Annotated in this window: 50 protein-coding genes and 1 tRNA gene (2 of these 51 only partly in view); 36 read left to right on the forward strand and 15 right to left on the reverse strand. The window is 47.3% G+C overall.

What is annotated here, in order from left to right; genetic code table 11:
• The 4 genes from C1714_RS06055 to C1714_RS06070 form a co-directional block, all read left to right on the forward strand.
• Positions 1–1,765 carry the 3' portion of an Hsp70 family protein gene (locus C1714_RS06055; RefSeq protein ID WP_102342343.1) on the forward strand. The gene continues 152 nt to the left of window position 1, outside the view, so 1,765 of the gene's 1,917 nt are visible here — the last part of the coding sequence; its start codon lies beyond the left edge, outside the window; the stop codon is at positions 1,763–1,765.
• A 257-nt stretch (positions 1,766–2,022) separates the two neighbouring features.
• Positions 2,023–2,496, forward strand: a complete 474-nt coding sequence (locus C1714_RS06060) for a flavodoxin (protein ID WP_102343160.1) — start codon at positions 2,023–2,025, stop codon at positions 2,494–2,496.
• Positions 2,497–2,818: 322 nt separating this feature from the next.
• On the forward strand, positions 2,819–3,508 hold the full coding sequence (locus C1714_RS06065; RefSeq protein ID WP_102342344.1) for an SIR2 family NAD-dependent protein deacylase: 690 nt from the start codon (positions 2,819–2,821) through the stop codon (positions 3,506–3,508).
• On the forward strand, positions 3,505–4,431 hold the full coding sequence (locus C1714_RS06070; RefSeq protein ID WP_102342345.1) for an SIR2 family NAD-dependent protein deacylase: 927 nt from the start codon (positions 3,505–3,507) through the stop codon (positions 4,429–4,431). Before C1714_RS06065 ends, C1714_RS06070 begins: the two co-directional genes overlap by 4 nt.
• 332 nt (positions 4,432–4,763) lie before the next feature.
• Here the strand turns inward: C1714_RS06070 and C1714_RS06075 are convergent, their stop codons facing one another.
• On the reverse strand, positions 4,764–5,069 hold the full coding sequence (locus C1714_RS06075; RefSeq protein WP_102342346.1) for a hypothetical protein: 306 nt from the start codon (positions 5,067–5,069) through the stop codon (positions 4,764–4,766).
• A 142-nt stretch (positions 5,070–5,211) separates the two neighbouring features.
• Between C1714_RS06075 and C1714_RS06080 the strand changes: the two genes are divergently transcribed.
• Genes C1714_RS06080 through C1714_RS06095 form a run of 5 tightly spaced genes read left to right on the forward strand, consistent with a single transcriptional unit; the run spans position 5,212 to position 13,748 of the window.
• A complete protein-coding gene (locus tag C1714_RS06080; protein ID WP_102342347.1) occupies positions 5,212–7,254 on the forward strand; it encodes a type I restriction-modification system subunit M in 2,043 nt (680 codons plus the stop codon).
• On the forward strand, positions 7,251–8,606 hold the full coding sequence (locus C1714_RS06085) for a restriction endonuclease subunit S (RefSeq protein WP_102342348.1): 1,356 nt from the start codon (positions 7,251–7,253) through the stop codon (positions 8,604–8,606). The genes C1714_RS06080 and C1714_RS06085 overlap by 4 nt, the downstream gene beginning before the upstream one ends.
• Positions 8,603–8,767 (forward strand): hypothetical protein, encoded by a 165-nt coding sequence (locus tag C1714_RS13995; RefSeq protein ID WP_167849948.1) that lies wholly within the window; start codon positions 8,603–8,605, stop codon positions 8,765–8,767. The genes C1714_RS06085 and C1714_RS13995 overlap by 4 nt, the downstream gene beginning before the upstream one ends.
• An 11-nt stretch (positions 8,768–8,778) precedes the next feature.
• The gene (locus tag C1714_RS06090; RefSeq protein WP_102342349.1) at positions 8,779–12,165 is read left to right on the forward strand and encodes a type I restriction endonuclease; all 3,387 of its coding nucleotides are present in this window, start codon (positions 8,779–8,781) and stop codon (positions 12,163–12,165) included.
• Between the two features lie 26 nt (positions 12,166–12,191).
• Positions 12,192–13,748 (forward strand): ISL3 family transposase, encoded by a 1,557-nt coding sequence (locus C1714_RS06095; RefSeq protein ID WP_102342350.1) that lies wholly within the window; start codon positions 12,192–12,194, stop codon positions 13,746–13,748.
• A gap of 18 nt (positions 13,749–13,766) precedes the next feature.
• Here C1714_RS06095 and C1714_RS06100 read toward each other — a convergent pair whose 3' ends face one another.
• The 3 genes from C1714_RS06100 to C1714_RS06110 are packed head-to-tail and all read right to left on the reverse strand — an operon-like array spanning position 13,767 to position 16,829.
• On the reverse strand, positions 13,767–14,675 hold the full coding sequence (locus C1714_RS06100; protein ID WP_102342351.1) for a tyrosine-type recombinase/integrase: 909 nt from the start codon (positions 14,673–14,675) through the stop codon (positions 13,767–13,769).
• Positions 14,668–15,618, reverse strand: coding sequence for a tyrosine-type recombinase/integrase (locus tag C1714_RS06105; RefSeq protein ID WP_102342352.1), 951 nt, complete (start codon positions 15,616–15,618; stop codon positions 14,668–14,670). The genes C1714_RS06100 and C1714_RS06105 overlap by 8 nt, the downstream gene beginning before the upstream one ends.
• On the reverse strand, positions 15,615–16,829 hold the full coding sequence (locus C1714_RS06110) for a tyrosine-type recombinase/integrase (RefSeq protein WP_102342353.1): 1,215 nt from the start codon (positions 16,827–16,829) through the stop codon (positions 15,615–15,617). The genes C1714_RS06105 and C1714_RS06110 overlap by 4 nt, the downstream gene beginning before the upstream one ends.
• 183 nt (positions 16,830–17,012) lie before the next feature.
• On the opposite strand from C1714_RS06110, the gene C1714_RS06115 reads away from it, so the two are divergent.
• Positions 17,013–17,645: a group II intron maturase-specific domain-containing protein gene (locus C1714_RS06115; RefSeq protein ID WP_280952012.1), complete on the forward strand. Its 633-nt coding sequence runs from the start codon at positions 17,013–17,015 to the stop codon at positions 17,643–17,645.
• 195 nt (positions 17,646–17,840) lie between these two features.
• Positions 17,841–18,134, forward strand: a complete 294-nt coding sequence (locus C1714_RS06120; RefSeq protein WP_102342355.1) for an HU family DNA-binding protein — start codon at positions 17,841–17,843, stop codon at positions 18,132–18,134.
• 105 nt (positions 18,135–18,239) lie between these two features.
• Here C1714_RS06120 and C1714_RS06125 read toward each other — a convergent pair whose 3' ends face one another.
• Genes C1714_RS06125 through C1714_RS06145 form a run of 5 tightly spaced genes read right to left on the reverse strand, consistent with a single transcriptional unit; the run spans position 18,240 to position 21,741 of the window.
• A complete protein-coding gene (locus C1714_RS06125; RefSeq protein ID WP_167849949.1) occupies positions 18,240–18,755 on the reverse strand; it encodes a YcxB family protein in 516 nt (171 codons plus the stop codon).
• Positions 18,715–19,578 carry a hypothetical protein gene (locus tag C1714_RS06130; protein WP_102342357.1) on the reverse strand — a complete coding sequence of 288 codons (864 nt, stop codon included), beginning with the start codon at positions 19,576–19,578 and terminating at the stop codon, positions 18,715–18,717. The genes C1714_RS06125 and C1714_RS06130 overlap by 41 nt, the downstream gene beginning before the upstream one ends.
• 5 nt (positions 19,579–19,583) lie before the next feature.
• Positions 19,584–20,165, reverse strand: coding sequence for a hypothetical protein (locus tag C1714_RS06135; protein ID WP_102342358.1), 582 nt, complete (start codon positions 20,163–20,165; stop codon positions 19,584–19,586).
• A complete protein-coding gene (locus tag C1714_RS06140; protein WP_102342359.1) occupies positions 20,132–20,749 on the reverse strand; it encodes a hypothetical protein in 618 nt (205 codons plus the stop codon). Before C1714_RS06140 ends, C1714_RS06135 begins: the two co-directional genes overlap by 34 nt.
• Positions 20,746–21,741: a LacI family DNA-binding transcriptional regulator gene (locus C1714_RS06145; RefSeq protein WP_102342360.1), complete on the reverse strand. Its 996-nt coding sequence runs from the start codon at positions 21,739–21,741 to the stop codon at positions 20,746–20,748. The genes C1714_RS06140 and C1714_RS06145 overlap by 4 nt, the downstream gene beginning before the upstream one ends.
• A 381-nt stretch (positions 21,742–22,122) precedes the next feature.
• Between C1714_RS06145 and C1714_RS06150 the strand changes: the two genes are divergently transcribed.
• From C1714_RS06150 to C1714_RS06170, 5 genes are all read left to right on the forward strand, one after another.
• Positions 22,123–23,052 (forward strand): ABC transporter permease, encoded by a 930-nt coding sequence (locus tag C1714_RS06150; RefSeq protein WP_102342361.1) that lies wholly within the window; start codon positions 22,123–22,125, stop codon positions 23,050–23,052.
• A gap of 21 nt (positions 23,053–23,073) precedes the next feature.
• Positions 23,074–23,991, forward strand: a complete 918-nt coding sequence (locus C1714_RS06155; protein WP_102342362.1) for a carbohydrate ABC transporter permease — start codon at positions 23,074–23,076, stop codon at positions 23,989–23,991.
• 54 nt (positions 23,992–24,045) lie between these two features.
• Complete coding sequence (locus tag C1714_RS06160; RefSeq protein WP_210115263.1) at positions 24,046–25,689, forward strand: type 2 periplasmic-binding domain-containing protein; 1,644 nt, start codon at positions 24,046–24,048, stop codon at positions 25,687–25,689.
• Positions 25,690–25,761: 72 nt separating this feature from the next.
• Complete coding sequence (locus C1714_RS06165; RefSeq protein WP_102342363.1) at positions 25,762–27,240, forward strand: glycoside hydrolase family 32 protein; 1,479 nt, start codon at positions 25,762–25,764, stop codon at positions 27,238–27,240.
• A gap of 187 nt (positions 27,241–27,427) precedes the next feature.
• Positions 27,428–28,591 carry an ABC transporter ATP-binding protein gene (locus tag C1714_RS06170; protein WP_102342364.1) on the forward strand — a complete coding sequence of 388 codons (1,164 nt, stop codon included), beginning with the start codon at positions 27,428–27,430 and terminating at the stop codon, positions 28,589–28,591.
• A gap of 26 nt (positions 28,592–28,617) precedes the next feature.
• Here the strand turns inward: C1714_RS06170 and C1714_RS13855 are convergent, their stop codons facing one another.
• Entirely contained in the window at positions 28,618–28,827 is a 210-nt protein-coding gene (locus C1714_RS13855) for a hypothetical protein (protein WP_210115264.1), read from the reverse strand.
• A gap of 53 nt (positions 28,828–28,880) precedes the next feature.
• Complete coding sequence (locus tag C1714_RS06175; RefSeq protein WP_102342365.1) at positions 28,881–30,101, reverse strand: IS110 family RNA-guided transposase; 1,221 nt, start codon at positions 30,099–30,101, stop codon at positions 28,881–28,883.
• Positions 30,102–30,838: 737 nt separating this feature from the next.
• Between C1714_RS06175 and C1714_RS06185 the strand changes: the two genes are divergently transcribed.
• Positions 30,839–31,969: an IS110 family RNA-guided transposase gene (locus C1714_RS06185; protein WP_102342366.1), complete on the forward strand. Its 1,131-nt coding sequence runs from the start codon at positions 30,839–30,841 to the stop codon at positions 31,967–31,969.
• A gap of 874 nt (positions 31,970–32,843) precedes the next feature.
• Here C1714_RS06185 and istB (C1714_RS06195) read toward each other — a convergent pair.
• Both istB (C1714_RS06195) and istA (C1714_RS06200) read right to left on the reverse strand, forming a co-directional pair.
• The gene (gene istB, locus C1714_RS06195; RefSeq protein WP_102342368.1) at positions 32,844–33,599 is read right to left on the reverse strand and encodes an IS21-like element helper ATPase IstB; all 756 of its coding nucleotides are present in this window, start codon (positions 33,597–33,599) and stop codon (positions 32,844–32,846) included.
• Positions 33,580–35,121: an IS21 family transposase gene (gene istA / locus C1714_RS06200; RefSeq protein ID WP_167849950.1), complete on the reverse strand. Its 1,542-nt coding sequence runs from the start codon at positions 35,119–35,121 to the stop codon at positions 33,580–33,582. Before istA (C1714_RS06200) ends, istB (C1714_RS06195) begins: the two co-directional genes overlap by 20 nt.
• Before the next feature lie 223 nt (positions 35,122–35,344).
• Between istA (C1714_RS06200) and C1714_RS06205 the strand changes: the two genes are divergently transcribed.
• The 5 genes from C1714_RS06205 (at position 35,345) to C1714_RS06225 (ending at position 40,113) form a co-directional block, all read left to right on the forward strand.
• Entirely contained in the window at positions 35,345–35,551 is a 207-nt protein-coding gene (locus C1714_RS06205; RefSeq protein ID WP_280952013.1) for a helix-turn-helix domain-containing protein, read from the forward strand.
• A gap of 244 nt (positions 35,552–35,795) precedes the next feature.
• Positions 35,796–37,151 carry an AfsR/SARP family transcriptional regulator gene (locus C1714_RS06210; protein WP_102342371.1) on the forward strand — a complete coding sequence of 452 codons (1,356 nt, stop codon included), beginning with the start codon at positions 35,796–35,798 and terminating at the stop codon, positions 37,149–37,151.
• A gap of 200 nt (positions 37,152–37,351) precedes the next feature.
• Positions 37,352–38,905, forward strand: coding sequence for an IS21 family transposase (istA, locus tag C1714_RS06215; protein ID WP_102342372.1), 1,554 nt, complete (start codon positions 37,352–37,354; stop codon positions 38,903–38,905).
• 38 nt (positions 38,906–38,943) lie between these two features.
• A complete protein-coding gene (gene istB, locus C1714_RS06220) occupies positions 38,944–39,654 on the forward strand; it encodes an IS21-like element helper ATPase IstB (protein WP_280951994.1) in 711 nt (236 codons plus the stop codon).
• 171 nt (positions 39,655–39,825) lie between these two features.
• Positions 39,826–40,113, forward strand: a complete 288-nt coding sequence (locus C1714_RS06225; protein WP_102342374.1) for a helix-turn-helix domain-containing protein — start codon at positions 39,826–39,828, stop codon at positions 40,111–40,113.
• A gap of 638 nt (positions 40,114–40,751) precedes the next feature.
• Here the strand turns inward: C1714_RS06225 and C1714_RS06235 are convergent.
• Complete coding sequence (locus C1714_RS06235) at positions 40,752–42,365, reverse strand: transposase (RefSeq protein ID WP_102341520.1); 1,614 nt, start codon at positions 42,363–42,365, stop codon at positions 40,752–40,754.
• Positions 42,366–42,512: 147 nt separating this feature from the next.
• On the opposite strand from C1714_RS06235, the gene C1714_RS06240 reads away from it, so the two are divergent.
• The 14 genes from C1714_RS06240 (at position 42,513) to C1714_RS06310 (ending at position 57,306) form a co-directional block, all read left to right on the forward strand.
• Complete coding sequence (locus C1714_RS06240; RefSeq protein ID WP_102342376.1) at positions 42,513–42,890, forward strand: type II toxin-antitoxin system PemK/MazF family toxin; 378 nt, start codon at positions 42,513–42,515, stop codon at positions 42,888–42,890.
• Between the two features lie 25 nt (positions 42,891–42,915).
• Positions 42,916–43,125: a hypothetical protein gene (locus C1714_RS06245; protein WP_102342377.1), complete on the forward strand. Its 210-nt coding sequence runs from the start codon at positions 42,916–42,918 to the stop codon at positions 43,123–43,125.
• An 86-nt stretch (positions 43,126–43,211) separates the two neighbouring features.
• Positions 43,212–44,912 (forward strand): recombinase family protein, encoded by a 1,701-nt coding sequence (locus tag C1714_RS06250; RefSeq protein WP_102342378.1) that lies wholly within the window; start codon positions 43,212–43,214, stop codon positions 44,910–44,912.
• Between the two features lie 283 nt (positions 44,913–45,195).
• Positions 45,196–45,768, forward strand: a complete 573-nt coding sequence (locus tag C1714_RS06260; protein ID WP_102342380.1) for a type IV toxin-antitoxin system AbiEi family antitoxin domain-containing protein — start codon at positions 45,196–45,198, stop codon at positions 45,766–45,768.
• The gene (locus C1714_RS06265; protein ID WP_102342381.1) at positions 45,765–46,244 is read left to right on the forward strand and encodes a nucleotidyl transferase AbiEii/AbiGii toxin family protein; all 480 of its coding nucleotides are present in this window, start codon (positions 45,765–45,767) and stop codon (positions 46,242–46,244) included. Before C1714_RS06260 ends, C1714_RS06265 begins: the two co-directional genes overlap by 4 nt.
• Before the next feature lie 44 nt (positions 46,245–46,288).
• Positions 46,289–46,362 (forward strand) — tRNA-Arg (locus C1714_RS06270).
• A 54-nt stretch (positions 46,363–46,416) separates the two neighbouring features.
• Positions 46,417–48,075, forward strand: a complete 1,659-nt coding sequence (argS, locus tag C1714_RS06275; RefSeq protein WP_102342382.1) for an arginine--tRNA ligase — start codon at positions 46,417–46,419, stop codon at positions 48,073–48,075.
• Between the two features lie 439 nt (positions 48,076–48,514).
• Positions 48,515–49,741 (forward strand): arginine deiminase, encoded by a 1,227-nt coding sequence (arcA, locus tag C1714_RS06280; protein WP_102342383.1) that lies wholly within the window; start codon positions 48,515–48,517, stop codon positions 49,739–49,741.
• Between the two features lie 37 nt (positions 49,742–49,778).
• Positions 49,779–50,771 carry an ornithine carbamoyltransferase gene (argF, locus tag C1714_RS06285; protein WP_102342384.1) on the forward strand — a complete coding sequence of 331 codons (993 nt, stop codon included), beginning with the start codon at positions 49,779–49,781 and terminating at the stop codon, positions 50,769–50,771.
• Positions 50,772–50,776: 5 nt separating this feature from the next.
• A complete protein-coding gene (arcC, locus tag C1714_RS06290) occupies positions 50,777–51,718 on the forward strand; it encodes a carbamate kinase (protein ID WP_102342385.1) in 942 nt (313 codons plus the stop codon).
• Positions 51,719–51,744: 26 nt separating this feature from the next.
• Positions 51,745–53,199 carry a YfcC family protein gene (locus tag C1714_RS06295; RefSeq protein WP_102342386.1) on the forward strand — a complete coding sequence of 485 codons (1,455 nt, stop codon included), beginning with the start codon at positions 51,745–51,747 and terminating at the stop codon, positions 53,197–53,199.
• 96 nt (positions 53,200–53,295) lie between these two features.
• Positions 53,296–54,606 carry a helix-turn-helix domain-containing protein gene (locus C1714_RS06300; RefSeq protein ID WP_102342387.1) on the forward strand — a complete coding sequence of 437 codons (1,311 nt, stop codon included), beginning with the start codon at positions 53,296–53,298 and terminating at the stop codon, positions 54,604–54,606.
• Between the two features lie 77 nt (positions 54,607–54,683).
• A complete protein-coding gene (locus C1714_RS06305; RefSeq protein WP_102342388.1) occupies positions 54,684–56,597 on the forward strand; it encodes a phenylalanine--tRNA ligase beta subunit-related protein in 1,914 nt (637 codons plus the stop codon).
• A 13-nt stretch (positions 56,598–56,610) separates the two neighbouring features.
• Positions 56,611–57,306, forward strand: coding sequence for a B3/B4 domain-containing protein (locus C1714_RS06310; RefSeq protein WP_102343162.1), 696 nt, complete (start codon positions 56,611–56,613; stop codon positions 57,304–57,306).
• Positions 57,307–57,333: 27 nt separating this feature from the next.
• Here the strand turns inward: C1714_RS06310 and C1714_RS06315 are convergent, their stop codons facing one another.
• Positions 57,334–57,671: the 3' portion of a nitroreductase family protein gene (locus tag C1714_RS06315; protein WP_245305064.1), read on the reverse strand. The gene runs 310 nt beyond the window's last position; 338 of the gene's 648 nt are visible here — the last part of the coding sequence; its start codon lies off the right edge, out of view; its stop codon occupies positions 57,334–57,336.

A 57,671-nucleotide genomic window follows, 5' to 3' on the forward strand; every position in this document is an offset into this window, starting at 1 on the left:
GATTGGTGAAAAAGCATGTTATGCGCCCGACTGTGTGACGCGCCGGGACCGGTTTAAGAGCCGGTTTTTGACGGATCCGGAAGCCGCAAAGGATGTGGCGGCCTTTGCCTCGGGAGTATTAGCGGATCTCAAGCGCTCCGGAACCTTAAAAAACACGGATGAGGATGCGGTATTCTACATCGGCTGTCCGGCTGGCTGGGATCGGAATGTCCGGGAAGAATACCGGCAGATTTTTGCAAAGTGCGGCTATCCGCCGGTGCGGATCGTTTCGGAGTCACGGGCGGCCCTAGTCAGTGCCTGTCAGTCACGGCATCTGCAGATTGGCTACGATATTCTGCATCAGCCGGTGCTGGTCATCGATATCGGCTCTTCGACGACGGACTTTGCCTACATCAACGGCGGAAAGGAAGAGGAACTGAAGACGGGTGGCGAAGTCTTTCTGGGCGGCGGCATCATGGATGAAATTCTTCTCGAGGAGGCATTGAACAGTTCGCCGAACCGGAAGCGGATCCAGAATGCCTTCGAGCAAAGTCCGGCATGGTCCAGCTATTGCGACTTTGCGGCGCGGCGATTAAAGGAGCGGTACTTCTCGGATGAAGAATACTGGGCGGATCATGAATGTGTGCAGTCGGTCTCCATCCACTGGGGCATGGTTCCGATAAAACTGACGCTGCGCATGAATGGTGAAACTGCCGATCACCTGCTGAATAAAAAGGTGAAGCGCCTCAATGACCGCAGCTTTCATGAGGTGTTTATGGAAAGCCTGCGGCAGGCGAAGGAAAGTACATCGTCCCAGCCGCCGCGGCTGATCTTTCTGACCGGCGGCGTTTCGCGGATGAGTGTGATTCGCTCGTGGTGCCGTGAGGTGTTTCCAGAGGCGGTTGTTATCTGCGGCATGGAACCGGAATTCTCAGTTGCCAGGGGTCTTGCTTATTGTGCAAAAATTGATGATGAGCTGCGCCAGTTCAAGGTGGATGTGGACCATCTGATCGCTTCCAGTGCAGTTGAAACAATTGTTCATGACAATATTGATACGCTGTACAAAAGCTGCGTCGAAACAATGGTGGATCCGATTCTGGAGCAGGTGGTGGAACCGGTCACAGAGCGCTGGCGCAATGGTGAAATTGAGCGTCTGTCGGATATTGATTCTGTGCTGCAGAAGGAAGTTGAAAATTATCTACATACGGATGATGCCCGAAAGCGGATGGCAAAGCCTGCTTCAGCCTGGCTGCGGAAGGTATCATACCAGCTGGAAGATTTGACAATGCCGATCTGTGTGCGGCACCATGTACCTTATGCCGCCTTGTCACTCAATACGTATTTGTCCGCATCGGATGTGACGGTACGGGTGCCGGCCCAGGATTTGTTTGCGGTAAAAGAAATCACGTGGCTGATTGATGGGACGATTTCCATTCTGGTCGGCATGTTATGCGGCGGTGCGGGGACGGCAGTGATTTCTTCCGGACCTAACGGCATTGTTGCCGGAGCACTGTTATCGATGCTGGTGCTGGCCTTGGGCAAGGATCAGATGCAGACGGCCGTGCTGAATGCAAAAATTCCGAAGGCGGTGCGCAAACTGATTCCCCTCAGCTATATGCATGCACGGATGGGAACAGTGTCAAAGCAGGTAAAGGGACAGATGCTGAAGATGCTGGAAGAGGAAAAAAACGATGAGATAACCGATCGTTTAGTCCGCGAGCTTTCGCAGCAGATTGAGGCTTGCCTGGTTCATATGGCAGAAGTAGTTGAAATTCCGCTTGGCTGATAGCTTCTAACGACAATATAGACGTAACGGGACACGGGCTGCTGACAGGGCGGTCTGTGTCTTTTTTCGGCTGCGTTTGATTTTCAGACAGGAACATATAATTTTGTCAAAAATAAGCAAAAATAAAGAAAAAATAGGATGCGTTCACTGCGCGATCGGTGTATCATTACGCATATTGTTTTTGGCATAACAGTCGTCGTCACGATGATGAAGCGGATCGCTGAAAGCAATGGAAGAAAATGAAGGAGAAAAACAGGATGACTGATATATTAGTTTCTTATTTTTCTGCAACCGGAGAAACAAAAAAGGATGCAGAATCGATTTCCAAAGCTTGTGGAGCCGATTTATTTGCGATTGAACCGGCGCATGCCTACAGTGAAGCAGATCTTGATTGGATGAATACCAACAGCCGTTCATCAAAGGAAGAAGCGGATCCTGATTTCAGGCCGACAATGAAGGGAAAGGTTTCGAATCTGGATCAGTATTCGACAGTGTTTGTCGGGTTCCCCATCTGGTGGTATCGGGAGCCGAACATTATTCGTACATTTCTGGAAAGCGGCGACTTCAGCGGCAAGAAGCTGATCGTCTTTGCGACATCCGGCGGATCGGGATTGAAAGACTGTGCGAAGCATGTTCAGTCCTTTGCTCCGGGCGCAAAAGTCGTTGAAGGAAGAGTCGTAAACAGCCCCATGGATGCCGTGAAGATGGCGGCGGAACTCCTGCGGGCATAAGAAGGATTCGGACGGAAAACAGATGGTGGCTGTCGGCACTGACAGCTGCTTTTCTTTTGCCTGAAAATAGATGTAACTAAATAATTGATAATAAGAAAAGGAATGGGTAAAGTGAGCGTGCATTAAAGCGAAGGCCCGGGGTAGTGTGACGCGTATGACGATGGAAGAGAATGTATCAATCCTGAAAGAGCAGCTGGATGCGGCAGATGCGATCGTGATCGGGGCTGGAGCAGGGCTGTAGACGGCGGCAGGCTATTCGTATGAAGGGAAACGGTTTGACCGTTATTTCTCTGATTTTGAAGAGAAATATCATTTTCAGAATATGTATTATGGCGGTTTGTATCCTTATTCTTCGATGGAGGAGTACTGGGGTTTCTGGCGCCGGTATATCTGGATCAACCGCTATGCGCCGATTCCTTCAGGTCTTTATGAGAGACTGTTCAGTCTCATAAAGGATAAGGACTACTTTGTACTTACAACGAACGTAGATCACTGTTTCCAGAGGAGCGGGTTCGATAAAAAACGTCTGTTCTATATGCAGGGAGATTACGGCCTGTTTCAAAGCAGTTCACCAAGTCGCGTAACAAGACGCCGGACATATGATAATTATGAAGTGGTCCGGGAGATGGTTCTTTCAGAAGGGTGGAATATTCAAGAAAATGGCGTGTTGTCTTCTCCTGAATGTGGTGCGGTACATATGACAATTCCCTCAAATCTTGTCCTGATATGCCCGGAAGACGGACAGTTGATGACGATGAATCTTCGCTGCGATGATACGTTTGTGCAGGATGATGGCTGGTATGCGGCTGCGCACCGGTATCGCGATTTTCTGCAGCGTCATGAGGGAAAGCGGGTTTTGTATCTGGAGCTGGGCGTCGGCGACAATACGCCGGTGTTTTGTATATCGCGCGCCACAGGAAAGCCCCGTAAAACCGGGAAAAATCAACAGATTCAGATACATTCGTACAACAACAGATATCAGATATTGGCAGAAATGGAGTGTGCAGCATGATTTTGGCAAAAAAGACGAATACGGAAAATGGAATTGAGGTGCTGCGCAATGCTCTTCAGGAAGCAGATGCCGTGGTGATCGGCGCCGGGGCAGGATTATCAACGTCTGCTGGCTTTACTTACTCAGGAGAGCGATTTGAAAAGTACTTTAAGGATTTCGAAGAGAAGTATGGCTATCACGACATGTATTCTCTTGGGTTTTATCCTTACGACTCCATGGAGGAGTTCTGGGGATACTGGTGCCGAAACATCTGGGTCAATCGGTACATGCCGATTCCCTCACAGGTCTATCAGGACCTTCTTGAGCTTGTGAAGGACAAGGATTACTTTGTTTTGACCACCAATGTAGATCATTGCTTTCAGAAGAGTGGATTCGATAAGAAACGGCTTTTCTATACGCAGGGGGACTACGGATTATTCCAAAGCAGTTCACCAAGCGGAGCAGCTAAGACCAAGACATATGACAACTATGAAACGATACGCAAGATGATCCTCTCAGAGGGGTATCAGATTGCGGATGACGGCGAGCTGATCATTCCGGAGAATACTGCACTCAAGATGACGATACCCTCTGAGCTTGTACCGGTGTGTCTGGATGATGGAAATCTGATGACCACCAATCTTCGCTGTGATGACACATTTGTACAGGATGATGGCTGGTATGCAGCACAGAACAGGTATCATGATTTCCTCAGAAGGCATCAGGGAATGAAAACATTGTTCCTTGAGGCAGGGGTCGGGGGCAATACGCCAGGCATAGTGAAATACAGTTTCTGGAAAATGACATATGAATGGCCGGATGCTACCTATGCATGTCTGAATCTCGGAGAGGCTGTTACACCCAAGGAGATCGAGAAAAAATCCATTTGTATCAATGATGATATTGGAGCAACTCTGAAGAAACTCAAAGAAAAGGAAGAGTAAGACCAACTGCTTCCAAGAACATTGAGATAACGTAATATTTTTACATAACGAGACGTTTATTTACCGCTTTGGCGGCAGATAAGCGTCTTTTTTCGGGTATCCTAAATAAGTGGTGGAAATCTGAAGCTATGCCTTTATGACGAATATCGGAGTCTGGTGGAAAGCCAGGCTCTTTTCTTTTGCTCTGCCAGATACATGAAAATGTGCCACTGGTGGAAATTGATGGTTGCATGGAGAACAGTCAAAAACAAGTGACTGGCGGAAATGACAATTTGGCACAATAAAAGCCACATGGCTGCATCACTGCAAACCATGTGGCCTATGAGCGTCTGTTACTGTCCCTCAGACGTAGAGAATCCATAGTATTCCGCGGCGTATCTGTTCCGGTCTTCTGCCGTCATTCCTTTGGTGTGTTCCTCGATGTATTCCTCGTCACGATACACTTCCAGAAACTCAACCGTATGGAAACTGTCTTTCCATAGTCCCATCGGATTGTCATAAGGACAGTTGCCATCCATGACCCATTCTTTTAGTGCATACCGTTCCTTATCAGTCATAGTTGTCTTCTCTGTGTATTCCTTGTACTGCTTCTCAAGGTAATCCTGCTCTGAAGCAGCCAACTTAACGTTGAATTTCATATCGTCTGTCCATCCTGTACTGAGCATAATATATCCGCAGCAAGAAATCTATACTTTTGTGTGCTTGATTAAATAGCTGGTTGAAACGGCACTAATAACTCCTATAATATAGGTAGGTAAATATATTCTGAGGGGTGTAGATATGTCTGAAACATCAACGATTGAAAGCATGATATGGAACATTGCGGACTACGCAAGGGATGCGATTGACCGCAAGGATTACAACAAGATTGTACTGCCGTTCTCCCTTCTGAGAAGGCTGGAATGTGCATTGGAGCCAACCAGGGATGCGGTAGTTGCCAAGTATGAAGAGAAAAAGAACGAATGGGGCGATGAGGATGACAAGTACTGCACTGTCTCCGGCTACTCCTTCTACAATATCTCGCCAATCCGTCTGAAGACCATCGGCAACCAGACTCTGGCTGCCATGAAAACCTATGTGGAGTCTTTCAGCCCGAACGTCCGTGAGATCTTCCAGGCATTTGACTTTGAAAGCGTCTGCTCCAAGCTGGACAACAAGAACCTGCTCTATGAAGTCTGCAAGAAGTTCAGTGCCATTGACCTTGGAACAGACGTTGTTTCAGACAGAGACATGACCAACATCTATGAACACCTCATCCAGAAGTTCGGTGATGAGATTGCAGAGGATGCCGAAGATTTCATGACCCCTCGTGACATCGTAAGGCTTTCCGTCAATATGCTGTTTGCCAATGAAGAAGACATTCTGGAAGCCGACAAAGGCAATGTCAGGACGCTGTATGACCAGACCTGCGGTACATGCGGCTTTATTTCCGATGCCCTTGACCAGATTGAAGAATGGAAGACCTCCAACAGGCTGAAACACCCGACAGTCATTGTCCCGTATGGTCAGGAAATCAACGATACAACATGGGCAATGGGCAAGGCAGCGCTCCTTCTGCGTAATGTTTCCAATGATGATAATGACATCTATGACCAGACCAAAGACCTCTCAGAGCATATTCTGAAGGGTGATACGCTGAACGATGACCAGTTCAGCGAGCAGACGTTTGATTTCCAGTTGTCCAATCCCCCTTACGGGAAAAAGTTTGAGGTGGAGTATAAGGATGTCATGGATGAGCATGACCGCTATGGATACATGGGCAGATTCGGTGCAGGTGTGCCGTCCGTGGATGATGGTTCCATGCTTTTCCTGCAGAATGCGATCTCCAAGATGCGTCCGGCAGAGGAAGGCGGCGGCAAGATTGGCATTATCCTGTCTGCATCACCTCTCTTTACAGGCAAGCCTGGCAGCGCTCCCTCTAATATCCGCAGATGGATTCTGCAGAATGACTACCTTGACTGCGTAGTGAAGCTCAGCACGGGAGAGTTCTACCGTACTGGCATCAATACCTATCTTTGGGTGCTGACGAACAAGAAGCCGGAGGAACGCAAGGGCTTTGTGCAGCTGATTGACGCAACAGAGCACTATCATTCCATGCGCTCCAATATCGGTAACAAGAACCGTGAAATGAATGATGAAGACATTGCGTGGGTGGTCAAGACCTATGTGGATGGGCACAACGGCGGCAAGTCCGTCATGGTTCCTTATACAGACTTCATGTTCCGCAGAGTAACCACGCAGAGGCCGCTCCGTGAAATGATCCAGCTCAGTGTAGACAAACTGGATGAGTTCAAGGCTGATCCGAAGCTTTCCAAGCTGACCGCCGACAACATGAATGTGCTGGTAAATGGACTTACAGAAGCGGATAGCGGCGAATTGAAGCCTTATTCCTGGGCTGGTGAGTTTGCCAAGAGTATCCGCAAGAAGATGGAGAAGCCCAATGTGGCAGCATCCGCCATTGAAAAGGAAATCATCAGCATCTTCGGTGTAGAGGACAGCTCATACGCGCCTGTTACCGATAAGAACGGTGAAGTTGTACCAGATCCAGAGCTGAAGGACACGGAAGACATTCCGTGGGGTATGGATTTCAATGACTACATGGCAAAAGAAGTCCTGCCTTTTGCGCCGGATGCATGGATTGACAAAACTGTGACCGATACAGGCAATCTCAGTGACCATGAGGTTGGCGTTGTCGGCACGAACATTTCTTTCAACAGGTACTTCTACCACTATGAAGAGCCAAGGAAGCCGGAAGACATTGCCAAGGAAATCGTAGAGCTTGAGAAAGGTCTCGGCTCCTTTGAGGAGGAGTTCCTGAAATGAGCAGAGAAATGAAGAATAGCGGTGTTCCATGGATAGGAGATATACCGAATTATTGGAGTGCAGTCAGAATAAAAGACCTTGCCGATAACTCAAAAAATGATTCATTTACAGATGGTGATTGGATTGAATCTCAATATATAACAGACAACGGTATTAGATATTACACAAGCGGAAATGTTGGTGACGGAGCATTTAAGCCACAAGGAAATGGTTACATATCCGAAGAAACATTTGCGGCCTTAAAGTGTAAGTATGCTTATCCTGGCGATCTTGTAATTGCTCGTCTTAATGCGCCATTTGGACGTTCCTGCATTTTACCTTCTGAATCCGATAAATATGTGCTTGCCGTAGATATTGCTATTCTCCGGACAGCATATTGCAAAGAATATCTCAACTACGCCATGCAGTGTCAAAGGTATCATCACGCTGTTGAAGAGCAGGCAAGCGGCACCGCTATGCAGAGGATCAGTCGTTCAAACCTCGGAAAGATTAAACTTCCAATACCGCCTATGGCGGAGCAGAAATCAATAGTACATTATCTTGACTCTCATTGCTCTACCATTGATTCTGCTATTTCCAAGCATCAGCAGATCATTGAGAAGCTGGAAGAATACCGCAAGGCTGTCATCACACAGGCTGTAACAAAGGGACTGAATCTGAATGTTGAAATGAAAGATAGCGGAAACATGATCATTGGCACTATACCGTCATCATGGCAATGCCCTCCGTTAAAAATGTTACTAAGCGACAATGAAAACAATATGCGTGTTGGACCATTTGGCTCATCATTGCCAAGCAGAATATTTCAAGATGATGGCCCATGGGTTTATAACCAGCGTTGCGTTCTGGATAATAACTTTGAAGCAACAGATGTCCATATTCCTGAATGGAAATTCGAGGAAATGAAAAGCTTTGCAGTATATCCAGGAGATATGCTCATTACAACAAGAGGAACAATTGGAAAGGTCGCAATAGTTCCACATGATGCAAAAAAAGGCATTCTGCATCCTTGCCTTATCAGATTTCGGCTGGACAACGCAAAGATTCTCAACGAATACGTTCAATATGTCTTTAATGGAACGGATATTGTGATGAACCAGATTAAGCAAGCCAGTGGCTCTACAACTATTGAGGCATTGTATTCTGGCCCTCTGAGAAGCATTAAACTACCGAACCCGTCAGTTGAAGAGCAGCATTACATCGTTTCTTGGCTGAATATCAAATGCAAAAAAATCGCAAAAACGATAGAAGCACACAACCAGCTTATTTCCAAGCTGCAGGAATACAGGCAGTCCCTTATCTACAATGCAGTTATAGGCAAGATTGACTGCACTACGGAGGCGAGCGCATGAGCAGGAATAATGGCATATCGGGATATACACATACACAGGCGCAGATAGACAACTATGCCAACCAGAATAACCCGAATAACAGCGCATATCAGGCAAATAATGATAACCATGCGAATCAGTGCAATCCGAATAATTCGGAATATGCAGGTCATGGGAAGTAAGAGGTACAGATATGGACGATACATTACATCTTGAAACAGAGTTTGAACAGTACATCACCCGCAAGCTGAAAGGACTCAGCGACAGTGGCGAATGGATGGTCAGCGACAATGATGCTGGCTATGACCGTGAGCATGCCCTCTACTTCCCCGATTTCGTGGAGTTCCAGCGCAGGCTCGACCCGGACAAGCTGGCAAAGATGCAGGAACGGCTCGGTTCTACCTTTGAACTGAACGTTGTAAAACGGCTGGTTGCCTCCCTGGAAGCCAATGGAACGGTTCAGACGCTCCGCAAGGGCTTTCCGTATGCCGGATTCCAGACGATTACCTGCTGTGCTGAATGCCCCGACAACCCGCTGATTCGCGGCGCAGATGAGGCTTACAAGGCCAATATCCTGCGTGTCATGCGTCAGGTACATTACCAGACTGCCGGAGAGAAGTCCCTGGATCTCGTGTTCTTCATCAACGGTATTCCTGTGGCTACGGCTGAAATCAAGACTGAAATGACACAGACCGTCCGCGATGCCGTTGAAGAATACCAGAACGAACGCAAGCCGATTGAGCCCAAGACTGGCAGGAAGAACTATCTGCTCATGTTCAAGCGCGGTGCAGTCGTTCATTTTGCTATTTCCGAGAATGAAATCTGGATGTGCACCAACCTTGAAGGCAGAAAGCCGAAGTTCCTGCCGTTCAACCGTGGTACGGAAGACGGCCACGCAGGCAATCCGCCGATGAAGGCTGGAGACAAGGACTACCCGACAGGCTACTTCTGGAATGACATCTGCCAGCGTGACCACTGGCTCAGAATCTTCCTGCACTATATCTTTGTCAGAACAGACAAGAAGGAAGACGCTACAGGCAGGCTCAAGGATGTCACCACACAGTATTTCCCCCGTTTCCATCAGTGGGACTGTGTAACGAAGATCATCGCAGACGTGAAGGACAAGGGTGTTGGCAAGTCCTACCTTGTGGAGCACAGCGCAGGTTCCGGCAAGACCAATACGATTTCGTGGCTGGCAGACCAGCTGATCCGCCTCAGACAGCCGAATGGGGACAAGACGTTTGACTCCGTGGTCATCATTTCTGACAGAAACAGCCTGGACACCAACATCAAGGGAACTATCGGTCAGGTTGAGAAGACCACCGGAATTGTTGAAATGATCGGCGGTACAGCGGATAAGCGTACCAACGGTGCCAAGAACAAGGCTCTGGTGCAGGCATTGCATGACAAGCGGGAGATCATCGTAGTTACGCTGCAGACCTTTCCTTATGCCTTTGAAGCGATTGCCAATGACAAGGAACTGATCGGCTCCCACTATGCCGTCATCATTGATGAGGCGCACTCTTCACAGACAGGCATCGACGCTGCCAAGTTGAAAGGCGCACTGAAGCTGGCACATGATGAGAAGAAGCTCGAAGGCGATGAGAACGGTGAAATCACCGATGAAGAGATCATCAATGCCTATATTAAGCAGGAACAGGCAGGGCGTGCAAACCCTGAGAATGTGTCATTCTTTGCCTTCACTGCTACGCCAAAGGCTGAAACAATGACGCTGTTCGGCACGCCAAGCGACAGGATTGACGAGAAGACAGGCGAACCTGTACCTGTATCCTTTCACAAGTATCCGATGCGCCAGGCCATTGAGGAAGGCTATATTCTGGACGTTCTAGAAGGATACATGCCTTACAAGACAGCATATCAGATCAGCCAGACCAATAAGGCTGAAGACCACAAGCTCTATGATTCCCGCAAGGCCAAGAAGACCATCGCACAGTGGATGTCTCTGCATCCTACCAACGTGAAGCAGAAGGCAAAGTTCATTGTGGATCACTTCGTGAAGAACGTAGCCCCGCTGCTTGACGGCGATGCCAAAGCCATGGTTGTCACGGATTCAAGAGCCGCTGTTGTCCGCTACAAATACGCCATTTCCGCATACCTTGACGCTCACCCTGAATACAATCAGAACCGTGTTCTGAGCAATCTGCGCTTCAAGGTGCTTGGTGAGCCATTGGTTGCCTTCTCCGGCAAGCTGAACGGTGAAAAGGCAGTTCATCCCGATGACGGTGAGTTCGAGACGGATGCGGACTATCTGCAGAATCCGTTTGCCATGATCAAGAAGGATTACGACTACACCGAAGACAACATGAACAACATTGATGTCTCCATTGAGAGTGCCTTCAATGAGAAGATGTACCGCATGCTTATCGTGGCAAACAAGTACCAGACAGGCTTTGACCAGCCGAAGCTGTGCGCCATGTATGTTGATAAGCCTATGCAGAACGATATTGAAATTGTACAGACGTATTCCAGGCTCAACAGGACGCATTCCGGCAAGGATAAGGTATTTATCGTCGATTTCGTAAATGACCCTGAAACCGTAATCAATGCGTTCAGGAAGTACGATACAGGCGCACAGATGGAGTCTGCACAGAACAAGGATATCGTGTATGAGATCAAGTCCAACCTTGATGATTCCAGCATCTATTCCACCATGGAATACACAACCTACAAGAACGTCCGCTATCAGAGCATTCTGAGCATGGGCGATGCCTCAAAGGATGATGAGAACCGCAAGAAGCTGTATGCCTGCCTTTCCGCTCCGGCAGAAAGATGGTCAGACCTCTACAAGGCACAGAGAAATGCCGTCATCACATGGCATGAAACATATCTGAAGGCCAAGGAAGCAGGCAACACAGACATGATGAAGCGTGCGGAAGACAAGATCGACGAAGCACAGAAGCAGATTGACGTTCTCTCTACCTTCCGCAAGAACCTCAGAAAGTACTGCAAGGCATATACCTACATCAGCCAGATTGTGGATCTCGATGACCCGGAGCTGGAAATCTTCTACGGCTTCTGCACACTGCTGAGCCACAGGATCAACGGCGATGATGGTTCTGAGGTGGATATCAACAGTCTTGTCATGTCCGACTACCGCATCAACAAGCTGGATGTACCGGATGACCCGGACGATCATCACACTCTGAGACCGATGACCGCCGGGCACATGACAAGCGGCGGCAAGCAGGAAGAGCTGGATGACATCATCCGTCAGATCAACCTCATCTGGGGCGAGGATACACCTGCCGAGGAAGGCGCTGAAGTCCTCAACGCCATCGCAGACAAGGTGTCTGCCGACGAAGTATCCCGCACACAGATCCGCAACAGCAGCAATTCCAAGGATGCCATCATCCAGGATGGAAGGCTGGCACGCATTGTTACAATGGCAGCCATGCAGTTAAAGGGCGAGGAATTCACGGCTATGGTCAATAAGATTCTGAATGACCCGCAGTCCTTCAATGCCCTTCTGCCTATCATTTACGATCTCGTGAATAACAAGCAGCGTTTCGATGTTGAAGCTGTCCAGAAGGCTGACAGAGACAGCAGGAAGAAGAAGTAACCGACAGCCGGGAAGGAGGTTTGCGGATGCCAAGGAAACCAAAAGGCAGCGGTGAAATCACTGTCACTGACCCGGAATTAGTCAAAGAGCTGTTCGGCGTTTATCCGGCAAATGCTCGGTTTATTCATGAAGCCCATGAAACCGGAACTCGCACGATAAACGGGGTGGAAACAACGGTTGAGCAGACAATCCGGGAATTTGAGCTGGCATATGCCGGAGAAGTACCGGATATCTGCCCGAAATGCGGAGCGAAGATGTCTAAGCACGACAACCGGACTGTTACGGTCAGTGATACACCGAATGGCGGAAAACCAACACGGCTATATGTGACAGTGCCCCGGAAGCGCTGCAGCAATCCTGACTGCCGGTACATCTGGAAGGCGGAAATGGAAGGTATTGATGGCAAACGGAAGATCACGACACGGGCAGAATGCTCAATTGTAGAACAGTGCGTTCGGAACACTTTTGAAGAAGTCGGACGCAACTACCCGATGACAAGCGTATCAATACTGAATATCTTTTCGGACTTCATAGGCAGCCACGGGGAGATCATGCAGTTCCGTATGCCGGAATACCTGGGCATTGATGAAATCAAGGTCAATGGCAGGTTCATCACCGTCATGACCAACCTTGAGAAACACACCATGTACGACCTGCTGGAAAAACGCACACAGGACTTCCTGGAAGATCATTTCGCATCACTGCCGTTATCAGAGCGTGAGAAAGTCCGGTGGGTGTGCAGCGACATGTACAGGCCGTTCAAGAAACCGATTGGTGCATATCTGCCGAACGCAAAATGGGCGATTGACCACTTCCATGTGGTGATGAAGGCCAACCTTGCCGTGGATGAGATACGGAAGAATATTCAGTCAAAGTATCCTGGCAAGACTGGGCCGAAGTTCAAGCATGGCCCTGCATATACGCTCAGAAAGCGTCTGAAAGACCTTGACGCAGATGAGGCAGACGCAATCAGGTGGATGAGAGATGACCCAGACCTGAGCCCATTGGCAACCGCTTATGACATCAAGGAAGACTTCTTTAACATCTACGATGAGAACCAGGCTTCCAAGGAGAATGCAGAACAGGCGTTTGCGGACTGGGAGGCAAATCTGCCGCCTGCACCGGAAGATGAGCATGAAGAAGACATTTATGCCCCGTTCCGTGAGCTTGCGGCAACCGTGCATAACTTCTACGAGCCGATATTTGCCATATGGGACTGCGACATTGCCATATCCAACGGCTATACCGAGTGCAGCAACCGTTTGACAAGAGAAACACACCTCAGAGGGCGGGGATATTCATTTGATACGCTGCGTGCCAAGGTTCTGCTCCGCAATGTCAATATTGAGAAGGCAATCAGGGAAGGCTCTGCCGATTATGATGGTCCTGTGCTTACTGAGAACAACATGTCCAGCCTGCAGTATTACGAGCAGACGGCCAACGACGGGTATGACCTCACAGCCCAGGCTTATTCAGCCGATGGGCATACGTTCGATAGTGAAACAGGCGAACTGCTCGATGACAGCACTGAGCAGACAGACAGCAATAACCTTAATATAACGGATGACAAGGAATCGTTCTGAACAGGAACGGTTCTTTTCTTATCTTAAATAAGTGGTGGAAATGTGTTCATGACCAAGTAACTGCTGAATATGAGTAAGTGGAACCCCTGAAAGATATAAATCCATAGCACGTGTTTTCCTTAACATATGGCAATGGGAATCCTCAGGCATATTATTTCCTTTCATTGCACACTCAGCCGCATATTTTTTAATGAGTTTTTCTAAAGTATCTGATGATAATGCGTGTTTCTGTCCGTGTAATCTGGAATAAAACAACGGACTTTCAGATTTCATATCCGAATTATGGAACTCCTTAAGGTATCGTCTAAGATGGAGAACTGTTTTCTCCATAAGCGGAATATTACGATATTTGCGTCCTTTCCCCAACAATGTCACATAAGGGACTTTCGCATCAAGATGAAGATCACATAGTCTTACATGTAGAACCTCCGCCACCCTGGCTGCTGTGTCATACATGAAAATAAAAATCATTTTATTGCGACGCCCCGTTCTGCTATTTTGAGGAGGCGCATTCAATAGTGCTTTTGTTTCTTCTGGCTCGAAATATTCTATGGGTTTGTTCTCTACTGTTACTCCAACGATTTTACATGCGTCTGTATAAATTGGCATAATCCACAGATAATTCTGAGATGCATATTCCAATAAGGATCGTATCGCTGTCATGCGAAGATTACATGTCTTTGGAGCTAATTTGCGCTCTTTAATCATCCATGCTTGATAGCCCGTCAGTGTCTCTTTGTCAAAATGATTGAAAGTGATTGCATTGCGTTTGATATTGATTTCGTTTTCAAGATAATCAATAAAACAGTTCAAACAATTGCGATAGCTCTCAACCGTATTCATGCTTACTTGCCGAATTTCTTTTAAATGATGATCCAAATAGGTACGTGCTGTATTCCAGAATATTGCGGTCTCTTTTTTACTCATCAGATACCTCCGGGATACGATCGTTCAAAGACATTGCAAGATCTTGGTAATCATTATAGAAATCCGGAACGAATCTGAAATAATACAAAGTATGTTTGATACAGTTATGTCCCATATATCTCATCAGATATGGAAGCATTGCGTTAACATCGACGCCTTCTCTAACCCAGCTATTAATCGTTGCCCACGCAAAGTGATGCCTGAAATCGTATAAACGTGGATATTTCCCGATCCATTCAGGGAATGCGGTCTTCCACACGATTTGGAAGTGATAAACAATAGCGCTAACCGAATAATGCCGGTCAATATCACTTGGAAAGAAATACTTTCGGTTTGGAAACATGGCACGTATATGTCGATCATACTGAGTCAGGTAATCAGCTAGTTCATTACTGATAAATAATCTGCGGCTGACTGGTCCTTTTGACTGAAGAATATCAATATAGTTTTCCTCCAGATTGACATTTTTCGAAAGAAGTATTCTTCCTTCTTTCGGTCTGACACCACAACAGTATAGAAATCGGAAGAATGCGGGAATTACGAGTTTGCTTGGATATTTTCCGGAGGCGTTATAATAGCTGTCACATTCATTAAAGAAAAGAGATATTTCTTCTTCTGATAGAAAGTACGGAGGATCCGGATTCAGTTTTGGCATCTGTTTTGCAGGGATAATATACGCATCTTTCAACCCCAGATTATAAAGATACCGAGAGAATTCTCGCAGAGGTGCCATCGCGTTATGAAGGCCACCTGACTGGCCTTGATAAAGATTCAGAAAAGAATCTGTACTGTCTTTGTCAGGTACCAAAACATCCGGATAATTTTCTGACATATAGGAGCGGTATTTATTGAGATACCGTTCAGCTGTTTTGTAGTCGTAACCCAGGCTTCGTTTGTAAACAATGAAGTCATTAAGCCGCAAATTTAAACTGGTCTCCTTCATACTTTATCACCAGCTTTAGGCACCCGCAGTGTTAAAGATGCCATAGTCTTCTGGTCAGTCGCAATATACACCATTGTAGAATCCGGGTTATTATGACCAAGACCATCTGAAATTACAGGCAAAGGTACGCCTTTACGAACCATTCTTGATGCGGCGTTATGTCGAAACATACGGGTTCCTGTAAGACGATTGTTAATTTCAACTCCGGAAGCACATACAACATTTCTGACAATGTGCCAAGTATTGTTCAATTTGATATGCGGAGCGTTCTTGGAAAGAAAAAAGTATTTTTCATCGCAAATAGGACGCTCTTTCAAAAGGTAATCAACCATGGCATTGCCGAAAGATGAACGAATCGGCAAATTTAAAGATCTTCGTGTTTTGGACTGAACAATAGATATAACACTATGTTTCCAGTCAACATCAGAAAGCTTAAGATTACAGATATCACAGCCTCTGATTCCCGTTTCAAATGAAAGCAGGCAAATGGCTTTATCACGGAATGAAATATCCGAAGAGATCAAGTGATTTTTAATCAGGTCACATTCTTCATCAGTATAAACATCAATGATATCTCGCTTGCGCCGCATTCTTGACGGAATCTCAAGTCTGTATTTTTGAATTTCGGGAAATATTTCATAAAATCGTCTCATCCCGGAAATTGCAGTCGTCAGGCTTGACGGATCATAATGTTTTTCAAGCATATCTTCGATTGCGTTGATGGTATCACCAGCCTGAATATCCGATAAGTTTTGATATCCGAGTGAAGACATGTATTCCAGAAGATATCTCATAGGTGCTCGATTTTTTATCAGCGAAGCTTTACTTAAGCCTAACGACTCTTCATACAAATCATATTGGTGTAAAACCTCTAACAGTCCCTCGGAGATGTGCTCTTCAATAGGAATACTGTATTTTTTAATCACTGCAGTTCCCGTCGCTAGATATGATTGAATGAAGCGAATACAGCGATTGTTTTCGAGATATCTTTCATGTCTATATTCACCGGTTCTTGAGTTTTTATCATCAGCCAAAAAATGATCGATAAGTTCTTGTGTAAGATGTGTAGTTTCAAGTTGATCTGCAAGTCTTAAGAGTCTATTGCAGGTATAGCGAAAATTTTTGATATATGAATCTGGATGTCCGTTCTCATGTTGGCATTTAATAACTCCATCAATAGCCTCCTGCAGAGTAATACTGTTATCATGCATATTGCAAAACCTCCTACTACAAGTTTGTAATAGGAATCTCAAATACTATAGAGCAAAAAAAACTATACCGAAGTTTCTTGAGCAAAGTATCCATAATTACTGGGTTTGGTCATAAATTTCGGTATAGTTTAAACTTCGGCATAATCTGCGCTATACCGAATTCGGTATAGTGCGGATGACTGCATTATCTGTGTAAGGAGTGAAGTGGCGGCCAACAGAGTGATGCATTCTGTCACGAACTGGCTGGAGAAACACCTCAGGGTTAAGGTCAATGCCACGAAGACAAAAGTGGCAAGACCGGACCAATGCAAGTATCTCGGATATACCTTCTACTGGAAAGACGGGAAATGGAGGCCAAAGCCTCATATCAAGTCAATTCAGAAGCTGAAGAGCAACCTTGAACCACTGCTCCGGAGAAACTGGGGCGTGTCGCTGAAATACCGGATTGAGAAGATCAATCAGGTTACTAGAGGCTGGCTGAACTACTTCAGGCTGGGAGAAGGTATGAAAGGGGTGCTGAGAGAACTGGATAAGAAGATCAGAATCCATTTGCGGATGATCCTATGGAAACAATGGAAGACGATCAGAAACAGAGCTAACCACCTCTATTATCTGAACCCCCGCCATCTTAGATTCAACAAGGTGGCGTTGAGGACAGAGTGCTGGAAATTGGCTAACTCACGCAAAGGCTACTACCGGATCGGAAGGATATTAAGTACATGGATACCGAATAGCCTGCTGAAACAGGAAGGGCTTGTTAACCTTGAGGAGTATCACAACAATCTAGCAATTCAGTTACATATGTCGATTTGTTGAACCGCCGGACGCCGAACGGCTCCTCCGGTGGTGTGGGAGGATCACAATCTGGGGACTATTCATGTCCTCAGATTCCTACCCGATCATTTTCAAAACAATGTATTCAGAGTATGATAGGAAAGCGGATTCAGTAAAGCCTCATTTCATACGGAAATCTGGGCTTTTCTGATTATCCGGTTCCGGGAGAATATTCATATGGTCAATACAATCTGCAACAAGTCTGTAAAGGATCTTGTAAACCGTGTCTGCGCTGAAACGGGACTGTCCCGCAAGAAAGCCCAGGAAGCGGTCGCTGCCGTATTTGCGGAGATCAGCGATATATTGGAGGAAAACGGTGCTGTCAACGTTCCGGGCTTCGGCAAGTTTGAGAATACGGAGCGCAAGGAAAGAACAGGCATCAATCCTGCAACAAGAGAGAAGATCCTGATTCCGGCAGCCAAGACACCGCGTTTCAAGCCGAGCTCCAAGCTGAAGGAAAAGATCAAGTAAGCTGCACAATGTGCAGTTTTATTCTGAAAAGAATGAAATCTGGACTTTCGTAGACAGACCTGCTGGCCTGTCCCGGAAATCCGGATATTTTTATGTCTTGAATGATTACTGAGAGTTCATCAGGTTCTCCACACGGGAGATGACCTGGTCTGCAGAAAGGGGTGAAAAGCCGTTCTGATCAAGGATGATGGCTCTCTGGTCATTGCTGTAGAGGATGATCAGGTGATCCGTGTACTGAACCCGGATCAGATCACGGTATTTCATGATTGTCTCTGAACCGTTGCTGTTTATGGCCAGGCAGTCCGTAAAGAACTGCGTTGTCCGCTGTGGTGTTCCCTGTCCTTCCCGCAGATCCTTGTATCTTGCTCTGGCTCTGGCTTTTGGATAGATGACCATCATCCAGACGAGGGTCATGGTGACGATCAGGATTTCACCAAACAGGAACAGCATGTTCATGTGCATCAATTCCATAATGGCTAAGGAAACGAGTATCAGGACAATACCGGCAATGCCAAGTTTCCTGACACTTTTCTGATAGGATTCCGGCTGGGCAGCACGGCTGGCTTCCTGGAAAAGCCTCTCAGTCAGTGTGAGATGATTTTCTGCGAATGGCTTCGGCATGTTCTTCACTCTCCTCTTTCTGCATTCTTTCGACCCATTCCTCATCCGTTTCATATTCCGGAATCTGTCCGGGGAATGCTTTCCTGATGCTGTCTTCAATATGGAACGAAGAATCCAGTGCAGGATACAGCAGATGCATTGCCACAAGATCCGGCCACCAGAATCCGATCACTGGAATCAGGAAGAAGGACCACGGCATAAGGACAATCACGATGATCCAGAAGGCAAACTTCACAAGTGCTGCAATCAGTATCTTTGTACGGTACTTCAACAGGAAAAGCAGGCTGTTCTGAAGACGGATGCTGTTCTTCTGATCGAAGAGCACCAGCTGCGGCCAGTAGGTCAGAAAGAACACCATGACAATAAAGACACCAAGGAGGTAGACAATCAGCGTCCCGGCGCTTGGTGTCCTGGAAGCCCAGGAAAACATACCGATCATGAACAGCTGCAGACCGGTAAGAAGGCAGAAGATCATTCCCGGTATCATTGCCTGGCGTGCATTCTGAATCCATGCATGCCTGTATTCTTCCGGAAATGTGCCTCCTGCATCCCGCAGGGAACGCAGGATGATGTCATACATGCAGGCAAGACCTGGGCCGGCAAGCAGTCCACTAAGGGCACAAAGCGGGATCAGAAGCAGTAACGAACTTGTGGAAACGGAAAGCAGGACGCTTATGGCAAAGGGAAGAAAGCACAAGGCTGTCATCAGGTTTGCCAGGAAGAATTTCCTGTGATCCCGGCCGATGACTTCCTTGTAGCGATCCAGCCCGCTCAGTCTTCCGCCATCACCTGCACTTGCATAATCCGGATGGAACATGTTCATAAGATTCACTCCTCAACCTTGCAGCGGTCCAGAACGTATGCCAGAGCCTCGCTTCCATCTTCAGCAAATGCATCTGTCATGGAAAGCTCAACAAGGACTGTGGCATGCTCAGCGGCAGTCAGTGCACTGATGCCATGAGCATAGGGGGTATCTTCACTCTTATAGGTATAGGTCAGGACTTTCCAGGTTCTGCCATTGTATGTCTTTTTCTCTTCATCGGATATTTCGTATGTGCTTTCTGCTCTTGCAAGAAGGTTGGCCATAATGTTTTCTGAGCTCTCTGCACTGTCAGCTTCCTGCACCAGCATGTAAAGCTGTGCATCATAGTAGTCCGTTTCCTTGTTCCCGATGATAATGGACTGCTGCTTGCCGGAAGTCCAGGCTGTATAGAACAGATTGTCTGAAGCCAGAGAATCATTCTGGTTCTGGATTTCAAATCCGTGCGGGACGTCTTCCACTTCAACATATGTACCGATTTTCCACGGCCCTGACTTCGAAGGCTCTGGTTTTTTTAATTCCGGCACACATCCGGCAGAAAGGAGTGCCAGGATGCTCAGGATGCCGATTGCTTTCTTAACTGATTCCATAACTGTTCACATTCCTCATCATATTGGCAGCGTTTGTCTGATTCATAGTACCTGTGTCCGATGGACAGACCGGCAAGATGCTCAATGCTGCAGTCCGGGTCTAGTGCTTTCCAGGAGATGACCTTGTCATCTGCGCGGAAGTCAGACGCGGAAGGGATGGAACCATCCATTCCGGCAAGGATCTGGTAGTCCGCCTGGACTTTGCCTGCATCTTCCATCAGGAAGAAGTAGCTCTGACAATCTTCCATATCTGCCATGATGGTGACATAGGAGGCATAGGAATAGGTCGGGGCTTCAATGGCACTGGCGTATTTACCACTCAGATACTGGTTGATCTGGATGATTGCCTTTCCATCATGATTGAAATCGGTATCGTATGCTTCAAGGACATTCTGAATCTCAGCGTGTTCTTCTTCATTCAACGGAAAATCGCCGGTATAGGCAATCTGTATATCCGGTTTTGGTGTGGAGAGCTTGCGGGCGAGCGTACGGATGATTCCACCGATCACAAGAGTGGCAACAATGACATACCACTTGTAGTAGTACCACCAGTTCTTCCACCAGGCTTTTGAATATCTTTTCATAATAATTTCCTGGTAGTGCCTCCTTCGGCAAATTCAACCGGCAGACAGATCAGCGGCGGGGTGATGCCTTCTCCGAACGCATTGGTGAGAAGAGCAACGGCAGTATCCGCAATCGCCTGAACGGGCTGAATGATGGTGGAGCATTTCAGATTTCCGATACCGAATTCACGGACACCATCAAAGCCGATCATCTGTACATCCTCCGGTACGGAGATATGCATATCCTTCAGCGTATCCATGACCTGTCTTACAATAAGGTCCGTGCAGCAGAAGATGCCATCGAAATCGAGCTTTCCATCATGGATATGCTGCTTCAGGAAATCGGTATAGAATCCATCCGGTCCATCCTGGACAACGATGGAATCAAATGGGATATTCATGAAACGGCAGGCATTCTCAAATCCCGAGTAGCGTTTGGCAGGCTCATTGGCAAGGGAAGAGACAGATCCGATATAGGCAAGACTTGTACAGCCATGATGGATCAGTTCCCTGACGGCAAGCTGACCTCCACCGTAATTGTCACTTGCAACTGTCGGGATGCCCTGGCCTAGAACACGGTCAATGGCAATGAATGTGTATGGATTGTGGATCTTCAGGTCAGGATCATAGGTCAGTGCGATGACACCGTCTGCCTTGTTCTGGTCGACCAGATCCAGGGCATACTGTTCCGCATCCGGGTTGCCGTCTGCGCAGCAGACCATCATATTGAGTCCTTTCTGGGAAAGGGAATGATTCAATGCATTGCCCAGAGCGGCAAAGTAGGGGCGGGCAAGATTAGGAAGCAGCACGGCTACCATGCCGGTACGGCTGGTGCGAAGCCCGCGTGCATAATTGTTAACACGGTAATTCAGTTTCTTGATTGCCCGTTCTACCTTGACACGGTATTCTTCACCGACCGGGATTCCCCGGACCACCTTTGAGACTGTGCCAAGGGCAACGCCTGCTTCGTTGGCAACATCCTTCATCGTTGGGTTCTTTTCTTCAGATGTCATGACATTTTCCTCTATCCATATGTATTATATGCCAAATACAGTGCTTTCACAGAGAAATTCATGAAATTTGATGAAACGTTACATAGCCACGCTCCAGAAAAAGAAAATTATTGCATTTCTGCATTTGTAAAAGCATACAATATTGCAGGTAAATAAAAAAACATGGCTTAATTATGCACAAAATATAGAATTTCACTGCCGTATGCCACCTGTGAAAGTACCTTTTTATATTTCCAAAAAAGAGAAAATAGTATTGACTGATAGCGCTTACAACGTTACGCTAAGGATGTATGTGGTGAAACGTTGCACGGTGTACACCGACAATGGTTCAGTTCCATCTGTATGCGCAGACAGACGGGCACTCCACATTTGGGAGGAAAAATGGCTGAACACAAGAAAACTGCATTAGCCACAGGTAAGCCTCTGAAGAACCAGATCAAGGAGAACTGGCAGCTGTATCTCATGCTGGCAATTCCATTGATTCTCACCTTGGTCTACAAGTACATTCCGATGTACGGAATTCAGATTGCCTTCCGTGACTACAAGGCCAGCAGAGGCTTTGCAGGGTCCAAATGGGTGGGAATGAAGTGGTTCTCAAGATTCTTCAACTCACCGAATGCAGGAAGAATGATCAAGAACACATTCCTGCTGAGCCTGTATTCGCTTCTGTGGGGCTTCCCTGTACCGATTATTCTCGCTCTGCTCCTGAATCAGCTGGCAAACAAGAAGCTGAAGAGAGTCACCCAGACTGTGCTCTATGCTCCACACTTCATCTCAATCATGATCGTGTGTGGTATGATCCGCATCTTCCTGTCTCCTTCAGGCGGTCTTCTCAACCTGCTCTTGGGAACGCAGACAGATTTCATGGCTGAAGCATCTGCCTTCCGTCCGGTGTACATCATCTCCGGAATCTGGCAGGATGCCGGCTGGGGCTGCATCATCTACCTGGCTACACTGGGCAACATCGACAGTGCACTGTATGAAGCAGCCAAGATCGATGGTGCTTCCCTTTGGCAGAGAGTCAAGAACATTGATATTCCACAGCTCATGCCTACCATCGTCCTGCAGCTGATCATGAGTGCAGGCGGCCTGATGAATGTCGGCTTCGAAAAGGTATGGCTCTTACAGACAGACCTGAACAAGGCAACATCCGATGTCATTGCCGTATATGTCTACCAGCAAGGTATCGAAAACGCCAAGTACAGCTATTCCACAGCTGTCGGTCTGTTCAATACCGTCGTCAACATCATTCTTCTTGTGATCGTCAACAAGGTCTCGAAGAAGCTGAATGATGAAGTGAGCTTCATCTGATGAAAGGGGCTGAGTGAACATATGAGTAAGAAAACAGCTTCACATGGTCAGGGTACAGCTTCCGGTATGTCAGAGAAGAGCGCACAGATACTTCTTATTATTCTGTGCATCGTCATCATCTTCATCGTTGCCTATCCGCTGTACTACGTGCTGATCGCTTCATTCTCCGATCCGTATGACGTCTATGCAGGCAAGACCTTCCTTCTTCCAAGCGGCACTACATCAGCCGGCTACAAGGCAGTCTTTGCAGATGACGGCATCGTCACCGGATATCTGAATTCCATCAAGTACACCGTCATCGGAACGATCTTCTCCGTAGCCATGGTTTTCCTGACAGCCTACCCGTTAAGCTGCCATGACCTGCCGGGAAGAAAATGGATCTCCATCTTCCTGGTCATCACCATGTACTTCGGAGGCGGTCTGATCCCGACATACCTGGTTGTCAAGAAAACAGGGCTGATCAACTCCATCTGGGCATTGTTCCTTCCGGGCGGCGTTGCAGTGGGCAATGCAATCTTGGTCCGCAACTTCTTTGAGACTTCCATCCCGAAGGAAATGAAGGAAGCAGCTGAGATCGACGGTGCATCCAAATGGACAACATTCTATAGGATCATCCTGCCGCTATCCACATCCATGATTGCGGTTATGTCCATCTTCTCGATGGTCGCCTACTGGAACGACTGGTTCACCGCTATGATCTACCTGCCTGATGAAAAGTATGCACCGCTGCCTCTTGTACTGAGAAAAGTCCTCATTAAGTCCAGCGCAACAGCATCCCAGGCAAGCACCATATCCGGCGGCTATGCTGAACTGAATAAACTGACAGAATCCATCAAGTTCGCTTCCATCGTTGTGGCAGCCGCTCCGATGCTGATCATCTATCCGTTCATCCAGGGCTATTTCGAAAAGGGCATGATGGCTGGTGCTGTCAAAGGCTGATCCTTTCATTCAACAAAACAATTACTTCCGAAAAAATTAAGAGAGGAAAGAATAATGAATTACAAGAAATTATCAATCGCATTGCTTTCTGGCATTATGGCAGTTTCCATGGCTGGCTGCGGAGGCGGCGGTGATGCTGCAGACGATGAGCCGAAGACAGGTACAGACCAGACTGAATTTGAAGTCATGTCTGCAATCGGTGCACTGTCTTCCCCGTATGACCAGAAGGAAATCCTGAAGGAACTCCAGGATCAGGCAGGCATTAAGATCAACTGGACGACAAAGTCCGATGACCTTTCTGAGCAGGTTAACATCCGTATCGCCGGCGATGATCTGCCGGATGCTTTCCAGGGTGTCGGTTTCTCCAACTATGATCTGACAAATTATGGTGAAGATGGTACATTCATTGACCTGACACCGTACATCACGGAAGAATATATGCCGAACCTGACCAAGATCCTGGCTGATCATCCGGATATCCGCAAGGCTATCACAATGGATGATGGCAAGATCTATGGTCTGCCTTCTGCAGAGAAGATGGGCACTGCAGCAATCGGTGCTGATCAGGATTACTCAATTTTCACAATCCCGCAGTTCTCCATGATCAACAAGAGATGGCTGGATGAACTGGGACTGGAGATGCCTGAGACACTGGATGAACTCCATGATGTCCTGAAGGCATTCAAGGACAACAACATGGCGCAGAAGGATTACGGTGCTGATACTACAATCCCGATGTCCTTCGGTATGGACCAGTGGTGCTGGGGCCAGAACATCTTCTATGCAGGCTTCGGCTTCACCAACTGGCCGAATGATATCTGCAATGATCTGGAAGTCCAGAAGGACGGCAAGGTCAACTTCGTTTCTGATGATGACAATTACCGTGCAGCCATCACATACTTCCATGACTGGGTTGAGGAAGGCCTGATCGATCAGGAAGCACTTTCCGATCAGTCAGATACCACATACATTTCAAAGTGCCAGCAGGGTGAAGTCGGTGTTGCTACATGGTGGTACATCGAAGAACTCATGGGCGACTATGCCGAGGACTATGTCTTCCTTCCTGTTCTCAAGGGACCTGATGGTGATTATAATGTCACTGTCCGTACCGGTGGCGTTACCAATTCCGGTCAGCTTTCAATCACTTCCAAGTGCGAATCTCCGATCAATCTGCTGAAGTTCTACGATCTCTGGTATGAACCGGAAAACGTAATGCAGCTGCAGTATGGTCCGAAGGATGTCTTCTTCACCGGTCAGGATGCAAACGGTGTATGGCAGTCCATCTCTGACGAGGAAGCAAGGGAGAAGTTCGGCAAGTCTGCTGGAGAAGTCAAGTCTGAATATGAAGTTGCAGGACCGAAGCTGATCCTCTCCGACTACTACAAGAGCACATTCGCTCTTGAACCAAGAGCGGTTGAAAGACTGAACGACCTCAACGATTTCTGGATGCAGTTCGTCAAGGATCCGACAACCTATCCGATTGATGCTGTCTATACTGCGGATGAGCTTGACATCATCGACCAGTACAAGGAAGACTTCCAGAACACAGTCTCTGAAAATGAAGCTATATGGCTCAAGAATGGTGCACCTACCGATGATGAGTGGGAAGCATACAAGGAAAAGCTGAGCGATGACTGCGGCATGGATGAACTTCTCAAGGTTTACCAGGATGTCTACGACAGATATCAGAAGAGCTGAGTGAACTGCTGAACAACAAAGAAGCTGGCAGGGAAACCTGCCGGCTTTCTTCAGAACATAGAAAGGGCCCGTATGAGCTATATCCTACGTGATGCAAGAAAATATGAAGAGATCAACAGCCGGCTGATTGCACAGCGACCTGGATTCCATCTGAGTGCAAGGGTCGGATGGATGAATGATCCCAATGGTTTTTCCTGGTACAAGGGGAGATACCACATGTTCTATCAGTATTACCCCTATCAGACAGAATGGGGTCCCTGCTACTGGGGACATGCTGTCTCGGATGACCTTCTGCATTGGGAATACCTGCCTGCAGCGCTGGCACCGGATCAGCTGTATGACCGCACCGGTGCATTCTCGGGCTGTGCCGTCACCATGGAAGATGGCAGGCAGGCTCTGATCTATACCGGAAATGTCGATGTCGAAATGCCGGATGGTTCATGCCTTCGTGAACAGACGCAGAACATTGCATTCGGTGATGGCATTGACTATGTGAAGTATGAAGGAAATCCGATCATGGACAAGGCCCTGCTTCCAAAGAAGGCTTCCACGATGGATTTCCGAGATCCCAAGGTTTTCCGCCATAACGGTCACTGGTACTGTGTAACAGGCTCACAGAAGTCCTGTGACCACGATGGGCAGCTGCTTCTGTTCCGCAGCGAAGATCTGATCAACTGGCAGTTCGATCATATTCTTGTTGAGAACAAGGGTCGGTTTGGCTTGATGTGGGAGTGTCCGGACTTCTTTGAACTGGATGGAAAGTATGTCGCCATCACATCTCCACAGGACATGCTGCCAAGAGGATTTGAATATCACAATGGCGACGGAACACTTTGCCTGATCGGAAGTGCAGATGAGAATCTGAACTTCACGGAGGAACATGACCAGGCCATTGACTACGGTATTGATTTCTATGCGCCACAGACCATTCTGACACCGGATGGCAGAAGGGTCATGATCGGATGGATGCAGAACTGGGATACCTCCAGGGCAGTCGACCGCAGGATGGACCGCTGGATCGGACAGATGACGCTGCCACGTGAACTGCATTTGATCAACAACCGTCTGTATGAGACTCCGGTCCGCGAACTTGAAAACCTCAGAAGAAACAAGGTTGAGCATCACGGCATCCTTATAGACGACGAAATTGAGCTCCCGGATATCTCCGGAAGAAGGGTGGACTTGACTGTCAGAGTCCGTCCGGTGGAAGCTGAAAATCTGTACAGAAAGTTTGCCATTCACTTTGCAGAAGATGCAGATTTCCATACTACGCTCAGTTTCCATCTGGAGGAAGAAATAACCAAGATCGACCGGAAGCACAGCGGAAGCCGCCGTGCCATCATTCATCAGCGCAGAGCCCTCACACCGTGCGCAAAACCGGGTGAGTGGTCGGTACGCCTGATCCTGGATGACAACAGCGCAGAGGCATTCATCAACAATGGCGAATATGTCATGACCGTATTGATTTATACAAGAATCAGTGCAGATCAGATCTCATTTGTGTGCCAGGGCAAGGCAATCATGGATGTGGAGAAATACGATCTGCAGTAACACATTCGCTTACAGATTCAAGGCCAGAAAGCTTCGCAGCTGGACAGCACTGTATGACAGACTTCCCGTCAACGAGAAAACGGAAGACACTCTGGACTGAAAAACGTCCCACGGGAAGGGTCAGCACCTGCAGAGGCTGACACGCGGAAGCTTCAGAATTCTTCAGAAAGGAAGAGGCAGATATCTTATGGCAACCGTATCACTGAAACACATTGAAAAGGTTTATCCCAACGCCGGTGACGGCAAGAAGAAGCACAATCTCAAGGTAACAGAAGAGGGCGTACTTGCCGTACAGGACTTCAATCTGGACATTGCAGACCAGGAATTCATCGTACTGGTCGGACCTTCCGGATGCGGCAAATCCACAACACTGAGAATGGTGGCCGGACTGGAAGAAATCACCCGCGGCGATCTGCTCATTGACGGAAAGAAGGTCAATGATGTCGCACCGAAGGACAGGGATATCGCAATGGTATTCCAGAACTATGCACTCTATCCGCACATGACGGTCAGACAGAACCTTGAGTTCCCGCTGAAGCTCAGAAAGGTACCGAAGGAAGAGATCGACCGCAAGGTCAACCAGGCAGCCGAGATCCTTGGCATCACACAGTATCTCGACCGTAAGCCGAAGGCTCTTTCGGGTGGACAGAGACAGCGTGTTGCCATCGGCCGTGCCATCGTGCGTGAGCCGAAGGTCCTCCTGATGGATGAGCCGCTGTCCAACCTGGACGCAAAGCTCAGAAACCAGATGAGAGCAGAGATCATCAAGCTGAGACAGAGAATCAAGACAACATTCATCTACGTCACCCATGACCAGACAGAAGCCATGACACTGGGCGACAGAATCGTCATCATGAAGGACGGCGTGATCCAGCAGGTAGGCACACCGCAGGAAGTCTATGACAACCCGGTCAACATCTTCGTAGCAGGATTCATCGGAGTACCGCAGATGAACTTCTATGATGGCAAGCTGATCAAGAACGGTGACAAGTATGCCGTACAGGTTGAGAATGCAGTGATTGAACTCAGTGATGAGAAGAATGCACACCTGAAGGCACACAATGTTGAGGGCAGAGATGTCACAGTCGGTGTCAGACCGGAGCACATCAGCCTGCAGGGACCTGCTGACAAGATGATCCAGGGCACAGTGGATGTCTCTGAACTGATGGGCGCATCCGTGCATCTGCATATCAATGCAATGGGCAAGGATGGCATCATCATTGTTCCGACACTGGATCTTCAGGGCAACAAGACATTCGCCATCGGTTCCACAGTGAACTTCACATTCGGCGGAAATGTCGTCCATGTCTTCGACAAGGAAACAGGAAAGAACCTAGAGTACACGGACTGATTCCTCCATCCTGATACCACAGGATGTCATGATTGATGCCGCAGCTGGTTGGCAGATCCGGTAAACGGCAGGAAAGGCTGCAGAAGGCTGGATTCAACCAGCTTATGCAGTCTTTTCTTATGCTCAGTGACTGAAAGTACAGGCAGGAAAACAAAAATTTGATAACTTAAATCAAGCCTTTTTTCGGAGATTTCTTCGATAAATTCATAAGCTTCAGAATTTTTCTGATCGGCCACCACGAAAAGAGGAGACAGGCTCCCCGGTTTTGAAAATTCGTTCTATAATCTGCTTAGGAACGGAAAGTTGAGCCGTTCTTCATAAGCGAATAAATTACTACCAATAGTTTATCCGCCGCAGCGATATTGGCAGCTTTGGGCTTTAATGGAGATGCAGCCTGCTGCCTTTTCTTTTGGTTGAACTGATAAATAGAATCTCCCTTTTTCAGTCTGTAGTTGCACGTGACTGCCAGATAAAGAAGACACCTCAGATGTCTGTTCCCTTTCTTGGATATAGCCAGGTGGGTCCCATCCTTCTCACCTGACTGATTGATCTTCGGATTCAGTCCTGCATATGCTACGATGCCCCGTGCATTTCTGAAACGTGTGACATCGCCGATTTCCGCGATGATCCGTGCCGCGATGTTCCTGCCAATTCCAGGAATACTGAGCAGAATCGCAAAGGAAGGAAGCTTACTGGCATCTTCGATCAGTTCCTCAAGGTATGTATTGCAGAGCTCCATCTGCTCCATGAGTTCATTGATCATCTGAGGAAACTGCTGTACTTCCACACTGTCCGCATCCACGCCGGAATAACATTCCTCTGCACACTGATACATCTTGTGAACGATATTTTCAGTGAAGCCTTTCTTATGACCTGCGGGCTTCCGGATCGCTTTCACAATGGTTTCCTCCCTGTGCCTGAGAAGTAATGATGGATGCGGATATTTCTTCAGCACCTCCATCGGAACCGAATCGTAAAGGCTTGCATGCCCTTTGAAGCACTTATCCATGCGCGGATAGATCACATCCAGCATTGCCCGGAACGTGCATTTCCGCTGACGCAGGATCTTCAATTCGCTCTCATACATGCGATTCTTTGCCCGCAGACGTGCATATGTATCCGATTCATTCTGGTGGCACTGGAGATGTTCTTCCTGGTAATACACTTTGGCGATATGGGCACAATCCGCATTGTCTGTCTTATTGCCATGAAGGTTCGTCTTCCGATAAGCTGCAGACAGCAGTGGCGGAACGACAATGTATGGATTTCCTATATCATCAAGATACTTCTGGAGACAGCGATGGTAGACGCCGGTCGCCTCGAATACTACCGGGACTGTATCAGCTTCGCTCTTCTCCTTCACCATCTCAATGGTTTCAGACAATGCTTCAAAGCCATCTTTCGTATCGTTCAGCACTTTCGGCTTCCGCAGGGAATGGCCTGCTGTCAGCCACGGCTGATAGTGGCAGTTGCCTTTTGAGACATCTACCGTGATAATTGGTCCGTCCATAAAAGAGCCTCCTCTGGCATAAATGTCTGCGGTAAAGCTTCCCTGAACCTTTGCGACAGCTGATTTTTCTGGATTAGATACGGCATGCCTGAATACTTCCGGCTGCACATTTTGATTAAGCTGGCTATATCACAAAAGGGAAGCAGGACGTTTTTTGTTACTGGCTTATCGTTCGATAGCTTAAAAAAAGCGGCGTCCTTACTTTTACCCAGACCTTTCCGGTATATGCCTATACGCAGGAAAGGCCAGGAATACATCCAGGTAATCCTGACCTTACCATTGTAGATTCATATGCTCATGACAGCTCAATCAGGACTGGATTCTTCCTGATTTCATAATAGAAAAAAAGCAAGCCCCAGAGTCTTAAACTTTCACAGACATACATAAAAGATGGCAACCCCATCACCTTGAAATGCAGGTCACCATCCCCTCAAATTTTTAAATATCCGATAAATAACGCTTGCCCTCTTTTTTTGCGCGATACCATAACCAGTTCTGCGATACCGTAACCAGTTCTTTAACGCAAAAGCTTGGTCTGAAGAAATAATGACCTATTAATCGGGCAATTGCCTTTTCTGCAATGCTGAGAATAGTGTGGCTTTTCCCTACACTTTAATCATAAGACAATATGTAATGGCCTCCCTCAACTTGTAGCACCGAGGATCATCCCAATATACTTATGTTGGTCTACAAAGCAGAGGGAAGTTGCACTCATACAAGAAAGGAAGGCCATTACAATGACAGTATACAACGTAGGAATCGACGCACACACCACCAATTTCACACTGGCTACCTGGGGGAAGGATGATCTCCGGGCCACTAACGTTAACACTTATTCCCCATCCGTTGAAAGCATCATCAAATACTGCAATGCGATCACTAAACAGCATGGGGATGATGCCAAAATCATTGTTGGATATGAAGCCGGATGCCTGGGATTCCAACTCTACAGGCAGCTGAAGGATCGTGGGATCGAGTGTGTAGTCATGGCTCCTTCAACAATTGTAGGTACCGAGGTCAATCGCCGCAGGAAAGTAAAGACGGATAAGCGTGACGCCATTGCGATCGCTGAGAGCCTTAAGAACAATCAATACAAAGCAGTATACGTTCCTGATGAAGAGGATGAAGCCGTCCGTGATTTCATCCGCATGAGAACAGATCACAAACAGGCATTGAAGAGAATCAAGCAGCAGATCTGTGCCCTCTGCCACAGGCATGGATATCACTATACGGAAGGCAGAAATTACTGGACGCAGAAACATCTGAATTGGCTGAATTCGCTGCCGCTCACAGGCGTGCTGAAGGAGACGCTGGATGAATATCTGCTGTCTTATGAGCACGCTGTAGAAAAGCTTACCCAGCTGGATGCGAGGATCGTCGAAATTGCAGAAACAGATAAGTACCGCGAGAAAGTACATAAGCTCATCTGCTTCAAAGGGATCAAAGAAATCACGGCACTGGCGCTGATCGTTGAGATTGGAGACTTCAGCAGATTCATTAAAGCAAAGGGATTTGCGTCATTCCTTGGACTGGTTTCCGGCCGGCTGGACAGTGGCGATCACAACACTGCTCTTCCGATCACCAGGCAGGGAAATACCTTTCTGCGGCGGCTTCTGGTCGAAGCGTCGCAATCATTCTCAAGGGCACGGCAAAGCAAATCCGCAGCACTGAAGAAACGCCAGGAAGGATGTGAAGAAGCCGTGATTGCCTACGCAGATAAAGCCAACGAGCGGCTGAGAAAGAGATATTACAAGCTTGTCCTCACCAATAAGAAATCTCACAATAAGGCAGTCACTGCGGTAGCGCGGGAACTTGCGTGTTTTATCTGGGGAATGATGACCGGGAACATTCACACAGCACTCGCATGATTACCTGCCTGCATGGATAAGGATTTGAGAAGCACAGTATATTGATTTCAGGAACAGGAAATAACCAGATACAGACGGGCATCGAGGGTATCGGGAAAGAGCCGCCGGAGCAACTGGACGGTTCAGCTATCTGCGATCTAACTTTTACGGCACAGATACTCCTTGTGAACCACGATTTAAGACAGCAGAGCTGGCGGCGAAACCATTGGCCTGTGGGGTGGGATGAGCAGCTGATCCCTGATACACGTATAACAGAATGGCTAAGTACCGCGAACTGTTACATTCGGAGCTCTTTCCCCGTGCCCTTGATCCGGTTGATTATCACTCCAGCCGCAAAAGAAGAATTAACAGAAGAGGATCGTTGATGATCAAGCATACCAACAGAAGTTTTTTCAGAGCACCTTAATTTATCACTTGACATCGGCCATTACATAACAGTTAGACATCAAAGAAAGGAGGGCGGCGTAGACGATAATGAAAGTGCAAATGCCGGACGTTTGAGGCCGGATAATCCGGTAGCTTGAGTCCACCGATCCGGAATTTCGGAACCAGTGATTCCGACATGTGGGGCCACCTGTGAAGGTGGCCCGTATCATCTCATATTTCTACTCTGTTCAGTAATCGTTGCTTTTAACGGTAGCTTCTTTATTGTCCAACTATCATCCCTTTCATATGTATTCCCAGTTCAGTTGCGATTCCTTGTTGGGTTGCATTCTGCGAATAGGGGTCGCGCAGCGAGCTTTTCCATATTTTGTCCATAGCCGTGCTTTCCGGCTGTGGACACAATTGTGGGAAAGCCGAAGCCCGAAGGCCGCAGGCCTGAGATGAGACGGAACCGCTATATCATGACTTCCTTACTGATGTCCCCATAGGCTCAGTTATACTTCTCACGCATATCCTTGCCTTCGATATTCAGCTTGAATGCATTATGCACAAGACGGTCAATGATGGCCTCGCCGATTGCCTGATCAGTCAAGCGGTGCTTCCAGGAAACCTCCATCAGCTGTGAGCTTACGATAGTTGTCTTACGCTGGCTACGCTGATCAAGGATCTTCAGAAGATAATCCTGTGCTTCTGTGAAGATATTAGTCATCATGAAGTCATCGATGATCAGTACATCTGGCTTGGCCAATGACTTAATAAACAACTTCATCTTCTCAGCTGATTCTTCATTGATTGACAGGTCCGTCATAAGATCGAACATACCGTAGTACCTGACATGATAGCCAGACTGGCATGCATTGACACCCAATGCCTGGCTGATAAAGGACTTTCCTGCTCCGGTAGGGCCCTCAATGATCACGTTCCTGTGCTGTTGGATGTACTCATTGGTATGGAGCTGATCGATGATATTCCTATTGATTTTCCTGTCCTGGTCGTAATCGATCTGATCCAATGAAGCCGATGGGTTATTGAAGCCTGCTCGCTTAATCAAACCCTTGATTCTGGTTTCACTTTTCTTCCGATATTCAGCGTCAACGATCCTGCTGAGAAGCTCAGAAGTGGTGATGTTCTGATTGCCAGGGCTTGCAATGATATGTGTCAGCTCATCAGCCATGGCATTGAGCTTGAGGGAACGGAGCTGGTGAAGCGTATCCGTAATCATTGGATCACTGCTTCTTCTCGGCATAGTAGCTGTCTCCTCTCAGCCATGCATTTTCATCGGCATTATTCTTGGCTTTAAGCTCTTCCTCTTTTACATCTGCTTCAATTAACGCTTTAATATTCCTAGTCGTTGGATTGATGGACTTATCTATACAGCGGCGGCAGGCACGATCAAGTTTGGCGGCTTCAGTAGTGTCTGCTATTTTTAGTATCGCGTGAACCTTATCGTAATATACCTGTTCCGGTCGTCCACCATTGAAGATCTGCTGAACCAGCTCATGGACATTCGGTCCAAGAGTCCATGACCATCTGAGGAATCTTTCCTTATTCCAGTCTCCTGTTCTGCTGGGTGGCATATGGGCGGGATCAGTGTCATACTGACCGATCTGATTCTTCCTGAAGCGCCTGTGGACACAGAACTGCTGCTTGTCATCCTTGTCAAAGATCTCAATCCTGTCGGGGTAAATCCTGAGCGTTACCGTATCGCCGATCTTACACATCTTGTATGGAACGGAGTAATAGTTCCTGCCATGGCTGACATGGTAGTTGTTGTTCACCTTAGCCTTTGCGTACTCGAACGGTTCATAGGGCTTGGATGGAAGCGTGAGAAGAAGCGGCTTTTCAAACTTATCGAACAGCTCTGCACGGCTTCCGGATTTATTGGTGAACGGGTTTGTGTTGATTTCATCCAGTTCCTTGCGGAGCTGAATGTTGTAGTCCTCGGGACTGAAGAATTGGTAGTTCCTCATCTTGAACATTGTGCGTTCAATCATCCGTACGAATGATTCTACGGAAGGCTTCGCATGAGGCGACTTTACCTTCCCCGCAAAGATGGAAGTACCGTAGTAATCAGCCATGGCTGTGAAGCTCTTGTTCAGAACAGCCTCATCACCCCAGGGGTGAGAGATAACGCCGGTCTTCAGATTGTCGATCACGGTAAGCGGTGTTACTCCACCAAAGTACTCAAACATGTGCTCAACACAGCGGATCCAAGTGCTTTCCTTCATGTCTGAGGTGGCTTCGGCATATCCGTAGTCGCTGAATGTCAGTACGCCGACGAAGATATAGCCTTTGATGATCTCACCGGTTTCTGGATCAGTCCATGAGGGGCGGTCACCAACCCAGTCGAGTTCACAACGTTCTCCGGCTTTATGCTGGATGATTTCGGAATAGTTGTTCTCTGCAAGGTATTTGGAGAAATACAGTTCAAACTGCGTGTGCTGATAAGGCACCTGGTGCTGCAGAAGACAGCTGTCACTGTACTCCTTCCACAGCTGTTTAACCGTCATACCCGGTGCGACAAGCTCCTTGGAAAGAGCTTCGTAATCCGGCTGCGCATATACAGTCTTACTCTTTGCACGAGGGTTAAACAGATCCTCCAGCTGTTCAGTAGGGATGTTCTTCATCTTCTCATAAGTGAGTTGATAGGCATCCATGGTCTTGAAAACGCCAGAGACAGAATCGCGGCGACAATGGATTGTCGAGGCAATCTTCCTCTGGGAGTAGTTGAGAGACCGCAGTCTTGCGATCTCAAGATAATACGGCATTTTGCATGCCCTCCTGTCTAGTATGAAAATGCCGCATGGGCATTCCATACGACACTCACTATAGTTCAATGACAAGAGGGTGGACTCACCTGCCGGTTGTGATGGCCTCTCACAACCGGAATTAGTGGGTCCCAAGTCCGGAACGATTGGCCTCACTTAGGCGGGAATTGCAAAAGAAGTATCTTTCAAGAATCGAGATCGGCTTGTTAATCTTGGACTTGCAATTTCGACCTGTAGAAAGATTGCCGGAATGAGCCAGGAAGAGCTTGCTGAAAAATCTGGTATAAGCAGATCGACTATCAGCGAGATTGAAGCACCTGGGAAGATTCGAAATTTCTCTGTTGACTGCTTATATTCAATAGCCGATGTTCTTAAGGTTTCTGCGTCAGACCTTCTTCAGCGTGCAGAAGTTCTTGATAAAAATTTTTGATTAAGTTTCGTGGAGCACACATTTTCTTGCATCGTGAGAAACGAGGTGACTTTGCCGGAATATTGAAATGAAAGCTGGGATGCAAAAGTAATAAACCGGTTGTGGGTATTCAGGGGGAAATGGACTGTAACAGCAGCCTTGACCTTTACAGCAAAGTATAAATCGCAAGGACGCGTACTCGGGATGATGATACTTCCAGTATGACCTTGCGCTTTTTTATAAAAGCAAATAGGGGGTAAACACTATGCTGAAGAATTCGCAAGCTTCTGCAGACACTGAACAGTTCGATAATGAACAAGTGAGGGCTGCCATTGAGTTGGATCATATGATGGTCCAACTTGAACAGGAATTTCGCCGTGATCTTGATCCAAAAGAGATCATTCTGAAGGTTCTTAAACTGACCTGCGAGTATTATGGCGGTGATTGGTGTGGTGTTCTTGATATCTCCCAAAATGTCGGCGTTTGGGCACCATATTGGTGGTATTCTGCCAAGACAGGTGGTATGACGCAGACAAACTTTTATGACTTTGAAATCGTTTCGGAATATCCCACGTGGACCAAGGCATTGCAGGAGGAGCAGACGCTTTGTATACCAGAGATTGATCCAGTTACAGTAGAAGAAGCCCATCATTATCAAAGATTGCATGTTCAGTCTGTGATAGCTGCGCCATATTACAAAGGCGCTACGGGCTTTGTGGTCGTAAGAAACCCTACCAAGTTTGTTCAAATTCCGGATCTGTTGAAGCTCTCAGCATATATTGCCTCGTGTGAGTTCCGGGAATTCCGACTGATAGAATCATGCAAGCATCAAGCCGTTGCTCCTTGCATCGAGAAAGAAGATGATGTCTGCATCAATTTGTTCGGCGGGCTGAATATTGTCACCGCGCATGGAGTGATAAAGAGCGAGAGCATTAATCGGATGCAGATCGCGTCGGTGATCGTTTATCTTGCTCTTCATCGTGACCGTGCTTGTGCGCCTTCTACAATCGCCAATACCTTGTTTGACGATTTTGAAGAAGCTGATAACTTCTGCAATAACATTCGTCATTATATCTACCGGTTTCGTCAGGAGTATGGGGATATCTTCTCTGACAAAGAGTTCATCATTACCACCGCATCTGGGTATCGGCTAAACCCTGAGTTGAATATCAAGGTTGACATAGAGTCTTTTGACCGATTGTGTTTAACAGTCAGGCACGTAACAGATCCAAATGAAAAAATCCGTGTTTTGGAAGAAATTGTCAAAATGTACCGGCAAGATGTGTTTCCGCCAGCAAAGGATTCGCACTGGTTAATGTCGACAATATTTCATTACAGTGAAAAATTCATGGATGTCATGAAGGAACTATTAGAACTGCTTGAAAAGAGGCAGGATTATACTGAGATTCATGAGCAATGCGCCATAGCATTACGGCATCATCCAAGAAATTTGCATCTTTACTACTGGATGATCATCTCTATGGAAGAGCAGCAGAAGTATGACCTTGCTATGCGTGAATTCCGTATGGCGATAAGATACCTCTGTACTCCTGCAATCAAGGACCTTAGTAAGCTGCTTGGAGAAAGATATGAACCGGGAAGGTTCGTAATTGCTACCTGATATGCGACAAAAATATGACAGAAGAAAGTACTCTCCGGTCACACGTTATCTTTGTGCGACAATAAAACTGCAAATTCTGGTTCGTCGGTACATGTCTTCCGCTAAAACCGGTGCATTTATGTTGAGTTGACGGTGCGGGCGTGTCGCTTTAACGGTGCGCCTTTTATTATGGTTATGTAGTTTGATGAAAGGAGATTACAATGCAAAACTACACTGCCATTATGGGCATTATCCGTATGAGACAGCAGGGTCTCTCATACCGGCAATGCCACGATCGCTTCAAGGTCGGAAACAGTACTATCACCCTGCTCATGGCCAGATACCAGGACCTTGGCTTATCCTTGACAGACCTGGAGAAAATGGATCCCCAAAAGGTTGTCCAGGCGTTCTATCCACCGGATGAAAAACGGCGCAAAGATGTTCCGCTGCCTGACTTCAAGAAGATCCATGAACGTCTTATGGAGAAAGGAAGTAAAGCCAACCTGTTCTTCCTCTGGACCGAGTATAAGCAGGACAATCCCAACGGCTATCAATATTCGCAATTTGCGGAATACTACCACCGCTATGTCGAGCAAAACTTCGGAAGCCAGGATGTCTCCATGGCTGTCGAACGTATCCCTGGTGAGAAGGTATTTATCGACTGGGTCGGTGACCAACCGGAAATCATTATGAATCCAGAATCAGGTGAGCTTCAGAAAGTTCATGTGTTCGTCACGACGGTTGGAGTGAGCAGCTATCTATTCGCCGAACTGTTTCCTGACGAGCAGCTGCCGAACTTTATGAAAGGCACTAATGATGCCCTGGCATTCTATGATGCGGTTCCGAAATATTTAGTCCCTGATAATGCGGCTACAGCGGTTACCAAGCACACAAAGGATGTTCTGCTTATTAACAGCACTTATCAGGATCTTGAGAGTTTCTATGACACCATTATTCTCCCACCGCCCGCCTATAAGCCAAAAGGAAAACCAACTGTGGAAAAACATGTTCAACTTCTTGAAACATGGCTTTTGGAAAAACTGAAGGAGAATGTTTACAGCAGCTTTGCCAGCGCCAATGAGGCCTGTAAAAAGATAATAGCGGACATCAATGACAGGAAGCCAACTGGTTGGGAACATTCCCGTAAAGAGATGTTCGAGCTCTACGATAAGCCGCAGATGAAGAAACTTTCCGACGGTGCCTTCACAACCTGCGACTATGTAGCGTTTGATCATATCCCAGCAAACTATCACTTACCATATGATGGCCACTACTACTCTGTATTGTACACGTACTATAACAGGCCAGCCATTTTGAAGGCCACTATGACAGAAATTCGGATCTGTGATGAAAACAACAGACTTCTCTGCACTCACCCAAGATCTTACAAGAAATTTCCGAAATACATCACTAACGATGAGCATATGTCGCCAGAGCACCGCTTCTATAAAGAAGTAAACATGCATGATGGTGATTATTATCGCAGATGGGCATCGGCGATCGGAAAGGATATGTTTACACTGATTGATACCGTCCTCCATAGCTCCAAGCACGAAGAGCAGAGTTACAATTCGTGCAACGGCATTCTTCACATGTGCGACGGAAAATCAAAGGTTATTGTCAATATGGCTGCACGCAAATGCATAGAGCTTAACAGCTGTAAGTATTCATACTTCAAGAGAATTCTTAATGACATTCTGAATAACGGAGGCAGGCCTTCTGGAGATTCTCTTCCGGAACATAAAAACATCCGTGGAAAGGACTTCTACAAATGACCGACCGCAGAATCCTTGAAAGTACTGAAGAGCTTTGCATGAAGTTAAGACACATGAAGCTATCGGGCATGGCTGATGAACTTGAGCGTCAGAATAATGACCCTAATCACGACCTTGTTTCATTTGATGAACGCTTGAACGGCATTATCAACGCTGAGTGGAATCTTAGATATAACAAGAAGCTCAACCGCTTCATCAAGAAAGCCACTCTCCGATATCCTGAAGCTGACCTTGACGACGCTATTTATGATCCCGCCCGTCAGCTGGATACCGATACTATTGAACGCCTGTCCAAGTGTTCCTGGATTGAGGAAGGAAGAAACCTTCTCGTTACAGGGGCCTCCGGCAGCGGTAAATCATACATTGCCAATGCGTTGTGCATATGTGCGTTACGACAGTTCAAGACCGTTCGCTATAGTAAAACCAGCACGCTCATATACGAACTTGAAAAGGCGGATCTTGAGAAGACTCACCTGGAATACATATCCAAACTAGTAAAGCTGGATCTGGTTGTGCTGGACGACTTTGGACTCATGGACCTCGATCCAGATAAGTGCAGAAATCTCTTTGAACTGATAGACGCCAGAGAAGGAAGAAAATCCATTATTGTGATATCGCAGCTTCCAGTCTCCTCATGGTATGAGCTGTTCAAGGACAACACTTACGCAGATGCCTGTCTGGACCGATTGGTCAACAGAGCATTCAGACTACAATTTAATGGCAAGAATATGCGGAACCCGTCCCTTTAACTAGCGTTCCGCTAAAGCGGAACGGCGCACCGATGAAGCGGAACAGCCGTTCCGTTTTTCCGGATTGTGCAAATAAAACGACAATACATATAACAATACATATCACTCCCGTTCGTTAAGATTTTCTTGCAATCGCGATTTGCAAATCTAACGAACAGGAGTGAATTTTTTATGTATTTCAATCAAAACGAAATCGGAATAAGAGTCCGAGATTTGCGTAAACGTCGCGGTTTAACGATCGAGAAATTAGCCAATGAGCTGAACTACAGCCACAGCCATATGAGTAAGGCAGAGCGTGGCGTACATTGTTATTCTATTGATCTCTTGATCGACCTTTCTGAGTACTTCAATGTCAGTCTCGATTTCCTGATTCTTGGCAGGGAGCGGGCTAATCATCAATTCAAAAAGCGTCTCCGGTTCCTCATTCAGGAGCTGATCGAGATTGAGGAGAAACTGTGATGCACCTAATTACTGCCTGCCGATAGGCTGTGTTGCGCCCTCGAAAGAGCAGTTGATCCAAGTTAAGCTTTTCTCAGAACAGATAAGATCTGTTCTGAGAAAAAACTGCTCTTTGACAACTGAATATACATTCATCAGGTACATTCCCATGCGGGTGGAGGCGAAACCACGCCAGCCAGTTGAACCGCACGCCATGATCCTTTATCGGGGAGCGAGAAATGCGCTGTTCATATATGCCGGATCGCTTCCGGTACGGCCATGAAACGCATGGGGACAATGATACTTCTGTTCAGTCACAGCCCTGGGTGAAACCGGGATAACGCAATGAGAGCAGCTCGCAGAGATCCTGGGAGGGGTGAGAGGCCCATGGAGCCGGGAGCACCCGGACGCCTGATGATTTCCCGCTGCCGGGGTGTTGAGGACAAATTGGCAGAGAAAAATGAATGTCTGGGGGACTGTAACAGTTTGAGCATATTTAGAATCTGCTCAGGCTGCTACGGCCCCTTTTCTTGCATGGTGAATGATAGTGCTCGAGCATTCATTCTCCGGCAATATGAAAAAGCGGCTGACGGTATCAAATCAGCACGCATTAAAAACATCTTTGTTAGTTCCATGAAAATTTCTTACTGTCTTTCGCTTTAGTTCATCAGTGAATTCTGCTCTGGCTTCTTCACAGTCAGACGCCAGTGGTGATATTTGCGGAGATTGTATCCCATGATTACCAGAAGAAATTCCATTTTTACGTTTTTCATTCCTCTTCTATGGAATCGGGTAAATCTCATGTCTTCCTTAATCACTCCGAAGGCACCTTCCGCCTGCTCGCTGCGCTTGGTTTTCAGTTCGATTCCTTTCTCTGAATCCAGCTGTTTTCTGGCTTCCGCTTTCAGCTCTTCACCCACAACATTCACGCTGTTCTGACGATATCCACGCTTGTTGTACTTCGGTATACATTTGTCTCTCAGTGGACAGCCTTCGCAATGTTTTGGCTCTGAATAATTCTGCAGAATGGTCAGATTTCCTGCCCGTGAAATTGAACTTCTGTCTCCGTCATAATGATCGAACTTTCTTCCATTCGGACAGATCCGATAGCCATCTTTATCAACACCCCAGTTGAATGTATTAAATGGGTGATTCTTCCTGAACATTCTGTCGTGTTCCTTGCCGTACATCGGGAACTTCTGAACCAGATTTATTCCATGCCGGATGTTATACAGATAATTGTCATAACCTCCATATCCGGCATCAGCCGTCGGATCCCTGGGATAATAACCGTATAAGCTGTGGAATCGCTCCATAAATGGTTCCCAGGTGACCGTATCTCCAGGCGTCTGATAGATATCGCTGTTTACAATGAATCCCTCTGAAACGGCGATCTGGCAGTTATAGCAGGGGCGTGTTACACCGGAACGGTTGTAATAATCCCATTTGGTAGCCATGAAGGTCGCATCATGATCCGTCTTTGAGCAGCTGTTCCTGTCACCAATGATAGAAAGCCAGGTCTCATAGCCGCTGAGCCGTATTGCGTAGCCAAGCAGAAGATCATACCGCTTCTGAATGTCTGACTTGCGCTTTCCTTTTCCGTACTGAATTTGAATGTTTTCATGAACCATGACATCCATCAGATACTGAACGATGAACCATATTTCCAAAGCAGAGTATCTCACTTTGGTTTCGTAATAGTACCCATAAGCGAGATTCAGTGAGGTGACCGCTTTGGTAATATCGCGGAAGAGATCTGCACGTGCATTCAGAATTCGTTTCTTATAAACAAAGGAATTCTTGTACGCATTCGCCTCGATCTTCGTGCCATCTACGAACTGAGTGTTCGGATCAATTCCAGTCTCGTTGATAATATCCAGGTTGAGATCCTTCATGAGGCTGTCAATGGATTCAGTGAGCTGATTCATCACACGCGAAAAGGCCATTTTACTGGGCATTTCCTGATTAGAGAGATAGATGAACCGGATATCGGTCCGACAGTGCTGGACGATATCTTCCAGGGAATAAATGCGATTCATGTAGGCAAAGAGAATGACTTTAACGAGCATACCTCTGTCATGACTGCGGGAGTTATTCGAACGGATTGGTTTCACATAACGGCTGAAGTTCACTCCTTTCACCGCACCGAGAAACGAATAAAGGGTGTCATCCTGAGGCACTTTGATAAAGAGATTAAGAGGCAGGGCCAGCTGAACAGCGTTATAATAAGTGCGCTGATCGGGTCCTTCGAAAACAAGATCAGCATTTTTCATACCTTAATTATACATGCAAGCATGTATTTAATCAACATGGATTTCAACTTTCTTGAACTTCTTTAACATCAGACCGCCGAAAAAGGAGCCATAACAGTCATTCAACTGTTACAGCCCCTTTACATAGAAAGCAGCAACAGGTGAGACATGAAAATAGAAAGAGAATTTCATCAGGGAGATGTCTATCTGGCAAGACTGGGCTGCCCATATGGATCGGAACAGGGAGGAATCAGACCAGTCATTGTATTGCAAAATGATGCTGGCTGTATTTACTCCCCGACCGTCACAATGGTACCGCTGACAGGAACCATCAAGAAACAGCACTTACCGTCACATTACGTGCTGCAGGATGCAAGATTTCTGCGGAAGCGGTCAATGGTGCTTGGAGAACAGATAGATACGATAGACAAAGGAAGGATGATTTCCTACCTTGGCACATTGAGCAAACGGGATCTTGAAGCAACAGCAGAAGCTGTGAAGGAACATCTTGGATTCTATGTTCCGGAATGTGCTGAAGCACCGTAGAAATAACAGAGTTTTGGAGAACAATATGAAAAAAATAATTAGTGGCATTACTGACTCCAACGTGGAGAACAATGGCAAACCGCAAGGCATCAAAATATCGGAAACATATACGAAGAAAATCGGGAAGGTTGTCTTTCATGTTTCTGCACATTCTCATCATACAGCTAAGCAGACAGCACCAGAAATGATTCTGCAGATGCTTGAGAACAAAGTGCTCATGGAAGGATGCGAATAATGCATCGAGATCCTTCTTTTAAGAAACAGCAGGCAGTATAGTAGTCTTGTACGAAGGTCTGAATCTGTTGTTTGGAAAGGATCGATATGGAAATAAAACAACAGATAAGGATTACAGCACTATACTGCAGACTCAGCAGAGATGATGAGTTTAGCGGAGACAGTTCAAGTATTTCAACACAGAAGAAAATGCTGACGCAGTATGCAAAAGAACAAGGGCTTGCAAACTGCCAGTTCTTTGTGGATGACGGGTATTCCGGAACGAATTTCAACAGACCTGATTTTCAGCGTTTGCTGGGATTAGTGAAGGATGGAAAGGTTTCGACGATCTGCGTGAAGGATCTTTCCCGCTTGGGAAGAGACTACTTGCAGACAGGCTATTTTATCGAAGTCATCTTCCCCGAGTATAAGACACGCTTTATTGCTATTAACGATAACGTTGATACGAATGGCGGTGACAATGAATTTGCTCCGTTTAAGAACATCATCAATGAGTGGTATGCAAAAGACTGCAGCCGTAAAGTCCGTTCCGCTTTTCATACCAAAGCGATTAACGGCGAATATACAGGAGGTTATCCAGCCTATGGATATATGAAAGATCCCGATGACAGGCATCACCTTATTCCTGATGATCATGCACCTATCGTGAAACGCATGTTTTCTATGGCGCTTAATGGAGTGACATGCTTCCATATTGCCAAACAGCTTGAGCAGGAAAAGATTCCGACGCCCAGAGCATTTCTGAAAGATCAATACGGGAAGTACGTAACCAATTATACAGTCAAGCATCCATATGCTTGGGGAAAGACTACCGTATACAACATCCTGAGCAATCCGATATATCTTGGAAAGCTTGTCAGTCAGCGGTATACGACAAAATCTTTCAAAGATAAGCGGATCGTTGAAAAACCGGAAGAAGAATGGGTTACAGTCGAGAACACACATGAGGCACTTGTAGATCAGGAAACTTTCGATACCGTTCAGGAACGGATCCGTATTAAGAAACCTGCATCATGGGCAAATAGTAACAATATTTACCGTGGCTTACTGATCTGCGGAGGATGCAATACCAGAATGGTATTCTCAGCACGTAAGGGAAGGACATCCAAGGGATACTTTTGCTGCAATTTGCACCGCCGCTATGGCGGAAAGGAATGCTCCAAGCACTACATCACTATAGAACAGGTCGAAGAAATTCTGCTGACAGATATTCGAAAGCATGCTGCTCTTGCAGCTGAGGATAAGGAAAAATACGCAGAGCATCTCAGAGAACTGTCGATGAGAAATAGTGACGGAGAAACGGATGCAAACCAAAGAGAACTTGCGAAATGCCAGAAGAGGATTGAAGAACTGGATGCCATACTCAAAAAGCTCTATGAGGACAGAGTGTTTGGTGTAATTAACGATGAGCGGTTCATGGTTATGTCGGCTGATTACGAGAAGGAGCAGAAGGACCTAAAGGCAAAATTTGCTGAACTGCAGAACACACTTCTGGATAGGAAAAAAGAGAACTTGGCAACGGAACGTTTTGTTGAAATGATTGAGCCGTATGTTAACATCACTGAACTTACCGAAGAACTTCTAAACACACTAATAGAAAAAGTTGTGGTTCATGAGAAAGAGGTAATAGATGGTCAAATTACCATGCGGGTGGATATTTACTATCGGTTCATTGGGAATATTGGCGATGAGAATGGTGGTTCTCTGTACGCATCGGGATTCCGCAGAAATAACAAGTTATTGGAAGAGGCAGCACAACGCGACAAATGTCTCACTGGCGCGCAATAAACAAAATACCCCGATCATCATAAAGTACCCCTTCTGGCAGTACACAAAAGAGAATCCGAAGGCTTTCTATGCCTGCATTAACAAGGGCGAGGCGTACTGCACAAAGGAGATTGCGGACAGGGCCGTGTGCATTGACGGGGATATTGAAGAAGTATTGCGGAAGCTGACGACATAGCAGTCTCAGAAGGCATAGTAGACAATTGAATCGAAATGTGGCACAGTATCGATATAAAAGTAAACGCTATTTGGAAAGGAGATATCCGTGCCGATCAATCCAATTGTTATGAAAAAGATAAAGGAAAATCACAACATCATAACGACAAAGCAGGTCATAGAACTGGGGTTTTCCAAGGCACTGCTTCCAAAGTATGTGAGGGAAGGTCTGATGGAGCGAGTGCGGCAGGGTGTTTATATCCTTGCTGGGAAAAGTCATGATGATATGTATACGATGATGCTGAGATCGGAGAAGATCATTTTCTCTCATGAAACCGCAATCTTTCTGCTGGGATTATCGGATCGGACGCCTTTTCAGCATTCTGTAACAATTCCTTCTGATACTTCTTTGCCGAACTCATTGAAGGATGAGTGCAAATGCTATTATGTAAAACCAGAACTTCATTCGATTGGGCTGACGGAAGAAAAGACTACATTTGGAAATGCGGTCAGATGCTATAACGCGGAGCGCTGTGTCTGCGATGTGCTGCGGGATCGAAATCGTATGGATGAAGATACCGTTCTGAATTTCATCAGAAGTTATGTGGCATACGATAAGAAGGATCTGAATCTGCTGGCAGAATACGGACAGATTTTTCATGCAGAGGACAAAATCAGGACATATCTGGAGTTTCTGCTATGAGTACGAAAGCGATGAGTTTAAAAGGAAGAATCAACAATTATGCCAAGGTAAATCATATGGCTGCGCAGGTTGTTCTTCAGAATCTTATGTTCGAACGTCTGCTTGCAAGATTATCGGATTCTGTGTATAGGGATAAGTTTGTTGTAAAAGGTGGCATGCTGGTTGCGGCAATTGTTGGCCTGGATACAAGGGCGACGATGGATCTTGATACAACACTTCGTGATCTTCCATTAACAGAGGATAAGATCAGGAAAGCCTTTGAAGAAATAATCGCTATCGATAAGGAGGATGAGGTTATATTTCTTCTGAAGTCAATTGAACCGATTCGCAAAGATGATGTTTATGGCGGATATCGTGTAAGAATAGAAGAAGAAATTCCGAAACTGTATCATCTGGTAAAAAGTACAGGAAAATATTGTATAAACCAGCAATATTATCTGGCATGTCCTTTGGAAACATTGTTTCTGAATGCATGATTTGATAATATGATAATCGAATCAAGGTTATTAAAAGTGAATATGCGCCGATAGCTCAACTGGATAGAGCATTTGACTACGAATCAAAAGGTTGCGGGTTCGACTCCTGTTCGGCGCACTGAAAACGCAGCCCTGAAAAGGGCTTTTTTCAACCCTAGCGGAGGAAGAGGATATGAGCGATTATTCGACCAGGATTTTTGAAGCAGCAAAGAACGCCATCAAGAAAGTTTATGACATCGACATTGATGAGAAACTGCTGATTGTTGAAATACCGAAAAATCCCAAGATGGGGGATTATTCGACGTCGGTCGCTATGCGCCTTGCAAAAACCCTGCATAAGAGCCCGGCCGTCATTGCCCAGGGACTTGTTGAAGAGTTGAAAGCTGAACTGCCAGAGGTTTCCAGCGTTGAAGTGGCCAACCCCGGCTTTATCAATTTCCGTATTTCGGAGAGCTCTCTGTCTTCCGTGATTAATCAGATCATTGACGCCGCAGATGATTATGGCAAAAACAATACGGGCAAAGGAAAGAAATATCTCGTCGAATGGGTATCCGCCAATCCGACCGGAGACCTCCATTGCGGACATGCCCGCAACGCCGCCTGGGGCGACTGCATCTGCCGTCTGATGGAAAAGTCCGGCTATGATGTTTTGAGAGAGTATTATGTCAATGATGCCGGCAACCAGATTGTCATGCTCGGAGAGTCGCTGATCTCCCGCTATTTTGAATATTTCGGCAAAGAATATCCATTGCCGGAAAACGGTTATCATGCGGAAGACGTAAAGCAGATCGCCATTGACATTGCCAAAGCTGACGGTGATAAGTGGCTGGACGCGGATCCGGATGAGCGACTTGCATACTTCAAACAGCAGGGCATTGATCGCGAACTGGAAAAGATTAAGAATGATCTGGAACTGTTCCGCTGCCACATTACCAGCTGGTGCCATGAGACATTCTTCTATCAGAATAACAGCGAAAGAATTAAGGCCTGCCTCGATCGGATGAAGGAGATGGGCCTCACCTATGAGAAGGATGGAGCCCTCTGGTTCAGGAGCACAGAATACGGCGATGACAAAGACCGCGTTCTGCGCAAGAGCGATGGCACCCTGTCGTACCTTACACCGGATATTGCCAACCACGTTTATAAAGTCGAAAGAGGCTATCCGTACCTGGTTGACCTTTGGGGAGCGGACCACCACAGCTACATCACACGTATGCAGTGCGCACTGACTGCGCTTGGTTATCCCAAGGGCACACTGACTGTTGATCTGATTCAGATGGTACGCATGGTCGAAGACGGCAAAGAAGTGAAGATGAGCAAGCGCACTGGCAACGCCATTACGCTGCGCGAGCTGTGCGAAGATGTCGGTGTCGATGCGGTCAGATGGTTCTTCGTTTCCAAGGATGTATCGACGCAGATGGATTTTGATCTGAAACTTGCCCGCACAAAGTCCAATGACAACCCGGTCTATTATGCGCAGTATGCTTACAGCCGTATGCATTCGATTTTGAACAATCCGGAGATTCCTTCGCTGCACAAAGAAGAGAATTACGATCGTTTGAATGATCCGAAGGAATTGCAGATGCTGAAGATGATGAGCGAGTTCCCGAATGAAGTCGCAACGGCGGCCGCAAACCGGAAACCAAATCGCATTACGGAGTACATTCAGTCGTTTGTTAAAGTGTTCCACAGCTACTACAACAGCAGCCGTGTCAACAATCCGGAAGATCCACAGCTGACAAACCAGCGTCTCGCTCTGATTACAGCCGCTTCCATTACGCTGAAAAACGCACTTGATCTTGTCGGCGTTTCGGCACCGGACAAGATGTAATTTCTGAATCTATAATCTTCCTGTGAAACCGCCTGGCGTGTGTTATGCGCGGGCGGTTTTTTGCGGACAGCTGGAAGAATATACAGCTTGAAAAGTAAAAAAATACAATTTTAGAGATGGATAACAGGGAACATTGATTGCATGTTATTAAGAAGAACTTTTGCCATATGCTTCGGCCATTGAATTGTAAAAAGTAAATCAATACGATAAATAAGCCTTTTTTTTTGCTTTTTTTGCTGGTGTGCATATCAACATGCAGGAAGTTAAGGCTGGGGAACAGGATGAAAAATGCGCAATATTGAAAAGACAGAAATATACAATTATATCCATTGATAAATTCCGACATAGAATACAGATGGGATATATGCTGATCATAGTGAAAGCGGTTACAAGTCTGCGCGCAAGTTAGTATCGCTCACATAATTAGATGGAGATGAAAATGAAAGGTATTAACGTTCACAGCGAAGTGGCGCCTCTGAAGAAGGTGCTTCTTCATCGACCGGGAAATGAACTTCTCAATCTTACCCCGGCAACCATGGAAAGACTGCTTTTTGATGACATTCCTTACCTTGAAGTAGCTCAAAAGGAACATGACACATTTGCCCAGCTGCTTCGCGATAACGGCGTCGAAGTCGTTTATCTGGAAGACCTCATGACAGAGGTTCTCAAGCTTCATCCGGAAGTTACACAGCCCTTCCTGATGCAGTGGCTTGAAGAAGGCGGCATTCATACAGAAAAGTGGCAGAAGAAACTGTATGAGTATCTGACCAGTAACTTCAAGGGCAAGGATCTTGTCCTGAAGACGATGGAAGGCATCAACCTGAAAGAGTGCTATGACATCGATAATAACCATTCTCTTGTTGACCTGACCTCGGATCCGCAGAAGCTCATCGTTGACCCGATGCCGAATCTGTATTTCACCCGGGACCCGTTCGGATCCATCGGCCGCGGCATCTCACTGAACAAGATGACCTTCCCGACCCGCAACCGCGAAACAATCTATGCGGATTACATCTTCAAGTATCATCCGGATTACATCGGCACACCGTTCTACATGAACCGGAATGCCAACTTCCATATTGAGGGCGGCGATATTCTGAATCTGACGGCTGATACGCTGGCGGTCGGTATTTCCCAGCGCACAACACCGGAAGCACTCGAAGTTCTTGCGGTACATCTGTTCCGTGATCCGGAATGCAAGATCCGTACCGTCCTTGCCTTTGCGATTCCAGAATCCCGAGCCTTCATGCACCTGGATACGGTATTTACAGCAATTGATTACAACAAGTACACCGTTCATCCGGAAATCCTTGGACCACTGAAGGTTTATGAGATTACACCGGGCACCAATGGACACCGCATGAATGTTCGTGAGATCGATTCTACGCTGCATGATGTCCTTTGCAAGTACACGAAGCAGGATGAGGTTGAATTAATCCAGTGCGGCGGCGGCGATATGATCGCAGCGCAGCGTGAGCAGTGGAATGATGGCTCCAACACATTGGCAATTGCACCGAATAAAGTTGTTGTCTACGAGCGTAATACCGTCACCAACAAGGTTCTGCGTGACCATGGCGTCAATGTCCTGACCATTCCGAGTGCAGAGCTGTCCAGAGGCAGAGGCGGCCCAAGATGCATGTCCATGCCGCTGGTACGTGCCGACTGACAATACATCCAAAGGAAACCCTAAAGGAGAAAATTTTATGGGCGTAAATATTTGTGGAAGAAGCTTTCTGACCCTGCTTGACTTCACGCCGGAAGAGATCAATTACATGATCGATCTCGCGATTGAATTCAAGAACCTGAAGAGAAATGGTGTTGACCACAGCTATCTGAAGGGGAAACAGGTTGTTCTGCTGTTCGAAAAAACATCGACCAGAACAAGATGCGCATTTGAAGTCGGCGCAAGAGATCTCGGCATGGGTGTCACATTCCTGGATTCCAAGTCTTCCCAGATGGGAAACAAAGAGTCTCTGGAAGATACCGCGAAGGTTCTGGGCCGCATGTTTGACGGCATCGAGTACCGTGGCTACAAGCAGAGCGTTGTTGAAGAACTGGCAAAGTATTCCGGTGTCCCGGTATGGAATGGTCTGACGGATGATTTCCATCCGACCCAGATGCTCGCTGACATCATGACAGCGAAGGAAGAGTTCGGCGATGTCCGTGGACGGAAGCTGACCTTCTTCGGTGATGCAAGAAACAATGTTGCCAATTCCCTGATGGTTGTCTGCGCTAAGCTTGGCATGCACTTCTGCGCCTGCGGACCGGAAGAAAACATGCCGAAGAAGGAGCTTGTTGACAAGTGCCGTGAAATCGCAAAGGAAACCGGCGCAGAAATTACGCTGACCAACGACGTGAAGGAAGGCGCAAAGGATGCCGACATCCTCTATACGGATATCTGGGTATCCATGGGCGAGCCGGCGGAACTCTGGGGCAAGAGAATTGAACTTCTCCGTCCGTACCAGGTGAACAAGGAAGTAATGGCAATGGCAAAGCCGACAGCGATCTTTGAGCACTGCCTGCCGAGCTTCCATGACAGAAACACCACGATCGGCGAAGACATCTACCAGAAGTATGGTCTCGAAGCCATGGAAGTAACGGACGATGTGTTCCTTGGACACCAGGCACGTCAGTTCCAGGAGGCTGAAAACCGTATGCATACAATCAAGGCCGTGATGTATGCAACTCTGAAGTGATCCCAATGTCGGAACGTATTGTTGTTGCTCTCGGGGGGAATGCCTTAGGCAAGACCCCCGAAGAGCAGCTTGAACTGGTCAGACATACGGCAAAGACCATAGTTGATCTGGTTGCGGCTGGATATGAAGTTATTGTCAGCCACGGAAACGGTCCCCAGGTCGGCATGATCAATCTTGCCATGGAATTCTCTTCTGCCAAGGGCGGCGGAACACCGTATATGCCATTCCCGGAATGCGGCGCAATGAGCCAGGGCTACATCGGCTATCATCTGCAGCAGGCCATTCAGCAGGAACTTGCTGCGCGCGGCATTAAGAAGGATTGTGCAACCGTCGTTACCCAGATTGTTGTATCTGAGGATGACCCCGGATTCCAGCATCCGACCAAGCCGGTAGGCAGCTTCTATACAAAGGAAGAAGCAGACAAGATTGCGGCAGAAAAAGGGTTCACATTCGTCGAAGATGCAGGACGCGGCTGGCGCCGTGTCGTTCCTTCACCAATCCCGCACCGGATTGTTGAATTGAATATGATCCGTCAGCTCGTTGACGCAGGTGACATTGTGATCTGCGCAGGCGGCGGCGGCATCCCGGTGGTTGAGACGGAACATGGTCTCAAGGGCGTCGCAGCGGTAATTGACAAGGATCGCTCCAGCGCTCTGCTTGCGGATACGATTCATGCCGATAAGCTGATCATTCTGACGGCGGTTGATCGTGTCTGCATTAATTTCAACAAGCCGGATCAAAAAGAACTCGAAACCATGAATGCGGCACAGGCACGCAGGTATATTGAGGAGAATCAGTTTGCCAAAGGCAGTATGCTGCCGAAGGTTGAATCCTGCCTGGCGTTTGTTGAAAGCAATTCAAATGGTGGTACGGCATTGATTACTTCACTGTCCCGTGCCGCGGAAGCACTTGAGGGTAAAACAGGAACAGTCATTACGAAAGACTGATTCCATTCCAGGAGATAGAGATAATTATGAGTAATACTGAACATAAGAAGAGAAGACTAGGCACATTTGGTATATTGCTGCTTGTCCTTCTGTTCGTGGCTGTTGTGACATGGATCTGCGCAGGCAAAACGTACACGACCGCAGATGGTGAGACGGGGGTTGTCACTGCCGCTACCTTCAGCCAGATTTTAATGGCACCGATCGCAGGCTTCCATAATGCCGGCGATGTCATCGGATTCGTATTCTGCCTTGGCGCATTCCTTGCTCTGGTCAATGCGACCGGCGCTCTGGAAGCGGGCATCCATCAGCTGGTAAAGAAGCTGCATGGCAAGGAAACAAGACTGATCTGGATCCTCATGTTCCTGTTCTCGATCGGCGGTACCACCTATGGTATGGGTGAAGAGACCGTCGGCTTCTACATCCTTCTTGCAGCGACAATGACCGCTGCCGGAATGGATCCGATCGTTGGTGCGGCGACAGTTCTGCTTGGCGCCGGTACTGGCGTTCTGGGTTCGACAATCAACCCGTTTGCGACAGGAGCGGCTGTTGATGCGGCACGTTCCGTCGGCGTTGAAGTCAACATGGGCACCCTCTATGCGGAAGGCGTCATTCTGTGGCTTGGCACATATTTGATTTCCGCTTTATTTGTAACGAAATATGCGAAGCATGTCATGGCGACCAAGGGCTCGATTCTGACTGCAGATCAGCTGAATACATGCAAAGCAGCTTACGGCCACTCTACAGAAATCAGCACAGACGAAGCTCTGACCAGCCGTCAGAAGACCTGTCTCTGGATTTTTGCAATCACGTTTGTAGTAATGATTCTTGGCTTCATTCCTTGGGGATCTCTGAATGAAGGGGCATACAATGCCATGGGATGGACCGGATTCCTTACAGGCAGCCAGCTTGGCGATTGGTGGTTCGATGATGCGGCTACCTGGTTTGTATTAATGGGAATTATCATCGGCCTGATTGGCATGCCCGATCGTTCTAAGCTTTCCAGCACGATCATTTCCGGTATCGGCGACATGATTGCTGTTAACCTTGTCATCGCTCTGGCACGTGCTACGACGGTTCTGATGAGTGAAACAGGTCTTGGCTCCTGGATCGTTGAGGCATCGGTCAATGCTCTGGCTACGTCCGGTATGCCTGCAGGTCTGTTCGGCTTCCTGGACTATCTGCTCCATATCGGTCTCAGCTTCCTGGTTCCTTCATCGTCCGGTCTGGCGGCACTTTCTTCGCCGATCGTTTCCCCGATCGTTGCCGGTATGAACTGGTCTGTTGAAACATCCATTATGTGCAACGTTGCGGCAAATGGTCTCGTCAACCTCTTTACGCCGACCTGCGGATTCATCATGGGCGGCCTTGCTCTGGCAAGAATTCCGTACGACGTATGGCTGAAGTGGGCGAGAAAGCTTCTTCTCATCCTCGGCGTTGCGGTCGGTGTTGTTCTTACCGTCTGCATGATCATTCTCAGCTGAGCATCGTGGTTCAAACACGGACAGGCGGCATTCTTCGGAATTGCCGCCTGTTTTCTCTCCTTGGATCGGTTAAAATAGAAGGAGAATTTTTTCCATATGATTAAACAGGCTTCCATGCAGGACAGCTCCATTTCGGATGTTGATCCCTCCTCACTTTGCTCCTTTGACTATGAGGCAATCGAGGCGCCTACGAAAGCACTGATGCACCAGGCGGCCAGGTTCCTCTATTTTAAAAATGGGAAAGGGACCATGGTCATCGACGGAACTGAGTATGAAATTAAAGCGCATACCATTGTCGCGATCAGCCCATGGATGATCACAGATATTACCGCTGTGGAATCGACGCTGCAGCTGATCAAAATCGTCTATGACTATCAGTACATCAAAAATCTGTTAAGTCATATGGTTTCGCTTGAAGATAATGGCAGCGACATGCTGGGATATCTGAATATGCAACCGGTGCTGCAGCTGGATTCTCTGCAGGCAGAAGAGATGGAAAACATTCTGGATCAGCTGAAAGGGGAGCTTGGTGTCGCCAGTACCCTGGAACATATCCCTAAAAAGCCATTGGGGTATTTGTATACCAGCAACAAAATTATTGAACTGATGATTCTGTATTATCGTTTTATTCGTCAGTCAAATGGTAATGGCCAGACGGAGAAAAGCACGGTTCCGGGAAATGATTCGATACTGAGCTATATCTATGCGCATTCTTCAGAGAAGCTGTCGCTGGCCAAGATTGCCGATGTATTTTATCTGTCGGAGTCATCCTTGTCCAAGTATCTCCGAGAGCTGACGGGTACAAGTTACTCGAAATTGTTGAATGCCATCCGGATCGAGAAGGCTTCCGATTATCTGATTTATACGGATCTGCAGCTGGATGAGATTGCCAGCCTTTTAGGCTTTGTCGATGCTTCGCATCTGTCCAAGCATTTTGTCGCCAAAGTCGGCGTTACGCCAATCCGCTACCGGCGTATTTACAGCAAGGTGGAAACATCCTATTCCCGCGATTCACGGAATGTTGCTTTTTCGATTACAAACTATATTTACAACAACTATGACCATGAGGATCTGACGGCAATTCAAACCGCATCGAAATATGGGATTTCGGTTGCAGAGATGAACCGGGCACTTCTTTACTATTCGGAGAAAAACTTTGAAACCCTGCTGAACTTTGTCCGTATCAATAAAGCTGCGGAACTGCTCGTTTCAACAACAAACCCGGTGATTGATATTGCTGTATCGGTCGGATACAGCAATGTGAAAACATTCAACCTCAACTTCTATAAGTTTGAGGGCATGAATCCGACGGAGTTTCGTGACAATGTCACCCTCCAGCATAAAGACGGAACAGAAATCCATGTCCGCAAAAAGCGCAAAGCAAAGCCAAATGTCGGTAGAAAATAATGCCGATGCTGGTGATAAATAACTGCGAGGCCGGATCAAAACCAATGCCTCGATAAGTACAGAAAAGGAGAATATGTATGCAGAAGTTCATCGTGGATGATTCGTTTTGGAAGATTTTTCCAGAGGCACGTATTGCCGTACTATCCCTGAGCGATGTCGATGAGACGGCACAGCTCAGCGATGAAGAAATGAAGGAAATCGCAGATATCCTTACGGAAGCGAATCAGGAAGCTGTAAAGTATGTTCCCAATGAAACGATTTCGGAAAATCCGGTTGTTCAGGTATGGCGCCAGGCATATCAGAAGTTTCCAACCAAAAAAGGCGCAAGATGCGCGCTGGAAAATCTGTTGAAACGTGTTCTGCACGGAAAGCCGGTCGGCTCGATCGCACCCTCCGTGGATCTTACAAATGCTGTTTCCCTAAAATATGCCTTTCCGATTGGTGTTGAGAATATGGATGCGTTCGTTGGCGATCTTCACCTGGGGGTAATGGATGGGACGGAGGATTTTCTTCCGATCGGGGAAACCGAAGCGGATCCGCCGCTGAAAGGCGAGATTGCCTATCGCGATGATGCCGGCGTCGTCTGCCGCTGCTGGAACTGGCGCGATGGACAGAGAACGCAGGTGAATGATCATACAACCAATGAGTTTGTCGCCATGGAATGTGTGGAAGAGGATCGTCTGGAAGATCTTCAGAAGGCTCTGGATGAACTTGCAGAGCTGCTGCCAAAATACCTTGGCGCCAAGGTGCTTGCAAAAGCGATCGTTGACCATCAGCATCCCGAGGTTGTTCTGCGCGAAGAGGTTCCACAGCAAAACAAAGCAGAGGAAAGCAGACAGGCAGTATCTCAGCTGCCCAAGGCGCAGCCGGATGATTCAGGAAGTTACGATGACTATACGCGTACAGAGTGTACAACGACCATCCGTGATGTGAAGGATGACTGGTATGCATTCAACGATACTGTATTTTATGGCGATAAAGGCGGAATGCCGTCCGATTCCGGTACGATCAACGGGCAGAAGGTGGACGGCCTGAAATGGGAAGGTGAAACGCTCTGGCATCATGTGGAGGGAACCCCTCTGCAGGATCCGATTGTCATGAAGGTTGATTTTGAAATGCGCTATGCCCATACAGTTCCGCAGACGGCTCTGCATATTCTTGACAGTTATTACCGCAGAAAGGGAATGCTGATTACTTCAACAGGCTGCAGCGAAGACAATGAATACTATGATCTCGATGTGGCTGAGATTTCGCCCCGGGACTGGCAGGAACTGCAAGACTATATCAACGAAGCCATCCGCAAAGATGCGCCTGTCCATTTCCATTATGTGAAGGGGTCGGATTATCCGGATCCGGAATATCGTAAGTTTGAAACTGTGCGGATTGTGGAAATTGAAGGGCTCGATGAACAGCCATGCGGTACGCCACATCTGAATCATACCGGTGAGATTGGCTCCTTTGTTCTGCTTGACTGGGAACACCGTTCCAAATCAACTGTAAGAGTTTACTTTACGGCGGGCAATGTGACGCGCTGGCGGCTGGTTCAGTATTATAAGCAGCTGAATCGCCTTGCCCAGGTGCTTTCAACAAGTACCGAAGAACTGGAAGAGAAGGCAGCGGCCGTAACGGCAGCGAACAAAGAGTATAAGAAGCAGATCAATGATCTGACCCGCGCATTGATGGATTATGAAGCAAAAGACTATGCCGCAAAGCCGGAAAAGATCATCGAACTTAGCGGTGTGGACAGCGATCGTCTGCGTCCTCTATCGCAGGCTTTGATGCGTGTCTGCACGGATACGAAGATTCTTTTTGCGGCAAACGATGCGATTGACTTTGCGATTGTTTCCGGGGAAGGCAGGGCAAGAGAGATCCTTGAGATCCTGAAGCCGGCTCTGAATTGCTCTGGCGGCGGCAGCCCGAAGATTGTCAGCGGGCGAACGTCGGTCGACCTGGAAACGTTTAAGAAAGCGGTGGAAGAGCTGCATCTTTAAGCGGAGCGTGATGATGAAGATTTTTGTGGATGAAAACCTGGTCAGCCATGGCATCGAAAAGGTTGTCATTGCCAAAGCAGGCAATGTACAGGTGAAGGCGCCGCTCGATCCGGAAGTGGAAGCGAAGATCAAGAATGTTGAGCAGGAAGTGCTCGATGGGAAGAAGGACTGGATTCTTAACGATCCGATTACGCAGGGGTACGAGAATCTTGTAACCTCCTGCAACCGCAGCATCAAAAAAAATCCGCCGACGGTGCCGGACTTTCTTGCCAGCATCAAACGCAGAGGAAGCCTGCCGCATATTAATACAGTCGTCGATATTTATAATCTGGAGACGCTGATTTCCGGTGTTGCGATCGGCGGCCATGATGCGGATAAGATTACGGGTACACTGCGCTTTATGATCAGCGGTAAAGAAGATACGTTCACCTCCATCGGAGGAAATACGAAACACGTGGCTGAGACAGATTATGTCTATCGCGATGATCAGGGAATCATTACCTGGCTCGGTACCCGTGATTCAACGTTCTATAAGATCGATGATGATACGCAGAATGTTCTGTTTGTGATTGCGGGCAATGCGAATACAAGTGTTGATCTGCGTCTTGCGGCGCTGGAGCGGATTCATCAGGATCTGCTTAAGTGCATGCCACAGCTGACGTTTGCGACGGTCATTGCCGAGGCGGGCAGGGAAACGGAAATCGAATGAGGATCGGGGCAAAAAAATCCTGCAGTCTCAGGCTGCAGGATGATGCGATTCGAGTTCGAAGTGATAGCGGACAATGCCAAGATCGATGTGCGTGCATGCGCCGATGCCTTTGATGCGCACGGCAGGAGAGCCGCTGTTGAATGTGAAGTAGAACTTCTGCTGGTTGACGGCGGTGGGAGCCAGCAGGGCGGCTTCGAGGCCGTCTCTATACCATTCCGGCATGGATGGACTGTAATCGGAAATTTCCTGAATGGTTCTGGAATGATGCGGAATGCCTTTGACGGCACCGTATCCGAGCGCAATGACGATGATCAGGCGCTCGTTTTTATTGATGGCGGCTTTCGTCTTTCCGTGTGTCAGAGCGA

The organism is Galactobacillus timonensis (assembly GCF_900240265.1).
In the GTDB taxonomy this organism is placed as follows: Bacteria; Bacillota_I; Bacilli_A; order Erysipelotrichales; family Erysipelotrichaceae; genus Bulleidia; species Bulleidia timonensis.

Bases quoted from the DNA above. Each gene is read 5' to 3' on its own strand.
- C1714_RS06110 (WP_102342353.1), bottom strand. From the start codon at position 16,829: ATGCATGATAACAGTATTACTCTGCAGGAGGCTATTGATGGAGTTATT.
- C1714_RS06210 (WP_102342371.1), top strand. From the start codon at position 35,796: ATGCTGAAGAATTCGCAAGCTTCTGCAGACACTGAACAGTTCGATAAT.
- C1714_RS06060 (WP_102343160.1), top strand. From the start codon at position 2,023: ATGACTGATATATTAGTTTCTTATTTTTCTGCAACCGGAGAAACAAAA.
- C1714_RS06160 (WP_210115263.1), top strand. From the start codon at position 24,046: ATGAATTACAAGAAATTATCAATCGCATTGCTTTCTGGCATTATGGCA.
- C1714_RS06130 (WP_102342357.1), bottom strand. From the start codon at position 19,578: ATGAACATGTTCCATCCGGATTATGCAAGTGCAGGTGATGGCGGAAGA.
- C1714_RS06250 (WP_102342378.1), top strand. From the start codon at position 43,212: ATGGAAATAAAACAACAGATAAGGATTACAGCACTATACTGCAGACTC.
- C1714_RS06175 (WP_102342365.1), bottom strand. From the start codon at position 30,101: ATGGACGGACCAATTATCACGGTAGATGTCTCAAAAGGCAACTGCCAC.
- C1714_RS06070 (WP_102342345.1), top strand. From the start codon at position 3,505: ATGATTTTGGCAAAAAAGACGAATACGGAAAATGGAATTGAGGTGCTG.
- C1714_RS06100 (WP_102342351.1), bottom strand. From the start codon at position 14,675: ATGAGTAAAAAAGAGACCGCAATATTCTGGAATACAGCACGTACCTAT.
- C1714_RS06265 (WP_102342381.1), top strand. From the start codon at position 45,765: ATGAGTACGAAAGCGATGAGTTTAAAAGGAAGAATCAACAATTATGCC.
- istA (WP_102342372.1), top strand. From the start codon at position 37,352: ATGCAAAACTACACTGCCATTATGGGCATTATCCGTATGAGACAGCAG.
- istA (WP_167849950.1), bottom strand. From the start codon at position 35,121: ATGCCGTATTATCTTGAGATCGCAAGACTGCGGTCTCTCAACTACTCC.
- C1714_RS06065 (WP_102342344.1), top strand. From the start codon at position 2,819: ATGTATTATGGCGGTTTGTATCCTTATTCTTCGATGGAGGAGTACTGG.
- C1714_RS06075 (WP_102342346.1), bottom strand. From the start codon at position 5,069: ATGAAATTCAACGTTAAGTTGGCTGCTTCAGAGCAGGATTACCTTGAG.
- C1714_RS06155 (WP_102342362.1), top strand. From the start codon at position 23,074: ATGAGTAAGAAAACAGCTTCACATGGTCAGGGTACAGCTTCCGGTATG.
- arcA (WP_102342383.1), top strand. From the start codon at position 48,515: ATGAAAGGTATTAACGTTCACAGCGAAGTGGCGCCTCTGAAGAAGGTG.
- C1714_RS06295 (WP_102342386.1), top strand. From the start codon at position 51,745: ATGAGTAATACTGAACATAAGAAGAGAAGACTAGGCACATTTGGTATA.
- C1714_RS06105 (WP_102342352.1), bottom strand. From the start codon at position 15,618: ATGAAGGAGACCAGTTTAAATTTGCGGCTTAATGACTTCATTGTTTAC.
- C1714_RS06235 (WP_102341520.1), bottom strand. From the start codon at position 42,365: ATGAAAAATGCTGATCTTGTTTTCGAAGGACCCGATCAGCGCACTTAT.
- C1714_RS06145 (WP_102342360.1), bottom strand. From the start codon at position 21,741: ATGACATCTGAAGAAAAGAACCCAACGATGAAGGATGTTGCCAACGAA.
- arcC (WP_102342385.1), top strand. From the start codon at position 50,777: ATGTCGGAACGTATTGTTGTTGCTCTCGGGGGGAATGCCTTAGGCAAG.
- C1714_RS06125 (WP_167849949.1), bottom strand. From the start codon at position 18,755: ATGCCGAAGCCATTCGCAGAAAATCATCTCACACTGACTGAGAGGCTT.
- C1714_RS06245 (WP_102342377.1), top strand. From the start codon at position 42,916: ATGAAAAAAATAATTAGTGGCATTACTGACTCCAACGTGGAGAACAAT.
- C1714_RS06185 (WP_102342366.1), top strand. From the start codon at position 30,839: ATGACAGTATACAACGTAGGAATCGACGCACACACCACCAATTTCACA.
- C1714_RS06310 (WP_102343162.1), top strand. From the start codon at position 56,611: ATGAAGATTTTTGTGGATGAAAACCTGGTCAGCCATGGCATCGAAAAG.
- argF (WP_102342384.1), top strand. From the start codon at position 49,779: ATGGGCGTAAATATTTGTGGAAGAAGCTTTCTGACCCTGCTTGACTTC.
- C1714_RS06305 (WP_102342388.1), top strand. From the start codon at position 54,684: ATGCAGAAGTTCATCGTGGATGATTCGTTTTGGAAGATTTTTCCAGAG.
- C1714_RS06170 (WP_102342364.1), top strand. From the start codon at position 27,428: ATGGCAACCGTATCACTGAAACACATTGAAAAGGTTTATCCCAACGCC.
- argS (WP_102342382.1), top strand. From the start codon at position 46,417: ATGAGCGATTATTCGACCAGGATTTTTGAAGCAGCAAAGAACGCCATC.
- C1714_RS06120 (WP_102342355.1), top strand. From the start codon at position 17,841: ATGGTCAATACAATCTGCAACAAGTCTGTAAAGGATCTTGTAAACCGT.
- istB (WP_280951994.1), top strand. From the start codon at position 38,944: ATGAAGTTAAGACACATGAAGCTATCGGGCATGGCTGATGAACTTGAG.
- C1714_RS06090 (WP_102342349.1), top strand. From the start codon at position 8,779: ATGGACGATACATTACATCTTGAAACAGAGTTTGAACAGTACATCACC.
- C1714_RS06140 (WP_102342359.1), bottom strand. From the start codon at position 20,749: ATGAAAAGATATTCAAAAGCCTGGTGGAAGAACTGGTGGTACTACTAC.
- C1714_RS06240 (WP_102342376.1), top strand. From the start codon at position 42,513: ATGAAAATAGAAAGAGAATTTCATCAGGGAGATGTCTATCTGGCAAGA.
- C1714_RS06165 (WP_102342363.1), top strand. From the start codon at position 25,762: ATGAGCTATATCCTACGTGATGCAAGAAAATATGAAGAGATCAACAGC.
- C1714_RS06260 (WP_102342380.1), top strand. From the start codon at position 45,196: ATGAAAAAGATAAAGGAAAATCACAACATCATAACGACAAAGCAGGTC.
- C1714_RS06150 (WP_102342361.1), top strand. From the start codon at position 22,123: ATGGCTGAACACAAGAAAACTGCATTAGCCACAGGTAAGCCTCTGAAG.
- C1714_RS13995 (WP_167849948.1), top strand. From the start codon at position 8,603: ATGAGCAGGAATAATGGCATATCGGGATATACACATACACAGGCGCAG.
- C1714_RS06080 (WP_102342347.1), top strand. From the start codon at position 5,212: ATGTCTGAAACATCAACGATTGAAAGCATGATATGGAACATTGCGGAC.
- C1714_RS06300 (WP_102342387.1), top strand. From the start codon at position 53,296: ATGATTAAACAGGCTTCCATGCAGGACAGCTCCATTTCGGATGTTGAT.
- istB (WP_102342368.1), bottom strand. From the start codon at position 33,599: ATGCCGAGAAGAAGCAGTGATCCAATGATTACGGATACGCTTCACCAG.
- C1714_RS06135 (WP_102342358.1), bottom strand. From the start codon at position 20,165: ATGGAATCAGTTAAGAAAGCAATCGGCATCCTGAGCATCCTGGCACTC.
- C1714_RS06095 (WP_102342350.1), top strand. From the start codon at position 12,192: ATGCCAAGGAAACCAAAAGGCAGCGGTGAAATCACTGTCACTGACCCG.
- C1714_RS06225 (WP_102342374.1), top strand. From the start codon at position 39,826: ATGTATTTCAATCAAAACGAAATCGGAATAAGAGTCCGAGATTTGCGT.
- C1714_RS06085 (WP_102342348.1), top strand. From the start codon at position 7,251: ATGAGCAGAGAAATGAAGAATAGCGGTGTTCCATGGATAGGAGATATA.